Raw genomic sequence first — 57,671 nt, forward strand, 5'->3', positions numbered from 1 at the left:
TTCAAATAACTGTTCATTCGTTGGTTGCTGGGAACAGGAAGTAATAATCCTTTTTCATTGCAGATTGGATTTGACTGATATTTCTCTAAAATAAGTCTTGGTATATCCAACAATGGAATGTCACACATATTATCGGTCTTTTCCCTTGCTTTTCTTATCCACCACTCACCATTATCTGCCTGTACAAGGTGTTCCTTTTTCAGATTCTTTACGTCTGTGAAAGCCAAACCGGTGAAGCAACAGAAGATGAATATGTCCCTTACGGTTTGTAATCGTTGAATATCAAAATCTTTATTGATGATTTTGCGAAGTTCCATTTCGTTTAAGAATTCACGGTTACACTTGGTCTGTTTGAAGTGTATTTCTGCAAACGGATCATCAGTTATCCACTTCTTTATCAATGCAGTTTTGATGATTTTCTTTAAATTCTTCAGATATTTCACTGTCGCATTTTGCGCACAGTTTTTCTGTATTTTAATGAAATGTTCGAATTTGGTTATAAATTCATAGTTGATTGATTTTAATGGAATATCAGCCAGTTTATACTGTTCACTGATAAACTCCTTCAAATATCTTGCTGTACGTTCGTATCGAAGTACAGTACCTTCGGCATATTCCTTGTTCATCAATTCCCGATATTCTGAATTGTGTTCCTGGAATACTTCAAGCAGCATTTTGGGAGTAGAGTGTTCTCCATAATAGATATTTTTTATAATATCTGCTGTAATAGGTTTACCGTCCTGCTCAAGTTCACGGTGAATTTGAAGGATTTTAGTTCTTATCGTATCAAGATAGTGGTTTATTTCTTGATACTTCTTTTCCCTGCCAATCGCGCATTCTTTTTGCGTATTCCATTTTGTAACATCTATACTTCGCTTGATTTGTACCTCTGCACGTTTTCCGTTTATTGTGATACGCATACAGATTGGTGCTTCTCCATTTTTAAGCAGCTTTGATTTCTTCAGGAAAAACAATACCGTAAAATAGTTTCTTTGCATTGCCATACTCTTCTTTTTTTGATGGTGTAAAAATACATGTTTTGAAAAGAGTTCGTTTTATGCAAAACGCAGAGAATCAGTGAAATATAATCCAATTAGGTGGACTTGTTTTTATGTGGAAATTAAGTCCACCTATTTCACCTCCAGTAAGATGCGGTATTCTGCTTCAATTTGCAGTATGGATAAAAAGAAAAACCGCTGATAATGATTGATTATCAGCGGTTTTCATTGTTTTGCTTTTCTTTTGGTGATCCAGCTGGGATTCGAACCCAGGACCCCAACATTAAAAGTGTTGTGCTCTACCGGCTGAGCTACTGAATCGTCGTTTCTTTCAGAACGCGGGTGCAAAGATAGGGAGGAAATCGGAGTTTGCAAATTTTTTATGGCTTTTTTTCTAAAAAAATATTACTCTTCGATAATACTTAAAGAATCGATTTTTTCCAAACGTTCTATTAGTTTCGGGAGTTCTTTTCGGCGGATCGCCAATAACATTTCGCAGGATAATTCAAAGTTGCGTTCCAAGACTTCGGGATTTTCCTCCTTGATCACCTTCATGACATCGTTCAGGACTAGGTAACTGAACCGAATCCGCAAAATTTCATCTACGGTTTTTTCGACGATGACGGCATTCCGGATGGCATCGGCAGCAGCTTCACGATAGGCATTGATCAACCCCGATACCCCCAGCTTGGTTCCCCCGAAATAGCGCACGACAACAATCAGTACATTAGTCAGGTCGAAAGATTGAATCTGTCCGAATATCGGCTTGCCGGCTGTAGAGGAAGGCTCTCCGTCATCATTCATCCGGAAATGGTTTTTAGCAGCTCCTAAGCGCCAGGCATAACAATGATGCCGGGCATCGTAATACTTTCCTTTTATCCCGGTAATAATTTCCCGAATTTGTTCTTCGGTAGCCACAGGGTAAACAAAGGCCAGAAACTTACTTCCTTTTTCTTTATATAAGCCTTCGGCTACTACTTCGACGGTTCGGTACAGATCTTCCATTCCAATTACAAAAAAGGACTCAATTATTGCCTCCAGAGAGAAGTAATTAAAAACGTTCTGTTCCAATCGGGCACCTCAGCAGTTAAACGTTCAGTTTACCGAATCTTCTTCTATTCCGGTTGGAACAATGCGGCTTCAGTAACAATGACGCTTTAATTCCGGCAATACAATTTCCGTTGAATTTCCTCCACCTGGATCTTAAAATTCCGGTCAGTTTCGATCAGGTCGGTGACCGCTTTGCAGGCGTATAAGACCGTAGCATGATCTTTTTTACCGATTTGGCTACCGATATACGACAAAGAATACTTCGTATAGTTTTTACAGAAATACATAGCCAGTTGACGGGCTTGTACCACCTCACGTTTTCGGGTTTTCGTCTGTAAAAGCTCCGACGGAATATTAAAATGTTCACAAACCACTTCCTGGATTTTATCGACCGTCAATTCTTCCGTAGGTTTCTTCACCATTTTTCCAAGGATATCTCTAACGAGATCCACCGTCAGGTCCCTCTTATTAAAAGTCGACTGAGCCAGCAAAGAAATCATCGCTCCTTCCAATTCCCGGACATTATGATCGACATATTTACAGATATATTCGATCACTTCTTCTGAAAAATCGATACCGTCTTTCCGGGCTTTGTTCAACACGATTTCTTTACGTGTATCGAAATCCGGCGCCTTGATCTCGGCCGATAATCCCCAACGGAAACGGGACAGCAAACGATCTTCCATTCCTTCCAATTCGGCCGGAGCCTTATCACAAGTCAGGATCAACTGTTTCCCGGACTGATGCAAATGGTTGAAAATATGGAAAAAAGTATTTTGAGTACCGGTCTTTCCGGCCAGTTCTTGTATATCATCCAAAATCAATACATCGATCAACTGATAGAAATGAAGGAAATCGTTCACTTCATTCCGACGCACCGCCTCTGTAAACTGAGTCTGAAAGATATTGGTCGACACGTACAAGACGACCTTATTCGGAAAATTCTGTTTCACTTCCAGACCGATCGCTTGTGCCAAATGTGTTTTTCCGAGCCCTGAACCACCATAGATCAACAAAGGATTGAAAGCCGTTCCTCCGGGTTTCTGAGCGATAGCCATACCGGCAGACCTTGCCAAACGGTTACAGTTGCCTTCGATATAACTTTCCATGGTATAGGAAGGATTCAACTGGGAATCTATCTGAATCTGATTGGAAGCCCGTTCAAACGGGTTCTTCAGCGTACTGTGACCGGTCTGATCCAGATAAACCGTGCTGCTTGCAGGCTTCCTTACCGGATTAGAAGCTAAAGTCGTTGTCAGTGGCTCAGAAGGTTTACTTCTCTCCACCACAACCGAATAAGCCAATTTTGCATTGGGGCCGATTACCGCTTTCAAAGCACTCTTCAGAATATCGATGTACTCCCCTTCCAAAACTTCATATACATAAGCACTGGCAACCTGAATTGTCAGTACATCATCTTTAAAACGAACAGCACGTATCGGCTCAAAAAGCGTCTTAAACTTTTCAGGCAATACTTGCTTTTGAATCAAAGACAAACATTTCAACCAAATATTCTTACCTTCCTTTTCCATAGTCTATTGTTAGTCAGGTGTTTCTTACTTTTCACAACCCGCCTCTTTTCAGCATGCTAAATTCCATAAAAAAAATCATAAAAAAAATGGGATTTTACTTGGTTATATTCAAAAAAAGCTTATCAACTAAGAACCAAGACATTAAATATAACCATCTGATAACAAATATATTACACTCCATCAAAATCATTTATTTTTATTAAAATACCTATACCCCATTTATCACATTCAAAGGTTAAAAAAAGGAGAGTACCCAACCTAATCGTTTCAGCTTAAAGGAAAAGTTTCTCGCAACATATTAACATAACAAACATATTATATATATCATTATGTTAATAATCACCACAACAGCAACGCTCCTATTTAGAATGATTCAAATTAATATTTTATTGAATTTTAACAATAAATGATTGTTTAAAGATTTTATTAACATCTTTCAAATCTTTCTCCGCTTGTTTCAAATTCTTATAAGTTTGGATCAAATAAAGATATTTCCCGTTTTTACGCATTTCCCTTAAATCGGGATATTTCCGGTATAATTCGGAATCCAAGGCCAAGGGTTCCTCCGATTCCGCAATCACGATCCCATAAGTATCCTGGGTCGATTTACCGGAAGAAAAGTCGAACAAAGATAGATTCACAAAGCGTTTTGGATTTTGCCGGAATTCGGTCAGTAATTTATTGAGATTTTCACTCACTGCCGTCAGATTATAATACAAATCACGGTCATTCACCACTCCCCCTAGTGTACCTTTCCCCCGGTTGATCTTCATGACAATGGAATCGGTCTGTGCCAAAACACTATTCAAATAACGAACGGTATTAGCCAGATTAACCGCTTTAAGCGAATCGCTGATCCCGGTAATATTATCCAGGCTACGGGTTATATTCGCATTACTGTTTTCCAGGTTTCCGGTTATGCTATTGATATTCTCGAGAATTTTAGAAATCCGGGAGGACTCGTTGGCCAGCAAATCGTTCAAAGTACCGGAAGCATGCTCTACGTTATCCAGTGTGCGGCTGACACTTTTCAAGGATCCCCGGATATTTCCATTGGCATCTTCACTAAAAATCTCCTGCAAAGCCACCAATACCGTATCCAAAGAGACCATTACCGTCTCGGCTTTCTTCTTCAAGGGTTCCAATTGTTTGTTCAGTTGTTCCATGATACCCAATTCCAATTCCGTTCTCAAGGTATCCCCGCTCTGGGCATAAGTCGTTGCATCTCCGGGGATGAGGTTGATGGCTTTCGAGCCCATCAAGTCGGCGCTACGGATAGCAGCAATGGTATTGGAAGATATCTGCAATTTTTTTCCCACGGTAAACTGTACCAATACCTTATCGTACCGTTCACCGGTAAACTGTATGGCACTGACCTGTCCGACACTATATCCCCGATAGATTACACTACTGGAAACTTTCAATCCATCCACCCGGTCATAAATACCATAAAACACATTATTCCGGTCGAACAATGCTTTCGCTTTCAAAAAATTAATTCCCCAGATCAATATAACAACAGCAGCAATTGCTGTTAATGCCAGTTTCACTTCTCTTTTAACCTTCATTCCCATAACATCTTAATATCTTACTACTTTTTATTTTTCCGACTCCAATTTTCTGGCTTCTGCCACAGTAATTACTTTATTATTATATATCGCAATGATGAAACAATCTTTCACCTTACGCTTTACGGAAGAAAGTTTTTTCTTCACTACATCTAATTCCTTATCCTTAGCCACATAATAACGATAGCGTCCTCCGGAATTTATTTCCTCCACCTTCTCGCCTGTACAAAGCTTTGCAGGAGTTTTGACTTTCGAAGGAACAGAAGCCACCTGAATAGCATAAAACAATTCGTTTTTTCCGGATTCGGCAACTTGCGTTTTTTGTACTTCTGCAGCCTTTACGGACTGATTTCCATCCGATGCCACTACCGGCCCGGGTTGTCCGGAACGGTTCACGCTACTTTTTTTCTCTACTTGTCGTTTATAAGTTTCAATTCCTTTAAAAATAGCAGTAGCGATCTTCGTTTGTCCGGCCTGCGACATTAAAAATTTCTCATCTTCCCGGTTAGAGATAAAACCCGATTCGACAAGGATGGCAGGCATTGTTGCATCTTTCAGTACCAGATAACCGGCTTGTCTGACCCCCCGGTCTTTATGATTGGTCGCTTTGACCATCTCTGCTTGTACGGCACCGGCCAGTTCCAGGCTTTTTTCCTGATGGATATTCTGCATCAAACTAAAAATAATATAAGACTCGGGACTTGTCGGATCGAATCCGGCATAATTCTTTTCATAATCCTTTTCATGCCTGATTACAGCGTTTTCTTTCATCGCCACTTCCAGATTTTCCTTGTTTCGGGTAGATCCCAGCACATAAGTCTCCAGTCCCCGCACAGAAGGGGTTTTACAGGAATTGATATGAATAGAAATAAAAAGATCGGCTTTACAGTCGTTGGCGATCTTGCCCCGTTTATTCAGCTCTACAGGCACGTCTTTCGTACGGGTATACACCACCCGAATATCCGGATAGCGTTCCGAGATCATCTTTCCAAGTTTTAAAGCAATTCCCAAAGTGAGGTGTTTTTCCTGAGTAAGGGCACCGATTGCCCCGGGATCGCCTTCTTTATTAGCAAATCCACCATGACCGGCATCAATACAAATACATTTGATTTTTCCCGATTCTTTCTGAGCCATAGATTCATATGCGGAAAATATTACCAGTAACCAAAACAATATTCCGGTAAGTCCGTATCGAATTATCATGATATTTAAAACTTTTTAAAAAGAATGCTAGCTATTAACAATCAATATTTCTTACATTTGCAAACCGAATCCAAGGACCGGAATGCGTTTATTCATCACAAAAATAGTATAATAAATTGCAACTAAGAGCAAATATACTTCAATTTCTTACGATTTGCATCATTTTTATGATGGCAGCATGTTCCGTAGCATCACGGTCTTCACATGCCCGGAAAGATATTGCCGCCAGCGAAATGCAAGAAAAGACAGCAGCGGGAAAGCAGCAAGAATCAGTACAACCAGATTCGACGGTTCAAGATAAAACTCCCGGGCCGGTGATTAAAGAAGTCCATCACCCGGTCAAACGTCCGGCATCGGTCAGAGACAGTTTATCTGCTGCCGATTCGGCTTTAATGGCTCCCCGTCCGACTGTGTCGGATTCTCTACAGGTACAATCCGATACACTCCAAACGGATAGTACGAAAACAGAGAAACCTCTTTTTAAAGATGTAGTAGAATACAACGCAGCCGATTCGATCATTCTGGATGTTCCCAATAAAAAAACTTTTTTATATAAAAATGCCTTTGTCAAATATCTGACGACGGAATTAAAAGCCGACTACATCGAATTAGATATGGAAAACAGCCTGGCTTATGCTTCCGGTCTTCCTGACAGTAGCGGTACGATTGTCGGCAAACCCAAATTCAAGGACGGTAGCCAGGAATTCGAAAGTCTGGATCTCAAATATAATTTCAAGACAGAAAAAGGATTTGTCAAAGAGATCATCACCCAACAAGGCGAAGGTTATGTCCAGGGAAAGCTGACCAAGAAAATGTCGGATTCGGTATATTGTATCAAAGACGGCTGGTATACCACTTGTGACAAACACGATCATCCGCACTTCTACGTACGGTTGAGCAAGGCCAAAATGATCCGGGACAAAAAGGTCGTTTCGGGATTTGCCAATCTTTACATCGAAGATGTACCTCTCCCTCTGGCTATCCCGTTCGGATTCTTCCCGATCACCAAAAAAGGAACCTCGGGAATTATTATGCCTACTTACGGTGAAGAACGTATGCGGGGATTCAACTTGCGGGACGGAGGTTACTACTGGTTTATCAACGATTATGTAGACCTCACGGTTACCGGTACGATCTATACCAATGGGTCGTGGGGCCTCAACGTAGGTTCGAATTACAGAAAAAGGTATAAATTCAGCGGTAATTTCGATTTCTCGATGAGCCGGAACCATACCAGTGAAAAAGGGACTCCGGACTATACCCAGTCCAAAGACTGGTCCATCCGCTGGCAACATTCCCAAGATCCCAAAGCCAATCCTTATACGACATTTTCTGCTTCGGTAGATATGTCTTCTGCGACAAACAACTATTATAACGCCACCAATATCAATGATATAGCCAACCAACGTAAACAATCCAGTATTTCCTGGAGCAAAAAGTGGCCCGACCGTCCGTTCAATATCACAGCCAGTTTTACCCACAACCAGAACAGCCGTGACTCCTCGATCTCACTTTCTTTTCCGAACCTGAACTTCCGGGTATCCCAGGTATATCCTTTTCGGCGTAAAGAACGTGTAGGTGAATTAAAATGGTATGAGAATATCGGTTTCACCTACAATGCAGAGTTACGTAACAGTATTCAGACCAAGGAATCCGAACTGGGAAAATCTTTCCAGAATATGGCCCGGGACTGGCAAAATGGTTTTAAACATTCTATTCCATTAAGTACCAGCATCAATATTGTAAAAGACCTATCCCTTTCTCCCTCGTTCACTTATAACGGTGTAGCCTATTTAAGTTCGATCCGTAAAGGCGACTGGGTAGCCGATTCTACGATGCCGGGAGGGGGTTATATCCCTGTCGATACGGTATATGGCCTGCATTACGCCCACAATTACAACGCAAGTCTGTCTCTTTCTTACAACCCGACGATTTACGGTATGTATCAATTCTTACCGACTAGCAAAATTTTTGCCATCCGGCATGTCATCCGCCCCAGTGCCAGCGTATCGTATACCCCTAAAATCGGTGTACCTAAAAGTAAATACTGGAAAACTTACACAGATTCACAAGGTAACGATCAGGAATATTCTATATTCGACAACAAGTTATACGGAACCCCTTCCGGTGCCGAAGAATCGGGGAGCCTGAGCCTGAGCCTCGACAACAACCTGGAAATGAAAGTCCGGAACGACAAAGATACCACCGGCAAGGAAGAGTATAAGAAAATAAAACTATTGGAGAGCTTTCGTTTACAATCCAGTTATAATTTCTTTGCCGATTCTATGCGCTGGTCGGTAATTCAGTTATCGGCCCGGACCAAAGTATTCAATGAAAAAGTCAACATAAACCTGACCGGAACGTTAGACCCTTATGCCATCAATGCCAATGCCGTCAGAATCAACAGGTACAATGGAGGTATCGGACGTCTGACCCGCGTATCGGCTTCTTCGGGCATACAATTCTCTTCGGACAACGGGAAAAACAAAGAAGAAAAGAACGATAGACTGAACGGTCATTATGATGAATATATGGATTTCGATGTTCCCTGGAGTATCAGTCTGGATTATACGTTCAGTTATTCGAAGAATTATTCGCGCAATACCGCTCCCGGAGCCAAAAAACCTTTGAGCAGCAATACCATTTCGCAGATGGTGCGTATCAACGGCGACTTTTCCCTGACCCCGAAATGGAAGATAGGCTACAGCACCGGTTATGACTTCCAGCAGAAAGAAGTGACGGCTACCAGTTTCAACCTCACCCGCGACCTGCATTGCTGGGAAATGACCTTTTCCTGCATTCCCTTCGGCACGCACCAGTCCTACAATTTCCAGATCAACGTCCGTTCCAGTCTGTTGAAAGACCTGAAACTAACGAAGCGGGACTCCTGGTACGACAGGAGGTAAGCACACCCGCTCAGCAAAGTGCCGGTCAGCAACCGCAAGTCGCGCCGATTTTTTTCTGCCTTTGTCAAAAAAATTCTCCTGACCGGACAATATTGATATGAAAACGTACATTTCTGATATTTGTTTTCCTACCCCTATTCTATTTTTGCAGAGGTAAACCGAACAATTATGAGGGAAATAATATTCATATCTATACTCTGCGGAATGCTGAATTTCGTGGCTTGTCAAAAAAAAGTGACCGATTATCCGATCCAACCCGTAAATTTCACCCAAGTCCATTTAGCGGATTCTTTTTGGAGTCCTAAACTGAGTATAAATCGCGAAGTATCCATCCCGACGGCTTTTCACCAATGTGAAATCAACGGCCGTCTGGACAATTTCGCTCTTGCCGCAGGTCTGAAAACCGGAGAACACCAGGGAGATTTTCCCTTTGACGACACCGACATTTACAAAGTAGTCGAAGGAGCTTCCTACGTGCTGGCAGTGCAATACGACCCACAGCTCGACCATTATCTCGACAGTGTCATCCACCTGATAGCAGCAGCCCAGGAACCGGACGGTTATCTTTACACTTGCCGTACCAATCGTTGTGACCGCCTTCAGCGCTGGATGGGCAGCCGTCGCTGGGAGAAAGTCAATAGCCACGAACTTTACAACTGCGGACATTTATACGAAGCCGCCACGGCTCATTATTATGCTACCGGTAAACGTCATTTACTTGACGTCGCGATAAAGAATGCCGACCTGGTATGTCAGGTTTTCGGAACAGATTCAGGACAGATCCATCAGCCCTCGGGGCATCCCATTGTCGAGATGGGGCTTGTTAAAATGTACCGGGTGACCGGTAATCCCAAATACCTGGAAAAAGCGAAGTATTTTTGTGAGGAAGCGGGACGTCTCTCCGATGGGCGCCCTGCCAGTCCGTATAGCCAGGACCACAAACCGATCAAGGAACAAGACGAGGCTGTAGGACACGCCGTGCGGTTCGGTTACCTGTATTCGGGTGTCGCAGATGTCGCCGCCTTGTGCCAGGATCAAGGATTCATCGAAGCTTCAAAACGGCTATGGAACAATATCACCGACCGGAAATTATATATCACAGGAGGTATCGGAGCCAGAGCCTGGGGAGAAGGATTCGGGGAAAATTACGAACTTCCGAACATGACTTCCTATTGTGAAACTTGTGCCTCTATCTCCAATGTCTACTGGAACTACCGTCTGTTTTTACTAACCGGGGAATCGAAATATTACGATGTGCTCGAACGTGCCTTATACAATGGAGTCATTTCGGGAGTCTCTCTCGATGGGAAACGTTATTTTTACGACAATCCTTTGATGTCGGACGGTAGTCATGACCGGAGCGAATGGTTCGGTTGTTCCTGTTGTCCTTCCAATATCACCCGCTTTATGCCGTCCATTCCGGGTTATGTGTATGCCGTCCGAGGGAATACTCTTTTCGTCAATCTGTACATGGGCAACGAAGGTCAAATAACTCTGGAGGGCCAACCGGTCCGCATCAAACAGGAAACCCGTTATCCCTGGGAAGGCAGGATCAAGCTGACTTTGGATCACTCTCCTGCTTCTTCGTTTACTCTGGCTTTGCGTATTCCCGGTTGGGTACAACAGCAACCTCTTCCCGGCACCCTATATACCTATCTCGACAAAGATACAACAAGTTATACCATCAGCCTGAACGGAAAAACGGTAAAACCGGAAGTCCGGAACGGTTATGCCCTTCTCCGAGGCGACTGGAAGGGTAACGATCAAATCGTCCTGAATTTACCGATGCAAGTCAGAAAAGTGATCGCCGACCCACAAGTTATCGACGATCGTAACAAATATGCTCTAATATACGGTCCGATAATATATTGTGTCGAAGCCAGCGATCATGACGGTTACGCTTTGGATCTGTTTACAGAGGAAGATACTCCGTTCAGTCCGGAGTTTAAGCCCGATCTGCTTCACGGTGTCATGACCCTAAAAGGCCAGGGATATCATTTACTTTCCGACGGCCATACGACTCTGCCAACCTCCGTGACGGCCATTCCTTATTATGCCTGGGACAACCGCGGAGCCAACGAAATGAATGTATGGATCCCTTATACCCGCGAGGCCAGCATTCCACGCCGCACAGAAACCCTGGCTTCACAAGCACAGGCTTCTGTTTCGATCCCTTACGGAGGATACGGTTTGAACGACCGGTTCGAACCCCGCAATTCGGCGGATAAATCGATGCAGTTTCACAATTGGTGGCAATGCCTTGGCACAGAAGAATGGGCTCAATACGAATGGGACCAACCGATGACTCTCACCGAAGCATCCGTATATTGGTTGGAATTAGGACATTACGATATCGATTTCCAACTCCCGGTCTCCTGGCGTCTCGAATACAAAGCCGGCGAGAAATGGCTGCCGGTAAAAAATACCGATCCTTACGAAATCGCTAAAGATAAATATTGTACAGTCCACTTCCAGCCCGTCAGAACCAAAGCTCTGAGATTAACCGCCCAGTTACAGGAAGGCAAATCAGCCGGAATATTGGAATGGAAAGTAAGGTAAAGTCTCTTAAAACTTAAACTTTACTTTTACCAACAGAGGGTTGCTATCTTCCGGGATCCGGAGATGGGTTTTCTGAATAATAGCTCTTTTTAAAAGATCCTGCCGATTCAGTAAGATTTCATCCCAGTCCCGGTAATCGTTATAGATACCATAAAAAAAGTCTTTATCGGCCCCCCCAATCATGAACATCCCGTCGGCATCATCTCCTTTTCTCTCCCAGGTAATCGTTTTGCTATTTTTAAAAGAGTGGATACAATAACAATCGGTTGCCTCAGGTCCGCAATACGAGAAATAGAAGTAATCCCGGGTATCGTAAATATAGACCGGCATTTTATAATAATCAGAACGGAGATAAGTTTGCAGATCCGATGAATACCGGTTTTTTATCGTCTCTTTCCCAAAATCGATTTTCACCCGGGGTACCGGCAAACTATCCGAAAGATAATAACAGATATTATCACTATCCTGAGGCCGGAGAATATATCGATTATCGCTAGTCTGGGTTATCAGAGCTATATTCAGGCCATAGTCTTTACGAGGCAGAAATTTTTGCAGGATTCGCCCCTGTTCGTCATAACGATACAAACAATAGAAATCTTCCGAAAAATTATTCTCGTCCATTTGCGGGCAATAATACAAAAAAGCCGAATGACCGGGTCCACTCGCTATCGCATCGAAGCCATTACATATCTCTGGAAGCTCCAGTGTCGTTTTCCGGATAAACCGTCCGGTCTCCGTACTATATTTCACGATCTCACATCCTCCCAAAATCCATAATTCCCGGGCATCCTGGCTGAGGCATACATCATCGATAGTAAGGTATTCTTCGGGGCCACGACCATTCTTTCCGATTTGAAATAAAAACTTTCCTTTAGGACTGAACATGAACATGCTGGCAGTACTTTTAATCAGGACATTTCCGTTAGGCAAAAGCAGTATTTTTCCCACCAGTCCGATCAACGCTTTCCCGGTAGTCTCCAAAGGAACAACTTCAACCGAATCGATATACGGCAACAGGTCGTTCACCGCATTTCCTGCACTCAAGGGAGTTATTATTTCCTGTTCAACCGAAACCGGTTTACTCTGATTTCCGCACCCGGCAAGAAACAGGAAGAAAGAAAAGAAGAAAAAAGATTCTAATTTTAGCATAGACATAAGGTTCTCTTTTTCAACAAAGATAGTAAAAAAGGTTTATAAACCTTAAACAAGCAAGAAGTAATTTTAAGTACCTTACGCACTAATTCTATTTAGGTTTTAAAAGTTGTACCCCGAACTTCAGGTTCTCTCAACAGGAACAAAGTGAGTCCCGGCAAACCGGTCACCGAAGACGAATTAGTAACGACGAATAAACTTACATTTTTTAATTTTAATAAAAAAAATCATTATTCACTTGTTTATCTTCAATTTTTTCTTTTCCTTTGTAAAACAGATACAAGAGGTATCTGTCAACAAAATGTTGATGCGTTACTATTACGCGTTCTGAAAGCAAGAAAACTGACAATTTTTAAATAGGAAATCAGAACGATTGTAGCAACGCTCACGTAGGAGGTTCGTATATCAATGATACCTAAGCGTGAGCTTGCTCTTTCTGTTCCTAACCATTGTCAGTGGTTCTTGCCAGATTGAGTTAAGTTCCACGCTTTGTTGTTTTAAAGGCAGCTCCGCGTTTTTCTCAATCCACTCAACATATATACAATTATCAGGCTACTGTTTGAAAGCAGACCGGATACTCCAACAGGCCTCCCAAGCCGTGTGTACAACTATTATACATTCAACCGGCTGCTTTCTTTCAACTATTGACTTGGGATTTCGGGCTAATGAATAGCCGGGGATATGTCTCGACGACATATCCCTTTTTTTATTCTGCCCTAAGTTTAAGAACCGCTTGCGGCATACCTTCCGGGCCGACTTTTACCGTAATCTGTCCGTTTTTTTCGTTTACTCCTGCTCATGGCTATCGCCCGTCCGTTCCAAGTATTGCGTTCATTCTCCAGATAAGATCGGAATCTTTCAGCGAGGCATGTCTACTCCGGAATGTTCCGGGAACACTCCGGACCATCGGCCTGCATATTAAAAATTACTCCGTACGATCAACGGCACAGAAAATCGATTTGCTTCCGGATCGCCTGACTACATACGGGGCAAAAGATATCGATGGTATGCAGGTTATTCATCAGACAGTTGGGCCATGGACGATACACTCCTTTATTCACATAACCACCTCCTTCATAAACCCCTAATTTCTGAGGTGTTTTTTCATTGACAGGAGTAGGAACCGGCGTTTTCGTGTCCAGCATCTTTTTCCATTCCTTCCGGCCGAAATCGGTCAGGGTGGTCAGATTGGCTTCCCATGGCTCTACATCGGTCGGATACATATCGTTGTACGACACGTTGCCAATATATTCATCCCCTAATCCCAGCAACACATGTCCGAATTCGTGTACATAGATTTTACCGGTACGGTTAGGATGGTGAGCTGCACTGATACCATAAAAATTATAGATTCCGCCACCACCATATTTCTGCGTATTGGACAACACATAAATATGATCATACGGCGCATGGGCAGCGATATCCCGGAGTCCCTGAAAGTCCTCGATCATTTGATAACGTTCCGAGTCGAAGGTATAGTAGCGGGCTTGAGCCGCCGTATTCCGCCATACATGTTCGCCGGGAATAGTCACACCCGATTCCATCGAAGGGGCCCACACCGCCCGGATATTAAAACGGGCAGCATTCTCCTTGAAAGGAGAGTAACTGAAAAACTCTTCAGCAAACACCCGGCAAGCAGCTGCAAATTTCTCCTTCTCATTCTGGGTATACCCTTCGGGAACGAGTACGATATCTACCCGCGTCGAGGGATTACCGTTATAGGCCACCTCGAAGGTCTCGTAGCGGGGAGTAAACTTTTTCACAAAATAAGAATTGGGATCGATGTCCTGTTCGAATTTCTTTTCAAAAACTCCTTTCCGGTTACGGGCATAGATCTCGATCCGTACCTCATTTTTCGGGTAAGGGAAAACCACCGACTCAGGCATGGCTTTACGCACAGTCTGCGCTTCGGGAGTGGTTTGCCACTCATTGAACAAGGTACAATAGCTTCGGGAATAAATCTCTTTACCACTGGCTTTATCGAAGATTTTAAACAATTGCACCCCATAACCGGTATCATCCAGCAGAGACACTTTCGAACCTGCCCAATAGGGTTCTTCCTTCAATTCGTCGAAAAAATACTCCTGGTTCCGGCTATCTCCGCAATGGTAGTAGTCGAACCGTAGTGTCTTGTCCAGAAAATACCGTTCAAAGGGTGTCTGGGCCGTCAACTCTCCTGTCATCCAGGTACAGAAAAATAAAAAAATGATTTTCAATAAGTTCATGTTTTGTTAGTTTGATTTTCTTTACAAAAATAACAATAATGACGAGGTAAGCCAAAAGTTATTTCACTTCCCACTCAAAAATTCCTGCCGCATTATCCTCCGGCAATTGAACTTCGAGTTTCACCGCAGCGGTTTTCACCGGTTCGAATTCCACCGTACAGGGAGCATCTTTCTGAATCGGATAATCAGCCGTATTTTTCACCGGGACCCATGTTCCGGCTTCATTTTTATAATATACCTTCCATGCTTCCGGTATCCGGCAACCACCCCACGGGCCGTCGTCGAACCAGTAAACGGTAGAAGAAGAGACAGTCTGTTCGCCTTTGAAGTCGTATACAATCCATTCGGTTGTATTCTTTTTCGGCCACCAATGGTAATAAGGCATCGAGCGATCCTCGGGATTCTGTGGTTGCAAACGGTCGTTTACCGCCGAGATAGCACTACTCCGGTGAGAGGCAGAAACCTCACTTTCGGAAGCAATCGTCGGCGGCATTGCCGGACGGGTAGCATTCAGGTCGATCGGTAGCCAAACGGTCATCTCTCCGGCTCCCCGATGTGCCCATGCATAATAAGGAATCAGGGATAAAGTGACTTCTTTTGCCTCCAGACGTCCCTCTTTATCGAACTCCAGCGTCTGAGCCTGTGTTTTCAACAGCTCTATGCCGTACAACAGATCACTGCGGTTTTCTACGGTAAATTCGGGTGTTTGATTCATCAGGATTCCCCGGACACTGAAATCATTATCCGGCCATTCGGCACAATACACCACCGGTCCTCGCTCGACGGATACCCGTCCACGATCGGCTTCCACTTTATAATTCGCTTTTACAATCCGCGGTTCCATATCGAAATGAATATCTACGATATCCCCTTTTTTCCATTTGCGTTGAATGGTAAAATAACCTTTTTCCAGCGTACTCTCTGCCGGCTTACCGTTCACTTTCACTGTATAGCCCAGTTTTTTGCCATCGGCATAACGGTACAAATCGCTCGGTACGACCTTTCCCTGCACCCAACCCGGAATCCGGATTTTCATCGCAAAATCGGAAATTCCGCGGGGAGTCACGGCCACCTGTATATCCCCGTTCCAGGGATAAGAGGTGGACTGTTTCAATCCTACTTTCTTCCCGGCAACTTCGAGGGTCGATTCGTTGGCCACAAACAAATTGACATAAACTTCCTTATCTTTCACAGCATAAATATATCCCGGAACAGAAGGAATAAAACGGCAGGCATTCGACGGGCAACAGGCACATCCGAACCAGGGCGAACGTTGATGCTGGCCGATAGATTCCAAAGGATTGGGATAAAAGAAAGCCCCACCGTCCAGAGAAATCCCCGACAATACGCCATTATAAAGGGTACGTTCGAGTACATCGTAATATTTGGCATCTCCTTTCAGCAGAAACAAGCGATAATTCCAATACACATTACCGATAGCGGCACAAGTCTCACAATAGGCCGACATGTTGGGTAATTCGTAATTTTTACCGAAAGCTTCACCACTGCCGGTAGCTCCGATTCCGCCTGTAATATACAACTTTTTAGTAACGACATTCTCCCAGATCCGGTCGATCGCATCGATATACTCCTGATCACCGGTCAGGGCAGCGACATCGGCGATACCGGAATACATATAAGCAGCCCTGACAGCATGTCCGACGGCCTCGTTCTGTTCCAGAATCGGCTTATGAGCCTGGCTATATTCGTCTTTCCGTTCCGTATATCCCCGCTTATCCAGGAAAAATTTCGCTTCATCCAGGTATTTTTTATCCCCGGTCACCACATACAACTTCGCTAAAGCCATCTCGGCGATCTGATGTCCGGGCACTTTCACCTGCTGTCCGGGTTTATCACCGATCTCACGGCAAACACAGTCGGCATAGCGGATCGCAATATTCAGGAAGTTTTTCTGTCCGGTAGCCTGATAGTGAGCGACAGCCCCTTCAACCATATGCCCCAAGTTATAAAACTCGTGGCTCAGGTCTTCCACTTTTTCCCAGCGTTTCGATCCGGCCCATTCATGGGGGTGTTCCGGATTCATCGTCCGGGAAGTATACAGGTATCCGTCCGGTTCCTGTGCCCTGGCAACGATCACCAGCACACTGTCGATATATTTTTTCAATTTTTCATCCGGATACGTCTGCAACAGATAGCTGGCCCCTTCGATCGTTTTATACACATCGGTATCGTCAAAAGAAAATCCGGTTACTTTATTATGAGGACCGGGATTAGCGGCCATTTCGAAATTCTTGTAGCGTCCTGTTTCTTCGCATTTACTGAATGCCAGCGGAATCGTCACTTCACGGCTGGCTTTCAGTCGTTGTCCCCAAAAGGCATCGTTCACTTTTACAGCTGTAAAAGGAACCGGGGTAATGGGATAACCGGTATGTCCATTCTTCTGAGCACACACACTCAGTGCCAGACATGCGGCAACAAAAGTCATCACTCTTTTTTTCATAAGCTTTTTATTTATGATTCGATTTTATTTCTTTTCCTCTTTATTCCAATCCGGAGTTTGCAGGCCTTGTAAATGCCGGATCACGGCTTTTTCATTTAAGCTTTGAATTGGGCGTACCATTCCCATACCCATGCCAATGCGGCATGGGCGGAAATACCATTATTGGTAATCAATGCGTTACGAATATATCAAATCTGAATTTTTCTCATTTTTGAGCCAGAAAATGCAACACGTTAGTGAAGCTTACCGCCAGCTCCCTTATTATCTGCGCCGTTCCCTTTTGCTTATCTGATATTTTTTTCCTTCTGTTCTTCCAAACGGCAATCAGTGCCAACACCATCCTTTGAATTGTATCCAGGTTCCTAGCCGCTCGTTCAGCCTTACGCTTTATGCTGTCCTGGCGGAGGTTGCGGTCAAGATCCCAGTGCATGCTTTCAATAGCCCAATGCTGTTTGGTTATCTGACTAAGCCGCTCTGCACTGCTATCCAGGCTTGAAATATACAGTCGCTGTTCAGACGTACTTCTGCCATCAGACTTTTTCTCCGTAGATGTGAGTATTTCTATAACTGTCAAATTTCCATTCCATTTCTCCCTGTCGGCAATCAGTTCTTCCCCACGGAATATACGGCATACCCTTGACTCAATCCTGCCGTGTTCCAAGTATGGACCTTCCTTGTAGATATCAGTTGGGGTGATGGCTTTTATAGAGTCTTCAAGCCCATAGCGCAAAGATCTTTGATTCGCCTTGAGTTCGATCACGAAGTCGCCTCCTTTACCTCTAATCTTGTCTATTATCCCCTTTTGGCATGACATGGCATCTGCTGTGACGACACATCCTGACACATCTAGTTTATCCAATAGTCGGGGCACGGATTTGATTTCATTACTTTTCTCTTTGCAAACATCAGTAGCCAAAGTAAAGCCGGAACGGAGTGAATATGCAGAGACGATATTAGGGTTGCGTCCGTTGTCGTACAAGGTACCTCGCATGGCCTTGCCATCAATACAAATGATGTCAGTTGCCGAAGCGGATATTTCCTTGCGGAAAACCTCTGCAAAAGCAGACATTCGATCAGCCATCTTTTCATCGTCGATGCTTTGAAACACACGGCAGAGCGTAGCTTCTGAGGGTAACCCATACGGAAATAACCCTTTCGACTGCAGGCGTTTCAAGTGACGTTTGCCAAATTGAAGTATTTCAGCTCTGGTAATACACTTGCTGAGTCTGCCCAATATTACGAGCATGAGTATATCTTCAAGTTTGTGTTTGAAGTTTCCTCTGCTTGTTCTGCGGTATTCAGGGACTGAGGATACAAATTTTCTCAAATGAGTCATGATGCTGCCACGAAGACAGTCAAGGTGTTTCTTTTTTAGTAATATTGCGTATAAAAAGTTGTATATCAACGAAATAAATCGTATTTTTGCTATTGCAAAAACAAAGGCGGAAGACAATATCAACATCATATTCTATTGAATTCCGCCTATAAAAAAAATAAAAATGAACGATAAGAAGAAACACCTAAGGCGGTGCTTCCGCATCGCTGTGCACGAATATAAGCATTTTTACTACAATTACAAGCGATGAACAATATTTCTTAAATGAAAAAGCCGTGATGCCGGATAAAGAAATCCCGTCTTTTCCGTTCACCGTAAGCTCCGCCCATCGTATGCCGCTGGTTGGGCAATACTACAAATTCAAACTCTTTACCGGCACCGATCAAAGCATTCACCACCTGGAAAGTTGTCGAAGGATCGACATTATCGTCCAATTCCCCCAGGATCAGCATCAATTTCCCTTGCAGACGATAAGCATTCACCGTATTGGAGCATTCTTCATATTCTTTTCCGACGGGATACCCCATCCACTGTTCATTCCACCAGATCTTATCCATCCGGTTATCATGGCAACCGCAAGCAGCGACACTCACTTTATAAAAATCAGGGTGGAACAATACAGCTCCCATCGCATTTTGTCCGCCTGCCGAGCAGCCATAAATCCCAACCCGGTCGATATCCATCTCAGGATATTTAGCCGCCGCAGCCTTCATCCAGGCGATACGGTCGGGAAAGCCTCCGTCTTTCAGGTTTTTCCAACATACATCATGGAATTTTTTCGAACGGTTAGCCGTCCCCATTCCGTCGATCTGTACCACGATAAAGCCCAATTGCGCCAAAGCGGCATCTACCGGAGATACGGTGAAAGATTTCGGGACAAAAGAATCATGTGGTCCGGCATAGATATACTCGATTACGGGATATTTTTTGGACGGGTCGAAATCTACCGGACGGACGATAACTCCCCAAATATCGGTTTCTCCGTCTCTTCCTTTAGCACAAAACACTTCAGGCATTCTCCACCCTTCTGCCAGCATCTTGCTGATATCGGCCTTTTCCAAAGACAACAAGACCGATCCGTCTTTCGCACTACGCAAAGCAGCTACCGGCGGACAATCGATCCGGGACCAGCTATCTGTAAAATAGGTATAATCCCTGGAAAATTCCACTTGATGGTTTCCATTTTCAGGTGTCAGGCAGAGCAATTCTCCATTCTCTATATTCAGCCGGTATACTTTCTCGAGATAGGGATCTTCACCGGCATCTTTTCCGCACCCTACCAAATAAACCACCCTGGCGGCATCGTCCACATGCAACACCCGTTTCACTACCCATTCCCCTTTGGTCAGTTGTCGTTTCACCTGACCGTTATCCGCATCATAGAGATAAAGATGGCGCCATCCGTCACGCTCCGAAATCCAGAGGATCTCGTTCCGGTCTTTCAGATCGTAGCGATACAGCAAATTATAATAAACAAAAGTAGGCATCTTCTCCCCGATCAGCACTTGAGCCTTCGGGTTGTCCCCGGTGACTTTATAAACTATATATTCCTGATGTCCCCGTTTGTTATAATCGAAAGTAAAAGAACGACTGTCATCGGCCCAACGGATATTGTTCAGGTTAAACTGTTTTTCCGGTTCGGCAAACTCGATATTTACCTGTCGTCCTTCCTCCACCAGAAACAATACCGGTCGTTTGACAGGCAGGGCATCTCCCGGTTTCACATAATCGATCTCTTCCATTTTGGGTTGCAGTTGTCCGGCAGGCGAAGACACGACGGTCTTCAATTTCCGGATCCAGGCGGGGCGGTATTTACAACTCACCAATTTCCGGGAATCCGGCGACCAGCTGATAAAAGAAGAATAGTATTCTCCGGGGGCTCCGTCGTAGCTCAGCCGGTTCACCTTGCCGCTGCTTATATCACGGACAAACAGATTTCCTTCACTGACAAAGGCTTCTTTTTTTCCATCGGGCGAAGGAGTAGCTCCCTGCCAATTCTCTTCATTCACACCTCCCCAGTGGCCTTCCCGGCGGCGGGGTTCTTCTTTCACCTTACCGATCATCTTATTTTTATTCCGGTCGTAAGTATATTTCATGCCTTCGGTCACAAAAGTCAGTTGTTTCAGATCGTCCGAAAACGCAATCTCCCGGAAAGGCATTTTCCCGGGTTCCACTTTTCGTCCCAGTTCAGCCGTCAATGCTTTAGCCATAGCTTTCTGATCGAAAGCCGGTTGTTTCTGTCGTTTACCGGCATTCACCAGTATAAAATCAGTACCTGCAGGAGTCTTGACCGCATACCAGCAAAAATGTGTATTTCCGATCCAGCGGGGAGTGATATTCCCTCCAAAATATCCGGCCTCATACTTTTGCCTGAACCCATCTGCTTCGGCATATTTTTCTTTCAGCTCCTGTGCACAAACGGCACAACTGAACACCAATAATAAAATAACAGGAATAATTTTCATAAGTTTATAATTTTATCAGTTATGATTTTTCTTCAACCTGATAGCAAATCCTCCTCCCGGAGCAAGTTGCATCTTCAACCGATCCTCTCTTTTTACATCACGATATTCATGCCGGTAATCTTCTCCCTTTTTATCCGCATTTATACCGTCGCAGAAAATTTCAGCCCGGAACATCCCTTCCGGCAAGAAACTCAAATCCAAATCCACCGTACGTGCTTCCCAATCGGTCAGTCCTCCGACAATCCAGTCTTCCCCCACCCGCCGGGCTGTGACGATATATTCTCCCATTTTCCCCTGCAATATCCGGGTTTCATCGGCCACAACGGGTAAACCGGCGATAAAGCGGGTACATTCGGGTTCCTTGCGATAGGCGGTGGGGGCATCACACAGCATCACCAACGGACTGTCGAACACGATATAAGTAGCCAATTGATGACAACGGGTCCCCTGACTCATCGGGCTACTGTAAATATCCCTGAAGTCCTTTTTCACTGCATTCCGCATAGCACCCTGGGTATAATCCACATTCCCGGCCATCATACGAATAAAAGGCATAGTTACGTCGTACAAAGGCATATCGGGATTACTCCATTTCAGTTCCTCCATGCCGAATACTCCTTCGAAATTGATCGCATTCGGGAAAGTACGGTTGATTCCGGTCGGTTTATACATACCGTGAAAATCCACGAACAGCTTATATTTTGCAGTAGTTTCCGCGATCCGGTAAACCATCTCTACCGCTTTCTGATCATCCCGGTCGAGGAAGTCGACTTTGAAGCCCTTAATCCCCATACCGGCATAATACCGGCAAGCCTTTTCGAGCTGCTCGTCCAGCACGTTCATCACCGCCCACAGAATCAGTCCGACCCCTTTGTTGCGGGCATATTCGGCCAATTCCGGTAAATCGATCTCCGGAACAGTGGTCATGATATCTCCCTGTTTGGGATCCGACCAACCTTCGTCGAGCACCACATATTCGATTCCTTGTTCCGCAGCAAAGTCGATATAATGTTTATAAGTCGGCGTATTGATTCCTACTTTAAAATCCACTCCGCTGATCCCCCAGTCGTTCCACCATTCCCAGGCCACTTTCCCGGGTTTTATCCAGTTGTAATCACCGATCCGGTTGGGAGCGGCCAGCGCATACACCAGATGATTCACCGGCATCTGAGTATCTTCTGCAGTCACTGCCATAATTCTCCAGGGAAAGGTACGTTTATCGGCTACCCGCGCAATATAAGGCCTGCGGGTTTTCACCGTCTCCTGACAACGCCACTTATTCTTAAACGTTTCCTGAGGATAGGCTGCAAACACCCCTTTCAAAGCCGGCGTTTTTCCATCTCCACAGACGAACATGCCCGGATAAGCTTCCAAATCGGATTCCAGTAAGGTCAGTTTCACCGCACCGGCATCCACAGTCAAGGGTAAAAAAGCAGGTAACTCTGTATTATATTGTGTAAGAGGAGCTTTGGTGTAAAAATTTTGAAAAGCCATATTCCAGGGATCTTTCGGATTGGTAGAATACGGTATATAGGCTTCAAAATCATCAGCAAAATTAAATTCGGCCCTCTCCTCCACCACTGTCATCTCTCCTTTCCGGCCGGCCACGAACCGATAGGCCATACCATCGTTATAGGCCCGCATCAGCAGTGAAAAACCATTGTTCAACCGGAGTTCGAGTTCATTACAATCGATCCCGAACTCCTTCACCCGATAGAACGGAGCCTGCACCGTCTCCGACACATGCCTCTGTTTTGTTCCCGTTATACGGATATTTTCCCAATGATCGGCTTCCGGCAGGTCGGTATGAAGGGCTATCCGGGAAGGTTTTAATAAAAGCCGGCCATCATAGAAAAGTGAATAAGCTATCCCCTGTCCGGCAGTCACTTCGAGTTTCACTTTACCGTCCGGCGACTTTAAAGTATACATTTTCACTCCGGCTTGCAACGCCAAAGCCAGGACAAGTAATACTCCTGTTCCAACGATTTTTTTTACCATATTCAATTTTTATAAAAATTTACTCTCCACCGTTACTTTTCTTTCTGTCCTCCCATTTCCACTCCGTTAAGTGAGGTTAAAAATAGTATGAACGAAAGAAAAAGAATGCAACAAAAATTTTTTTAGATGCAAGAATCGTACAAACTTCCTACCACCACACCTGTTTTCCCTGTTCGTACGTAAATATCCGTTCTTCCACACCCTCGGTGAGATCCCTCAGCCAGTAGAGGTGTCCGGCAGGAACTCCCTCATAATCGAGTCCATAGGTGTCGGGCACCTGCCGTCCCATCGTGTACCATTGTCCCCGGTCCCACACCAACAGTTCGTAGAGGTCGCCCGGTTTGACAAAATTATCGTCGTTCCGGGGAATGTAACAGATCCGGCTAACGCGGACAGGTATCGCCAACTGCAAACCGGCCCAGGAGGTATCGGCATCCTGAGCGGCAAAATAGGTATGTTTGCTCCCATCATAAACTTTTGTACAATCCCAGGTCTTTCCGTTCTCCGCCGAAGGTGTACCGATGCAGGCCCCCCGGATCAGTTTACCGTCCGCATCGAAAAACATCGCCTCTGCAATACAACTATTGGAACCTTTCGGCCCCCGGTAACGCAGATAGCGAAATTCCGACGGACAGTTCACCCGTACCCAGTTCGAATCGGGAAGCGGCACTTCAGTAATCCGGTGGAGCACCACGGCATCCCGGAAATCCGGCGTATTCGCTCCTTCGAATACCCCCTGTACCATCAAATCCAGCAGCAAGCGATCCATAGCCGTCCCGGTATATTTTTTCACCAGATGCATCTTTTGTACGCTTTCGTTCCCACCACGGATGGATTTCACTTCATGATTCTTCGTATAAATAAAAGGATCGCCGGCCGCCGTCAACTTTCCTTCCCTGTGGTATACGGGCAAATAGACAATCGCCGTATCGATATTATTGAATACCCCCTGAAAACCGGCTGCAGTCCCTACCGCTACCGGCGACCAGCCGGCATTATTGAAGACCGCCAGGTAGCACAACCGGCCATCGCCCGCCGAATCGTACAAGGGTACAACCGCTACATTCCGGCCGAAATACTCGTCCGACACATCCCGCAAAAAAGGGTTTTTCAGTATCCCCGGAATATCTTCGTCGGGATAAGACACAGCCCAATTAGTGGTTTGTACGCTGAAATAATCCCGGTACACCTTTCCATACTTTTCTTCCATGCGTTCCTCCCGGTCGATATTATAGTAATTCCACAGGTAGGGAAGCTTTCGTCCGTCGGTATCCACCATAAATGTCCACATATGCGAACCGATCCGGTGGGGATTCTGCACCACCCGGTCGATTCCGCAAGGGATCCCCAATGCCCGGAACAGGGCCACATTGAACCCCGACAACTCCCGGCAACCTCCGAATCGTTCGTCCAGTAACTGCAAGGCTCCATATTCCACAAACGACAAATCGGAAGATGCATACCAATTCTGCTCGGCCCGTAAGTGATCGTTCAGAGCCGAAGCGACAAACACCACATCCGGATTCACGGCACAGAGCGAGTCGCACAACCGTCCGTAACGCCGTACATACGCCTCTTGCCAAAATTCCAGGGGTTCCCTTTCAATCCGGTAAGGCAGGACAAATTCGCAAAAATCTTCGAAAGAATAATACGAAGCCCAGGGCCGCTTCTCCCACACCCCGAATACATAATCGATATGCCGGATAAGGAAATCGGCCGTAACCGACCGGGCATCGTTGCGTTTCATCCACCTCCTGACATCAGGCTCGCCGAAAGTCTTCCACAATTTGTGTTTGACCGCTTTGGCACTTAGTCCGGTCCGTTGCATCCACCGGTATCCTTGCCTGAGGCTATCCAACTGCGCACCTGTATAGAAATAATGATAAGGCATATTCCCGATCAAAAAAACGGCCGCCCGATACTTCAGCGAATCATTCCGGTAGTGGTCGAGTACCTTTTCCAGTTCCACGCGGTTTTCCCCGGCATACCGCAACGCAAAATCGAGCATCGTCGGCCGCTGACAGCTACTCCACAGCAACAACAAGCCAGATAAGTAAAAATATAGGATTTTCATCATCACATTTGTTATTTAGGGTAAGCAAAAATCATTATAATTGTTTCATTTCTGTCTTCATTTCTTCCACTGCAGGTGACCACACTTTGGGTTCTTTGCCGATTACCTGCCGGGCCATATCACGGGCCTTTTCCATATCTCCCATTTCCCGGTACAATAAAGCCAGCAGGTAAAGCGGATAAATGCGATGGGGAATCATATGAGCAGCCTGGACATAAGCTTTCTCGGCCCGGTCATATTGTTTCAGGGCCTGATAGTTTTTCCCGAGCTTATTATACACCATCGGATCGGCACTGAGTTCCGCCGCCCACAAAAAAATCGCCGTCGCATTTCCATATTGGGCATTTTGAAATTGACATTCGCCAAACTCGAACACAAAAGCAGGCCGGTCGGATAGGGCAGAAAATAAAGGTGTATACCGGTTTAAAGCCTCTTGATAATCTCCCTGACGGAAATAAGCCCTTGCGGTTTTCCATGTTTTATAGGCGGTTTCCTTTTCTGTCAATCTCCAGGCAGCAACAAGCCCCAGTACCATAACCGGTAACCACAGGATTTGTCCTGCCCAGCGTCTTATCCTTACTCCTTTCGCACCGACATTCACACTCCACGCCAATAACAGCACAAACAGCATCGCCATCGGTAACATATGCAAAGGATAGGAAAAACAAGCGAATACCAGAAATGCGCTTAAAGCGCCCGATACTCCACCGGTTTGCTGCGTGTTCCTTTTAAACAGCCCTCCCGACGCTATACCCGTTATCGATATAAACAAGCACAAACCGATCAAACCATATTCACCTCCCAATTGCAAAAACTCATTGAAACCATATTCAGGAGCATCAGCCACATATTCTTCCCGCGGATCTGCAGGACTGTTTGCAAAATAAACCGCCTGAGCTTCTCCTAAAGCACCCGGATACCGACCGATACCGACACCTAGCCAAGGTTGGGAACGCATCACCGCCAGATCCATTTTCCATACCAACAAACGTCCATCGGCGGAATCCTTTTTCAGCAAATACAATCCACCCCCGATCGATAATCCCAGTAATAAAATACCCCCCAGCCAATATCTTTTCCAACCTCTTCCTATCCGCCCTATTCCCCTCCTAACGTATTCCCTCGAGCGTTTCTGCCTCCACACAACAACTCCGCAACCGGCTCCGGCAGCCACCCAGGCACTCCGGCTCATGCCGGCCGGTAAAACCAGGATGATCGAAACCAAACAAATAACTCCGAGTCCGTACACGATTTTATCAACCCGGCAAAGAGGCTTCGGCCCTAACAGAGTATGCAAAGCCACCGGTAATATCACCGCCAGAAAACCGCTGTAGGGGCCCGGATTAAAAAAACTCCCGGTCAAGCGGTATAAGCTATGGTATTGATCAGCCCAACCGTATACCTGTAAAAATCCCCATATCGCTTCGATGCTCCCGGCGAGCAATAAAACAAAGGTAAAAAGCAACCTCTGAGAAACCTTCCATCCTCCCAAACCCCGACACACAAAATACAGTCCCACTAATAATATCAATAACAAGGTTTGCGTTTCTCCCCTGAAATCATTCAACAAAAAACTTCCCACCCCATACAAAGCGAACAGCACCACACCGACATCCACCCATCTGAAACAGAATTGAAAATTCCGTTTCCATGCCACCATCCATGTCAGCAATAAACCAATCCCGACAACTTCTGCAAAACGGAAATATTTGGCGGTAATTATACCATCAGCATAATCATGACCTAACGATAACAAAGGAGTTAAAAAGATTCCCAATAACAAGACTCCCCCATACGGTCTATTTATTTTCCCATCTGCCATAACTTATTTATTTTCGTTTCCCGTTAAAAAATACTTACCACGATAGCCAGTAATAAAGGCCATCTCATAAACCTTTGCTCATAAATGTTTAAACTTCGTCAGGATCAAAACCGGATTCGAATCTGTATTCAAATTCTGGATTACTCTTTCCAACTCCGGATTTGTAATTTTAAGAGCCCCATCTTTCACGCGCTCGAATATATTATATTGATCAAGAGTCGAAAAACTTACGTGAGCAATAAAGTAATCTTCAAATATTCCGCGTGCCTCATATCCCTCAAAGTAGTCGAGTTCCTTCAAATGTTCATAATAATCGCACCACCTCAATAGATAAGTCTTATCTTTCATTTTATCATACAAAAAAGGCTGCATATAATTACCTTTCTTTTTTTTATCGGCTATGTATCCTAGAAAAAAATCCTGATTTTCGTAAAGTAACGTAAACACTCCTTCTTCACTTCCATCTATATCAACAAATCTATCTGAATTATGATACTTTTCCCAACTTGAATTTTTTATTTTAAAATAGAAAATCGGTCCATAAGTTGTATCGGATAATATTTGATAAATTGTATCTGAATAGATTGGATGATAACATGAACGTTCATATCCTTTAAAGATTTGCCCTCCTCCCTTATATCCTACTTGAAGAGGTAAATAACGATACCCTTTAAGAAAATTTTCATTACCTTTTGACAATACCAAAGCATATCCATATAATCCCTCATTTCCAAAATTTTGAGAAGGAGCAGATATATGAAGAAATACACTATCTCTTAAACATAGAGTATTCTCTGTTTGAAAATACCGTATGGAATGAATAGATTTAAAATTCCCGTCTAAATCATAAAAAAAAAGTTTATCCGACATACCATCAACGAGCATCAGTTCCTCTTTTTCCGTATTTATATCTATAGATTCTATTCTTAAATATTCGCCCGGACCACGTCCTTTATTATCTATCTTTTTTAAACATCTACCAGTATCGTCATAAATAAAAACCCGATCGAACTGCTCTTCCTGAATATAAAAACGTCCTTTATAAGTAATTATATTGGCAATATTTCCCATTACTCCACATTCATCTCCTAAGGGTATATAACGAATACTATCAATAAGTTCACGATAGGCCAATTCTTCCGCATGTTCTAAATCTATTGTAGTATAATCATTATTAGCACGCTGTAATAAATCAAAATCTTTAATCATTGGTTGTTCGACTTTATTTTTTGAACGACAGGAGACAAAAAATAAAGAAAATAATAACTCATTTTCTGACATCCGATTTATCAATTATTTAATTCAATGAATACAGGAGGTTCCATTCCAACAATTTCCCGAACCGATAATACAATACACATGATTTCCCCTGTATATAGCATTTATCGAATTTCGGAAACCACTTTCCTGTTCCTTCATTCTCTACCCCATACCATCTTTGTCCATTAAAATCATAATAAACATACTCTCCAGTAGTCGTTCCTGTCGCTCCTCCTTCTCCATTAGCTAAAGCCTCTAAATTCGTTAAGGCCAATGCCCCATAAACGGAAAAAGGATTTCCCTGCACAGACTATACATGTCAAAGCAGAGACCGATAATATGCTTAATAAAAATACAATTTTACTTTTTTTCATAATTCAAATATTAAATAGTTCATACTCCATCACTGCCGACCTAATACACACTAAGACACAGTGACAAAGCACCTCCTTTCAATTATTCATTTTGTTACAAACCAACTATTTACTTTCGAATATAATACAACAGCAATATCGGATTATCGTCCTCCATCGTCCGTTCTCTCAAATCCCGCCACAAGGGGCGGTCGACATCGATACAACCCTCCGGCTGATGAATAAAATCATAAGCTGTAACATAACTCACAAAAGCATCCGAAGTGGTTGTCAGAAATCTACCGGGCATTAAAACATTACCACGGGAATACTGTTTCGATTTATATCCTTTGTGATTCAGATAATCATAATAAATACTATACCAACTGCCTCTACAAAACATATCAAAATATAAATACCGGTCATTGGCCCATATCCCAGTTTGCCCCTTAGAATAACCGTTATCCCGCAAAAAAGCCATAGCATGAGCAGGAGAAATCCATTCTTTCCTGTCAACAAAAACTTCGGCATCGATGGTTGCAAGACTGGACTTAACCACAAACTTCGGTATTATTTTTCCATCGGCATATTCATATATCGTGTCTGATAGCAAAGCCGTCAGCCAAAGTTTTTCACCCGGACGAGCAAAACACGAAAGATTACCCCGAGTGGAATTTTCCGTATATTTTACTTGATAAGGAAGAATATATGCTTTCAGTGAACCGTCGTCAGCCGATAATATAGCATAATTGTATAAATCGTCAATGCCACACGACAATGTCAACAATAATTCCCGATTAGCAATGACATTTACATCGGTAATACTACCGCTTTCTATCTGTTCCCCACAAGTAATCTTATCATATTTGATACCCAAATAGGAGTAGCGGTGTATACAACGCCTAAAGCCATCATACACACCTACTACTTTATTATTTTTATCTACGTAAAAACTAGTTATGGCACTAACTTGATTTGGATCTCTTCCTATTTCACCTATTCGGTTCAGAAAACGTCCATTCATATCGAAAACATATAAATGTTCGTTATAATCACTTATAAAAATCAAAGAATCTGCAAACTCAATTTTCTTTAAAGCACCCAACAAACATTCAGATGAAGTTTCCAATTTTATGGTCCGTAAACTGTCGGGCCAACCATCAGCGAGAGTAAGCAAACACCCATCAAAAGAAAAATTCCGCAAAGAATCGAAACAATGATTCGATAATAGCAAATTAGCCTCCATTAAACTATCCAAATGGATGATAGTAACCTCTCCCAAAGGTTGATTATTTTCCTTTATTTTATCTTTACAGCTAAGAAACAGTAAAAAAATAATCACTGTAAAGTACCATGAGAACAGAGTATTTTTTTTCATTTTAATTATCTGACCTTCAACAAATAAAACATTTCAAATATTCTATACTTATAAATAAGATATAGGACCATTCACATGTGATTTCAGACAACAATTCTTTTCAGAATCCTCACAGAAAGGATAACGTATAGTCGTTCCTCCTCTTACATCTATACCTAGACGTATTCTCCTTCCTCCAGGCAAAGTTATATAAGCACCTGCATCAATATTTGATGATATTTCATAGAAACCCCAAGCTTCCATATATCCTCTATTATATATAAAAATATCGCAATCATTTACACTTCCACCTCCTTCTCCTCCCGCATTTCCCCCTTCACCATAAGCCAATTGTTCCAGTTTTAACATACTGAGGAAAGGTGTATTCCAATCTCCTAAAACACGATAAACATTCACTGTCGACAATAAAACCACAACAGTACAAGTTGTAATAAAAATCCATTTTTTCATGACTTAAAATTTTAAAATGTCCTACTCACTTGATTAGGCTTTTCGGAATACTCCTATTTCTTTTGTTCTATTTTTCTCTGTCACCCTAATGACCGGACTAAATTACCGACTGTAATTTCCTCATCCCATCTATCCTATACCGATATAAAACAGTAACTATTACAATAAGCCCTCTCTCACCTGACCGAATCCACTGCAAATGCTTTTACCGTTATATCCAAAGGATTATCATACCCTTGAAAATAGATTGCCATCCGTCTTTCGACATACCCCCCACTTTGCGGTTTAAAAGCCAAATTAATATATGCAGAATCACCTGGTACCACCGACTGGAAAAAAGTCTCATTGATGATACAACCACAACCGGTATCTATATTCTCTATCAGTAAATCTTTTTCACCGATATTTTTATATTGTATAAAAAAGGGGAAATAATCTGTATAGGTAATTATCCCTAAATGGATTTCTTTGTCCATAGCAACCACTTCTTCAATAGAACGAACAGGCGAAGAACAATTCACCATGATAACAGCAGATAGCAGTAAGAATAATATTATCCTCATCGGTTCTATATTTTATTTACGAACATAATACAACAACAATATCGGATTATCGTCTTCCATCGTCCGTTCTCTCAAATCCCGCCACAAGGGACGGTCGACATCGATACAACCTTCCGGCTGATGAATAAAATCATAAGCTGTAACATAACTCACAAAAGCATCCGAAGTGGTTGTCAGAAATCTACCGGGCATTAAAACATTACCACGGGAATACTGTTTCGATTTATATCCTTTGTGATTCAGATAATCATAATAGACACTGTATCCGGTATCTTTATAGGAAAGATCGAATTGTAAATATTGATCAGTTGCCCATATTGCCATCAGCCCCTGAGAATACCCATTATCACGTAAAAAAGCCGATGCATGAGCAGGAGAAATCCATTCTTTATGACTTTCAAAGACCCGATCATTTAGAGACATACAATCAGATTTCACTACAAATCGTGACAACATTTTTCCCGCTTTATACTCATATATGGTATCCGACAACAGAGCTGTCAACCAAAGTTGTCCGTTAGGCTGAGCAAGACACGATAGTTCTCCCCGACTAGAATTTTCAAGATATCTTAAATTATAAGGAAGAATATATTCTTTCAATTTATAATCTTTAGCTGAAACCACTGCATAATTGTACAAATCGCCGACACCGGATGATAAGGTCAACAATATTTCATTGTCATCTATTTGATTGACATCGAGAATATAGCCATTTACCTCATTCCTACAGGATATTTTATCTTGCTTTATTCCATCGAATGTATATCTATGAATACAATCGCTATAGCCATCATACACTCCAACTACTTTCCTCTTTCTATCCACATAAAAACTACTCAAGGCAACTACCTGATTGGGAGCCCGACCTAATTCACCGATTGGATTCCGAAAACTCCCAGAACTATCAAACACATAGAGATGATCGTTATAATCACTTATAAAAATCAAAGAATCTACAAAGCGGATTTTCTTTATTGCTCCGAGCAAACAATCCGCCGAAGTCTCCAACTTAATTATCCGTAAACTATCGGGCCACCCATCCGCAACAGTCATAACATGCCCCTGGAAAGCAAATTTCCGCAAAGAATCCACTCGGTGATGAGATAACAAAAGATCTGCCTCCTCCAGAGTATTCAAATCGATCACTGTTATATCCGACAGAGATTGGTCATGTTCCTTTATTGTAGGTCTACAACCACCCCATAATAGCCAGGTAATACCCATAATCCCGGATAAGAATCTAAAAATTCCTTTCATCTCAAAGTATCTCATATTAAAACAATTAAATGTTTTAAGTTATCCTTCCCAGTAAATATTCTGTGTAAACAAAGTATATTTCACTTTTTCAATCTTTCTGTATTTACATAATAAAACAACAGAACAGGATTATCATCTTCCAACACTTCCCGGTTAACCGCATCGATTCTACTATCCTTAAAATTATGCTTTCTGAAATATTCCGTTTTCAGATCTAAGGCAGATATACTGCGAACAATGTAATTCTCATATACAGTTTGAACTTTACCTGGAAAGATCCTTATTCCAGGAAGACAGCTATTATATTTAAATCCTGTTTGCTCCTTCAGATTCCAAAAAATATTCCAACATTCTTCCCCCTGGCAAATTTCAAAATATAAATGATCCTTTAACTGAAATAATTGTAACAGTCCTCCTGAATACCCTTTTTTTATAAGCTTCATCTCTGCCTCAAAAATACTTTGGTAAGGAGTTTCCTGCTGTAAGGCTTCATAATTAATATGTTTTAATCCTCCTTCATACAAATAAATCGGTCTGCTTTCTCCATCCTGTATAGTATAAATTGTATCGGACAACAATACTGTATAAAAAATATTTCCGTTACCATATACGACTGTCGGTAGCATTCCATTAGAAATACGCTCTCTTGACACTACAGGATAAGGGTGTAAGAATTGTTCAAGCTTATAACTACTTTCATTTACCAGAGCATAGTTATAAAGCGTACCGATATGATTATTCATATTCAACAACAATTTGTTCTCTCCCACATAGTGAATATCGATAACATTATTAAAAACACTTCGGTCACAATCAAACTCCTCTATATACTGACCGTCAAAAGTATAACGATAAATCTTACCCTTAATCCGATCCAAAATGCAAACAAATTTCTTTTGACAATTAACATAGAAATCTGATAATGAAGCATATTCCAGCGGACCATTTCCCATAACCCCTATCATATTCCGGAATTTCCCATTCAAATCAAAAACAAATAATTTCTCATTAGCATCTCTGATAAAGATCAGTGAATCTTCAATTATAACCTTTATTATCCCTCCAAATAAACAATTCGTATCTGTAGCTAATTTTACTATTTTGATACTGTCAAGCTGATTTCCTTTAATAAAAGGATTATAAACAGATAAACCGGCCAAGTCTATTTTCCGTATATCCCCTATCCCCCCATCATTTTTTCTCCCACATGAAAATAAGAGATATACAAAAAAGATCAAGGACAATATTATTATTTTCCTCTTTAAATTAATCATAAATACCTAATCGAACTATCTAACCAACTCTTTTTACAACAATTTCCCTCACTTTTCTCACATATAGGAATCAAAACATCTCTATCTACACTAACTCCCGGAGAAAGAGTATACTTTTTACCCGCAAATTCTATGTATCCCTGCAATTTAATATTAAAAGTTATTTTTACGCGCTCTGTTGCTTCTGCATAATTCCGGTTATACAAAAAAATATCGCAATCATTGACACTTCCTCCTTCACCTCCCGTATTCCCCCCTTCACCATAAGCCAGTTGTTCCAGTTTTAACATACTGAGGAAAGGTGTATTCCAATCTCCTAAAACACGATAAACATTCACTGTCGACAATAAAACCACAACGGTACAAGTTGTAATAAATATCCATTTTTTCATGACTCAAAATTTTAAAAATGTTTTTGAGAGAGTGTGTCAAAATGCAAATTTTCGTATTTTTAGTGGCTTTTCAATATTGATTATCAATAAATTGCAACTATATAATTTATCGAAACACGCATTTTGACACACCCTCATCAGATAAAATTCAATCAAATATCGGATTCGAAAACTCTCTTTTAATCGTATAATCCCCCCAACTATAGCCACCCGACCATTCTAAATGAAGTACCTGAGAATTAGGATCATACCAGCTATTATTAGCTGAAACTGGTTTACCCCCCCAGTTCCAAATATCGCCAAACCAACCGGCCAAAACATCTACCTTTTTCTTTCCACTATTGTCATAATCTTCCTCGGTAATTTTAATAATAGGTGAACATTGCTCGAACATAGTTCCACTCCAACCAGGACAAAGAATCGCTTCATCATCCAATATCCAACCAGACATCATATTCTGGCAATTTTCATCACCGACTGCATTTGCAATAACAGCATGACGGGTATATAATTTCACGGACAACACACTACCAGCTGTTGTACTAATTCCGGATTCTCCTTCAAGAATCGTTTCCGTCCACGTTCCGGTCCACTTGGCTTTTGTAGCTACTTTTACATAAGTAACAGCACCTGCTTGAATCTTGACAGACGGATTGTCACATCCGGTAATCCGAATGGGTAACATATAAGATTTACCTTCCAAATCATACCCTGTTTCTCCGGCAAGTTGCACAGGATCTACCTCCATTTCTGCCGTTCCCGAAACTTCACCGGCTTTGATTTTTAACTCAGGAGTCGTATAACATTCAGGCAGCAATTCATAGTTCGTTCCATATAATTGGTTATAGGAATCTAATAAAGCAGGATCAGCTTCATAATCGAACGTCAGTTCCATACTTTCATTATCAAAAGGCAAATCCATAATCAGAGGTACGATGATCTTATCCATATTCGTACCTCGCCAAGGATCACAATCCGCTTCTATCAAACTCCCCTTTCCGCGTAAATTTGCCTGAGGTGTATTCAGCTGGATCGCCAGCAACAGATAATCTTTATCGGTATTGACCTCTACCCCCTCGGTCAGGCTCTTGATCCGTACCGGATAAACGTACTTCACTTCTTCATCTTTCGGAATCAGTGTTCGAAGAGTAGTCATATCGAAAGTCAGTTGTGTACCTCCCAAGGTGGCGTCGGCAGCCAGACTCAGGCGTTTTTGCCCCAAAGTACCGACATGCTCAGGTAATACTTCGAAATCCAGTCCCTCCTGAGTCAGCTCCTGATAATCGGTCAGTACTGTCGGATCGTACGACAATTCTACTTCGGCGGCATTATCGTAATAACCGCTCTTATCCACATATACATCCCATACCAAAGATTCTTCGCCCAGATCGTATATTTCTTGCAGGTTGTAACCACTCACTCCCAGATAAAGTTTGGAAGGATAGAGCTTCAGATTCGACTCGTCGATTTCTCCGCACGAAGCCAATAAAGAAGCGACAAAACAAAGAATTAAATATTTGATTTTCATCTTTTTTCGTTTAGAGGTTAAACATTACCAACCGGGATTCTGTTTCAGATCCGGATTCTTCATAATAGCAGTCTGTGGAATCGGCTGTAAATACTGTCTTTCGAGGAAAACACGGGTTTCGAAAGCCGTACGCTGATAATATTCGGAACGCAAAGCATTCTTAGAAGATATGTTTACATTCATACCGTAGGTTTTCCCATGATTGGTCTCCGTTGCAATCTTCCAGCGATTAGCATCGAACCAGCGGATATTTTCGAAAGCAAATTCCACCTGACGTTCCCGATGGATCAGGTCACGTGCCAGATTCTGGTCGCTTTTTACATCCGGATATACGGTCTCGATATCCGGCACACCACCCCGGTTACGCACGGCATTCCAATAGCCCAATACCTCGTCGTCCAACTCACCCAGCTCAATCTTTGCTTCCACATAATTCAGTAAAATCTCGGCATAGCGGAAATTCGACCAACTCCGTTCAAAATTCAGATTGTAGGGATTCAGGGTCGATCCCGGATGAACGAATTTAGTAATCAAATACCCGGTACGGTTATAGTCCGAACTATTACTGCCGTCTGTTCCGTATTTATTGATATACACCGGTTTATCGGTTACCGTATTCGGCCATACCCCTTCGTTATAGAATATACTGGCATAAAAACGGGGTTCCCGGTTTTTATACATATTGAACATCTCGCTGGTAAAACCTTTGTAGTCCAAATCAAAAGTAGGTACGGTAAAAGTGGAAAAGCCGGATTCTGTATAACCGGATTCCTCGTCGATCACCGGCGAACCGTCGTTGTTATAGCCGGTAATCGGATAACGCCCGTTTTCCATGGCATAAGCGTCTACCTGGAACTGAGTGGCACAATTGGTGGCATGCCCATTCAGGAAACGATCTCCGTTCGGAGCAGGTCCTTGTTCCAGTAAATAAACGTAATACGTATTGTTTGCTCCGGGAAATTCGGCATCGATCAATTCACTGTTCCAAGCCTCGATAAATACTCTTTTGTAGGTTTTCCCTTTTGCATTCTCTTCATCCGAACCGGTCAACAGCTGATGAGGCAGGGAACCGTCTTCACACATATCGATGAAGTTCTTGGCAGCATTGGCAGCCACTCTCCATTTTTCCGGATCTTTGGTTGTCGGGAATAAAGCCGTTCCGTCTTTTTTCTTTACCGATGAAAAATAAGCATTACCGTTAAATAAGGGACTTGCCGTATAAAGTAATAAACGGGAACGATAGGCCAGGGCAGCACCACGGGTCGGTTTACCTTTGTAAGTATCTCCCTGAGTCGGTGGCAACTCGTAAGCCACAGCTTCCAACTCATCACAAATCCACTTCACACAATCTTCCCAGGAGTCTCTTTCCCGATAAATCGTGGAATTTACATCGATAATCTCATTTTTCACCAACACGATAGGTCCATAAATCATAGCCAACCAATAATGACACATCACATTGATATATCTGGCTTCGGCAGTCCAGGCTTCCAGTTCGCCATCTTCCAATTCTTTACATTCTCCCACATGTTCGAGGAATACATTGGTTTCCCGGATTCCGCGATAAAGAGGAGTCCAGAAGTTAAGAGAAGGATTGGAGGCCGACAAAGTACCGTTCTGCATAAAAGCATACACCCGAACAGCACCCCATTCCGCCTCATCGCTGGCAGGTACAAAAGGCCAGCCATACATCGGCGGAACGATACATACCGCATCATACTGTTCCGGCAAGTAAGCATAAGCATTGGCCAGATATTGCTCGGTAGTGCTACGTTTAGCGAATACCCCCTCGATCGTTTGCATATCGTCGGGCTCTTTATCCAGGTACGAATCACACGAAACGGTCAGAAAAGCCAAACCGACAGCGATATAAAAAAGTATTTTTGATTTCATAATCTTCATGTTTTAGGTTAGAAGTTAATGTTCACGCCGAAATTAGCGGTACGCATCAAAGGATAACCACGTCCGTCCGTTGAATTGATTTCCGGATCCCAGAGTTTCACATCCTTGGCAAAAGTGAGGAGATTCGTACCGGAAACGAAGAAACGCACTGTTTTCAAACGCAATTTTTGAGTCACCGATTTCGGTAAAGTATACCCGAGTTCAGCAGTTTTCAAACGCAGGAAAGCTCCGCTGCGTTGCCACCAGGTGGAATTTTTATAGTTGCTCCCATGCCATCCTTCATCATACAAGAGAGGGATTTCTGCATCGAAATTCTGTTTGGCCGGATCGAAATATTTATCTTTCAAATCATCCAGAAAACCTGTCCGTCCGATATTCGGATAATTGAACGGGAAATAGGCATCTCCCAGGAAAAAAGTCGTCCGGGCCACCCCCTGGAAAAACAACGATAAATCGAATCCTTTGTAATTCATACTTACTCCCATACCGTATACAATTTCCGGTACATCGGAATAACCGATAGGCACTTCGTCGGCATCGTCGATTACGCCGTCTCCATTGATATCTTTATATTTGATGTCTCCGGGTTTGAGGTAGGAAGTACCGAACTGGGAAGGGCTATTGGCAATCTCCGTTTCATCTTTAAACAATCCGAGTGCTATGAGACCGAATTGCTGGCCATATTTTTGTCCGTTCCGGTTCCGGTATTTATCGATATAATCGGGTTGATCGTTATCGATTTGTTTGTTGCGGGCATACGTAAAGGTTCCCCGGGCCGACAAGAAAAACTCACCGAAACTTTTGTCGAATTCGAGCGTTGCATCGATTCCCTGATTCTGCATCTTTCCGACATTGGACCACGGCATGGTAGATACCCCGACATAATCGGGTAACGACTGCCGTTGAACAAAAATACCTTTCCGTCTTTCGTAAAAATAATCGGCCTGTAAACGTAAAGCATTGAATAAAGACAATTCAAAACCGACATTTGTTTTGGTAGATACTTCCCACGACACATCCTCATTGGCATACTCCCCGACAGCAGTACCTCCGGTATAGGTATGGGAAGTACCCCAATACGTTCCGTAAGCTCCGACAATCGTAGGCAAATACACGAAACGCCGTCCTCCTCCGATTTCGTCGTTACCACTCTGACCGATAGAAGCTTTCAATTTCAACATATCGATGATATGGGTTACACCACCCATGAATTTTTCATTCGAAACAATCCAGCCGATAGCACCTGCCGGAAAGAAACCGAAACGATTACCGCTGGCAAAGTTCTCCGATCCGTTATACCCGAAATTTCCTTCGATAAAATACCGGTCGTCGTAAGAATAAGTCACTCGTCCGGCAAGCCCCTGATCCCGGTAAGGCAAAGCGTCGATAGAAGAACCGGCAGCTACCTGATAATTCCGCTGGTTGTATAAAAAGAGTGCTCCAACCCGATGTTTCCCGAACAGCCGGTCGTAGTTGATACGTCCTTCCAAATATAAAGCGCGTTCTCCATTCGCATAAGAAGTATAGCTTAACGTATTTGAACCTAACGACTTTTCCTCGTATACCAAATTATTATCATCATCTCTCATCCGGGCGTACCAGGTATGAGGCGAACCTCCCCGCAAAATCTGATTCCAGGAATTGGCATCGAATGAAAATTTAATTTCAGCCTTCAACCCTTCGGTCACCAATTTCGAAAAATCCTGTTCCAGAGCTATCATGGCGTTTATCTTAGTCCACCAGTTATCGTTATACCCTGCCTGAGTCAAAGTATTATAAGGATTCGGAACTGACTCCCCGTATTCGGCATAACGAACAGCCCCATCCTCATCCCGATCGGGATAAAATAAAGGCATCACGTTCGGAGAAGTATTCATCGCATCGTTAAATATCGAGCTAATACTGTTGTATGGCTGATGTTTGGTCTCCATACTTCCACCGATATTCAGTTTCAGAATCGTAGTGGGATGAAGGTTTACATCCACATTAGAAGTGAAATTATAGCGTTTGTAATTGATCCTGGAATCCCATTCATGTTCGGGATCACTGATAAACAAACCGTTTTCGTTAAAGAAAGCGCCTGAAATATAATAACGGGCAATACTCCCCCCACCGGTGACATTCAGATTCACCCGTTGTTGAGTAGTATGATTTTTCATTAAAGCATCCAACCAATCGATATCGGGATACAAATAGGGATCACTGTGATCTTTGTATTTTTGAATTTCTTCAGGAGTATACAGAGGAGCCTTATCGTGAGAAGTACGGGCTACATTATACATCTCGGCCCAGGTAGCCGAGTTCGCCATTTTGGGCACTTTGGTAGGTGTAAGGATACCGACCTGTGCTTTCACGTTGATATCAGGTCGTCCCTCTTTTCCCCGCCGGGTATTCACGATGATCACCCCGTTCGCTCCCCGCACTCCGTAGACGGCTGTTGCCGTAGCATCTTTCAGGATAGAAAAAGATTCGATATCTTCGGGGTCCAGCAAGTCGAGACTTCTTTCCACTCCATCGACCAGGATCAACGGGTCTTTGTTGGCACCGAAAGTACTGATTCCCCGGATCCAGAACTCGGAACTTTGCCCGGGTTCACCGCTTCGCTGCACAGCAACCACACCGGCCAGACGCCCCGCCAGACTATTACTGATCTGTCCCGTCGGTTGTTTCAGTTCAGCCACTCCGACAGTCGTGATCGCTCCGATTACACTCTCTTTACGTTGAGATCCATAACCGACGACAACGGCTTCCTCGATCATTTCACTGGTTTCTTCCAACTGGAAATTAATCACATCTTCTTTTCCTAATACCACTTCCTGGCTTTTATATCCGATAAAAGACACCGAAAGGATTGCATTTCCCTGAGGGCGGTTGAGCGAATAATTTCCGGCAGCATCCGTTGCTGTTCCGCTGGTCGATTCCTTAAACCATACCGTAGCTCCGACAATGGGTTCTCCGGTCTTTTTATCGGTAACCCTTCCTTTCACTACCCGTTTATGTTGCTGTGGCGCTGCCGGCGTATCGCCGGCATAGGCTGTAAAACTACCTGATATACCTAAAAATACCAGAGTCGACATCCCCAATAGCAAACGCAACATGTTTACTTTTAGCATTTTCTTCATAAGACATCATTTAATGGTTTGTAATAAGTAATTGTATGTATTTCAATCACATTTTATTTCTATCGTATATTGGTCCGTATCTCCTTTCAAATAAGCGATCTGAACCTCATAAACCGGAATATAACGGTAGGTTTTGCTCTCTCCGTCAACGACTTCGATCAAGAGGACGCCATATCCGATCCCTCCTCCCGCACCATTGAACAGAGTGACCGGTGATAAGCTCAACAAGCCGTCGGTCCCCAGTGTTTTTTTCATAAAAGCAGTAACATCGACAGTGTTTTTATACATTTCCTCCCGGTAGATATTGACTGCCGCATATTTCACCGGTTGTCCGTCCCGGGTAATATTCAACACTAAGTTCTTCGGATATTTGGGTTCTTCCAGCGGAATGAATCCTTCTTGTCCCCGCACCAGATTTTTATTCCGGTTGATCAGTAATTGTGCATATTCGCTCCAGGAATCTCCCCCCCAGCAAATATTCATCATACAGGTCACCGGGCTGAACAAGGTCCCGCTGATCGGGTTCGTTTTCACTTCCATCGCATAGATATCGGGAACTCCGCGGGCATGCCCTAATTCATGGGCCAGGCATTCGGAAGTTTTGTAAGGGGATAAAATATCGTAGGTAGTGGCCCCGCCGTCAGGTGCTCCTTTATTGTTATCGGAAATGCAAACGACCTCGATCCCCCAGCCGGTCCAATCGCTATGTACCCGTTCATCGGAAAAATCACCGACTTTACCGTCGAACATCACAAGATAAGGATAATCGCCCCGATAGGTCACAGCATGATCCAGGACTTCCTGAGAAGAACAATCGTATACACAAGTTTCGTCGAAGAAAGGGACAAATTCTATATCGGCATCGAAATAGGTGATTCCTTTTTTCCCATGGTAAAGCTCTCTTACTTCTTTAAAACGCTGTTTCAATTTATTGTTTACAACGTTTGCGGAAGAACCGTAAGATTTAAAAGTCGCCCGGTCGAGCATTACTTTTACATCGAAACTCCATACTTCCCGGCCGGTCTGTTCCCCTCCTCCTTCCTCTCCCGGTTCATCTTTAGGCGTAACCTCGTCTTCTCCGTCACTACTACATCCTGCCACCGCCAGACATAATAATAAACTCAGCCAATAAAAAATTTGTTTACCTTTCATAAAATGTATTTGTTAGATTACACAAAAAACGTTCGATTAAATCAGTCGAAAGTTTATAAAGTTCATAAATTCCCTGGACTCTGCGGGTACTTTGTTAATTGACAATTGTCATTTGACAATTGATAATGTATCTTTAAACCTATGGTTTGTTTTTTATTTATTTGATAATCAATGATTATCTTCTTTATTCTTGCTCTCATTTTTCTTTTATTTTTCATTCTTTAACGGAAGCGAAGCTTCCAATATCTGTCAATTGTCGGTTATCGTTTGTCCATTTTTCTTCTGGCGGATTTTCGCCAAAAGAATCGAACGTTTTTTAAGTTAACAGATGCCATACATTAAATAAATCTCTATAATTTTAATAACTATTCACACTTTCAGATACGACTTATGCTTTTTGCTGTAGAAACTACTTCAAAAAGCACCAGTCGTTAAAAATGTATTAAAATGTCGTTTGTTCCGTACGACAAATGATCTCGTTCTGCAAATCTTCGCCCAGGTCGTTGAAATAATCACTATATCCGGCAACCCGGACAATCAGATCCCTGTAGTCTTCGGGATGTTTCTGAGCTTCCCGGAGCGTATCGGCATCGACCACATTAAACTGGATATGATGCCCGTCCATCCGGAAATAAGCCCGGATCAGATGTACCAGATTATTACATCCTTCTTCGGTTGAAAGAAGCGAAGGAGTAAATTTCTGATTCAGTAACGTCCCGCCGGTTTTGATATGATCGATTTTGGCGGCAGAACGGATGACTGCCGTCGGTCCGTTCGTATCGGCCCCCTGGACCGGAGAGATGCCTTCCGACAGCACTTTCCAGGCATTCCGTCCATCCGGAGTAGCTCCGGTCACTTTACCGAAATAAACATGACAGGTAGTAGGCAACATATTTACCCGATAGTCCGCCCCCCGGGGAGATTTATGTCCCGACAAAACATCATAGTACATGTCGAACACCTGTACCTCCTGCTCGTCGGCATAATCATCATCGTTACCGTATTTCGGAGTATGATACACCAACTGATACTGCAACTCTTCGAACCCTTTGAAATCGTTCGCCAAAGCTTTCTCCATAGTCTCCATCGCGATGGTCTTTTTATCATACACATGATAGCGTAAAGCGGTCAGCATATCCGTAATGCTACCCAGGCCCACCCCTTGCACATAGCTACTGTTGTAACGGGCGCCACCACACATATAATCTTTTCCGTTCCGGATACAATCTTCGATCAGTACAGACAAGAAAGGTACCGGCATATATTTCATAAATATGCGTTCGATGATATTGTTACCGGTCAGTTTGATCCGCATAAAATGTTGTACCTGTGCTTTATAGGCTGCAAACAATTCCTCATAGGTCCGATAATCTGTAGCTGTCCCGGTTTTCAGACCGATCTGTTTGCCGGTCCGCTTATCGAATCCGTCGTTCAGGGTCAATTCCAGAATTTTCGGCAGATTAAAATAGCCGGTAAGGATATAAGCTTCGGTACCGAAAGCCCCGGTTTCCACACATCCCGAGCACCCGCCGTTCCGGGCATCGCGGACATCTTTTCCCACCCGCAACATTTCCTGTACCAAAGCATCCGTATTGAACACCGACGGTTGACCGAAGCCGGTTTTGATGATTTCGACAGCAGCCCGGATAAAACGGTCCGGATTTTTCTTACTGACCTGAATCATCGAACTGGGTTGCAGTAAACGCATCTCCCGGATTACATCCAGCAGGATATACGACATCTCGTTCACCCCGTCGCTACCGTCTTCCTTCACCCCTCCGACATTGATCAGACAAAAATCGGTATAAGTATTACTTTCTTCAGCCGTAACCCCCACTTTGGGCGGAGAAGGATGATTGTTGAATTTCACCCAGAAAGACTGCAACATTTCGTATACTTCTTCCTGAGTGACCGTCCCCTCTTCCAGCTGTTTTTTATACAGCGGATACAGGCTCTGATCCAAACGTCCGGGATTGAAAGAGTCCCAGGGATTCAATTCGGTAACCACACCCAAATGGATAAACCAATAATGTTGTAATGCCTCATGAACGGTTGTCGGAGCATGAGCCGGTACCCGACGACAAATCGCAGCCATTTTCTCCAGCTCTTTCTTTCTCACCGGGTCTTTTTCTTCAGCCGCCAGCTCTTCCAGGCGTTCGGCATACCGTTCGGCATAGCGGATCATTGCATCACAAACGATATCCATCGCCCTCAGCTCGTCGCGTTTATCCACGCCTTCCGGATCGTTTACCAGGTCGGTCTTAGCCAGACTTTCGGCTATTTCTTCTTTCAAATCCAACAACCCGGTACGAAACATCTTTATCCCTAAAGCCGTATGTCCCGGCGCCCTTTGTTCCTGAAATTCCGTAAATACACCGGCAGTATAAGCCTCTTTCCACTCCTGTGGCAAATTCTGAAATATCCGGTCGCGATTACTTTTCCCTTTCCAGTAGGGAATAATGATATCCCGGTAAGCAGCCCGGGTAGTTTCATCGGATTTAAAGGATACTTTCGGGCGATCGTTCAATATCTCGAGATCTTGTAACGAGTGGATACAGATTTCGGGATAAGTCGGAGTAGCCTTCGGGGCCGGTCCCCGCTCGCCGACAATCAATTCACCCTCATTCACACAAATATACTTATGTTCCAGGATATATTTAAACGCTAAAGCCCGTTGAACCGGTACCGGTTCGGCATCGGCCATCCCCGATTGATAAAATTCAGTAATCAGTAAAGCTCTTTCCGCCGAGATCCGATTCTCAGCATTCAGACTCTGCTCACGCAGTTTTCTGATTCGTTCGGTCATTTTCATAATAAGTATGGTTTTGATTTATAGTTTTTTAACAGGTTATATCCGAAAGCCTTGTTCCCTGAACATTTCCCGGATATCTTTCAGGTCTTCCTCTTTCAGGCCCGGAAGATCTCCCATTTCCCAATCCATACCGAGCCGTTTGTATTTATCTGCCCCCGTACGGTGGAAAGGGAGCAGATTCACCTCTTTCAAAACAGGCATCGTCTGTAAAAAACGAATCGTCTCCTGCACACTCTTCTTATCGTCGTTAAAACCGGGAATAACAGGTATCCGGACAATCACTCCGGCACCCTGTCCGGCAATTTTCCTCAGATGTTCACACGCCTCCCGGAATCCTTTACCGATGTACGCTTCGAACTTTTGAGGATCGGCAGTTTTTACGTCGTAAAGAAACAAATCCGTATACCGGCATATTTCTTCTAAATATGCTCCGGAAGCCACTCCGGCCGTATCGATACAGGTATGGATACGACGGGCCTTACAAGCTTTGAGACATTCCAACAGAAAAACCGGTTGCAACAAAGGTTCTCCTCCTGAAAAAGTAACGCCTCCTCCCGATTCTTCGAAAAACACCGCATCTTTAGCTATCTCTTCGACTAATTCATCGACCGAAATCCCGTAGCCCACCTTCCGGATTTCTTCGAATTCACGGTCTCCTAATTTCCGGACTTGTTTCATCGACACAGTTCCCACAGCCTGACTTTCGGGGTTATGACACCAACGACAATGCAAACGACACCCTTTCAAGAAAACAGTCGTCCGTATTCCCGGCCCGTCATGAATCGCATAACGCTTGATATCGAATATATTTCCACGCATGACGAAATAAATTTAGAATAATAAAATTTATCTCACTCTCAAGATAAAAAAAACACAGAGAAAAATTGTCCTTCGGATTCAGGACAAAGAAAAGAATACGCTAATATAACCAGCATTCAAAAAGTCCTTTGTAGGAACGGTTCTGCAATATGCGAATTTCATTTAGCATAATCATCGAATAAACATCTCAAAGATAAAAACATTTTTTTATAAAACAAAAATATAAGTATCGAAAATACACTTCAAATGATAATTTTTTTAAATTTGAAGCAAAAAAAGGAAACCGCCAGAGGGGCATGTGCTACATCACTATTAACCAAATGATTATGAAAACGTTTGTCTTTATCTTATTCTTTTTATCGTTCGCTTCATTCTCCCCGGCCTTCGGCATTCCTTCCCAATTTCGCCATTATACGGTTGAAAACGGCTTATCGAGTAATGCTGTACAATGTTTGTTGCAAGACCGGACAGGATATATCTGGTGTGGCACTTCAGACGGTCTGAATCGCTTCGATTCGCGCCATTTCAAAACTTTCCGGCATATTCCCGGCGACACGGCTTCTTTAGGCAATAATGTCATTCATTCTTTATTCGAGGATTCGAAAGGTAATCTTTGGATCGGTACTGAGAACGGTGTTTTCCGCTACCGGGTATCCGAAGAAAAATTTTCGACCTTTCATCTACCGGATATCCCGGACCGGCTTTCTCAAAAAATCATCTACTCGATCAAGGAAGACCAATTGGGAAAAATCTGGATATCGGTTTATGGAAGCGGTGTTTTCCGCTACAATCCTTCGGACGGCAAGATCAAACATTACAGTCACGACATCAACGATGAAAAGAGTCTTATTTCCAATCTGACCACCAAAATTCTGATCGACCACACCGGAGAAGTATGGATAGCCACTCATGATCAGGGAGTATGTAAATACGATCCCTTCACCGACTCTTTTTTCCGGATCGATGCTACAGATAAACAAAAAGGATATACAGCCCGTTACATTTACGCCTTATGTGAAGATTCTTTCGGAAATATCTGGTTGTGTGACAACGGACTTTTCAAATACGATAAAACAACCCGCAACTGTACGGCCTGCCTCCCTCCTGCTGACGAACCGATAACCTATATCCATTTTATTACCGAAATACAACCGGGTATATTGCTCATCGGTTCCAATAGCGGACTGACACAATATAATCTGGCAGAGAACACTTTTTCTACGATCGGATACAATGTTCTTTTTCCGCAAGGATTAAATGACGGGATTGTCTATTCGATTCTGAAAGACCGGGAAGGAGGTATCTGGGTGGGAACGAACGCCGGAGGTATCAATTATCTTACGCCGGGTACCAATTGGTTCAATACGTTCTGCTATACACCGGGCAAAACAAGTGCCCCGGGGAAAGTCATCAATTCTTTTTGTGAAAACACCGACGGGACGATATGGATCGGAACAGATAATAAAGGGCTTTGGAACTACAACCCACACGACCAATCTTTCACTCCGGTATACTTAGACGCCAAAAATCCGGACCTCAGCGTGCACGCCTTATATTGCGACCACCATGAATTATGGGTCGGGACTTATGCTCACGGTGTGTACCGGTTAAATTCAGCTACCGGTAAAGTGACCAACTATTCGGATAAAAATATCAAGGGCTTGAATCCGGGCAGTGTATACGCTATATACAAAGACAGCTCAGGCAGGCTCTGGTTCGGTACCCAAACCGGCATCCTATATTACGATATCTTCAGCAATTCGTTCGTTACTATCGCCGATCTGGGATACAACAGCTACATCACCGACATCACCGAAGACGCCAACCACACGATCTGGTTTGCTTCGCAAGGCAAAGGATTGATCAGCTATGACCTGAAAACCAGTACCCTCAAATTTCATTCCAACGATCAGACCGGTTTACCACAATCTATCGTGTGCCTGTGCAGCGATCAGGGCAAGTTAAGGATCGGTACGGGCGGATACGGACTTTATACCTACAATCCGGCCGATCATAGCTTTACCCGTCATCCCGATCCGTTATTTCGTACCCATACCACCATACAGACGATCATCTCCAGTTATAATGAATTGTGGATCACGACCAATGCCGGTTTACTCCGGTTCAATACTTCAGACGGAACCATCAGTTATTACAATCAGGAAGACGGACTCGTCTGCCTTCCGTTTACCAACCAGGCCGGCCTGCAAACTTCCGGTGGACAGATTTATATCGGCGGCAGCAATGGGTTCAATGTCTTCCATCCGCAAAGTATCCGCAAGAATGAAGTGATTCCCCATATTGTTTTTACGGCCTTCCGGCTTTTCAATCAGGATATAACAATCGGCGAACATTCGGTTCTGCAAGCTCAGATCGACCGTCAGCGCTCGGTCATTCTCCCTCACAACGAAGCCGTTTTCTCTATCGAATTTGTAACGACCAGCTATTGTGCCCCGAGTAAAAACAAATACAAATACATGTTGAAAGGTTTCGATAAAACCTGGAACAACACGGACAATCAAAACAACATAGCCACCTACACCAACCTATCCCCGGGGAATTATACCTTCCAGGTGATGGCCTGTAATAACGACGAGGTATGGAATCCCGAAAAAGCAGAAATCCGGATTACAATTCTTCCACCCTGGTGGTTGTCGAACGGTATGTTAGTCGTTTACGGTATCCTGATCGTTTTAGCGATCGCTTTAGGGTATGCACTTTTATTACAACGGACCAACCGACGCCACCGTAATAAGATCGCAGCCTTGCATCACGAGAACGAACGCAAACTATTCGATGCTAAAATCGGATTCTTCACCCATATTACCCATGAAATCCGTACTCCGGTAACGCTGATCCTGGCCCCCGTAGAAGAGATCATGCGTCAAAAAAATATCCCGGAGGAAATCAGGGACGACCTGGAAGTCGTCAAACGCAACAGCGAACGGTTACTGGACCTGGTAAATCAGATCCTGGATTTTACGAAAGCCGAACAAGAAGCTTTTTCCTCCCAAAACACCTGGTTCGACATCGATGATCTGGTGGAAAAAACTGTACAGCGTTTTACGCCTGCAGCTCAGCAAAAGGGGATACAGCTCACCCACGATACTCCACAACCGATCCGGATTTGCACCGACCGGGAAGCACTGACCAAAGTGTTGAGTAACCTGCTGACCAATGCCATGAAATTTACCAAAGACCGTATTCTGGTCTCCCTCACTGAAAATCCTGAAGCACATACGGTAACGATCTCAGTCGAAGACAACGGTACGGGAATCAAACCTACGGAGAAAGAAAAAATATTCAACCTCTTTTACCAATCGGCCAATAAACCACAACTCCCGAACAAAGGTTTCGGTATCGGGCTAGCCATCGTCAGCCTGTTGGTGAAACGAATGATGGGAAAGATAGAAGTGGAAAGCGAAGAAAACCGGTTTACCCGTTTCCGGATCACGCTTCCCCAGGACGAACAAAACGACCTTTCTATTTCTGTGACCTCTCCGGATAAAACAGCAGAACTCCAGGAAGTAAAAGCTGAAGATCCGATCGAACCTGCCGGAACAGAGAAGACCGACAAAGATGGGAAAAAGGCCGGAACCGTACTGATTGTCGAAGATAACGAAGAGTTTATTTCTTATCTCACCCGTGTCATCGGACAACGATATCATATCCACACGGCCGGAAATGGCGAAGAAGCATTGAAATCACTGGAAAATCTGAAACCGGACATTGTCATCAGCGACGTCATGATGCCGGTAATGGATGGAATAGAATTATGCAAACGAATAAAAAGCGACATCAATCTAAGTCATATCCCGGTAATCCTGCTCACAGCACGCACGGATACAGCAAGTAAAATCGCCGGTCTGGAAAACGGAGCGGATGTCTATATCGAGAAACCGGTATCTGTGAGCTATCTGTATGCACAGATGGTCAGTCTGCTGGAAAACCGGAACAAACTGCGTTGTCTTTTTTCAGAGAAACCTTTCACCCCGATCAATACCCTGACCGAAACACAGGCCGACGAAAAATGGTTTAACCGTTTGAACGAGATCATCCAGGAGAATATCTCGAATACAGAATTTTCCGTCGACCAACTCACCCGAAGTGTCAATATGAGCCGTACCCTTCTGTATGCCAAAGTAAAGGCAGTAACCGGTTTGACCCCGAATGAATTTATCCGGTTGGTACGCCTGCGTAAAGCAGCGGAATATCTGGCCGGAAACGAATATAAGATCAACGAGATCTGTTATATGGTCGGCTTTAACAGTCCCTCCTACTTTGCCAAATGTTTCCAAAATCAATTCGGCGTATTACCCAAAGATTTTATCAATAACACCAACTGACCAAACCCAATATCTACTTATAAAACCATACGATTATGTTCAACAAAGAAACTTACATTCAGAGACGTAACAGACTGAAGAAAGAAATCGGTAAAGGGATTTTACTATTTCTCGGCAACAATGAAAGCGGTATGAATTATGCCGACAACACGTATCATTTCCGTCAGGATTCGACTTTTTTATATTTTTTCGGTTCGGATTATGCCGGTCTTTCGGCTCTGATCGATATCGATGAAGACCGGGAAATTATTTTCGGGGATGAACTGACCATCGACGATATCGTCTGGATGGGCACCCAACCCACGATACGGGAAAAGAGTGCTTCAGTAGGCATCACTGCAACCGCTCCGACCGCCCAGCTGAGCGATTATTTAAATAAAGCGGTACAGCAGGGACGTCGTATCCATTATCTGCCTCCTTACCGGGGTGAACATCAGGTCACCCTACTCCGTTTACTGGGGATTGCCCCTGAAGCGCAAGTTGCCGGAGCCTCTACCGAACTGATCCGGGCTGTAGTCGGCCAACGAAACTACAAATCGGCCGAGGAGATCAGGGAGATAGAAGAAGCAGTAAATATCTCCGCCGATATGCACATCCGGGCGATGCAACTTGTCCGGCCGGGGATGAAAGAATGTGAAATAGCAGCAACAGTGACAGAAGTCGCTTTACAAAATGGCGGACAATTGTCTTTCCCGGTGATTGCCACCATTAACGGGCAAACCCTCCATAATCATTATCACGGTAATATCCTCCACGAAGGGCAGTTGTTATTGTTGGATGCAGGAGCGGAAAACGGCATGCACTATTCCGGCGACCTCTCGTCGACCATTCCGGTAAGTAAACATTTTACAGAACAGCAGAAAACCATCTATCAAATCGCTTTACAAGCCCATCAGGCCGCAGTTGCCGCCCTAAGACCGGGCATTCCGTTCAAAGAGGTCCATCTGATTGCCGCCCGTACGATTGCAGAAGGGATGAAATCGATCGGCCTGATGAAAGGAGATCCCGACGAAGCAGCCCGTTCGGGTGCTTATGCGTTGTTCTTTCCCTGCGGACTCGGCCACATGATGGGACTCGATGTTCACGACATGGAGAATTTAGGCGAAGTATGGGTAGGATATAACGGACAACCCAAAAGTACACAGTTCGGTTTCAAATCGCTCCGTCTGGCCCGCCCCCTGGAACCCGGTTTTGTCTTTACCATAGAACCCGGCATCTATTTTATTCCTGAGCTCATCGACTATTGGAGAAGTGAAAAACGGTTCTGCGAATTTATCCAATACGACAAATTGGAACCCTGGAAAGGTTTCAGTGGCATCCGTAACGAAGAAGACTACCTGATCACTCCCGACGGAGCACGCCGGCTCGGCAAATATAAACCGATGACAATCGGGGAGGTGGAAGGAATGAAGTAGGATTGGCGCACTGCGCCAATCAATAAAGTCTGATCCACTCATACCCATTCCCTGTCTGATCCATATAACGGATAAAATCTTCCGTCTTTATAGCCAGAGAAGCCCGGTTATCATTCGGATGAAACGACAATTTCCGGGCTTGTTTCAAATTTTCATCAAGGAAAACATAGACATGGTGTTCCGTATCGTTCACTAATCCGAAAGGGCTAACAGATCCCGGCTTCAACCCCAGGTATTTCTCCATCCGTTTTTCCGAAGCAAAACTTAATTTCCCTTGTTTTAATAGTTGTTCCAGATCATGAATCGCCAGATTCCGATCACAATGAAAAATAACCAGGTAATGCCGGTTTCCCTTATGATTCCTGAAAAACAAATTCTTACAATGTGTACTGTCCAAATTTTTCCAATATTGGCGGGCAATCTCGATCGTAGGTGCCTCAGGATGTTCCAGATAATCGAATTCAATACCCAAAGCTTTCAATGTCTCATACACTTTTTCCTGTCCAATCATCATCTCATTTTATTTTTTTCATCTTTTTTCTTTTCCCCTCCTTCATTTTCCCCAAACCTTCAACCTTTAGCTTTTTACCTTTTACTTTTCCCCCTATACCACCTCCCCTGCCACTCTCCTCTCTCACGCAATCTCTTCTCCAGTTTAGCCACAAACTCATAATTCTTTATCCCCCATTTCGGAGCGATCAGATATTCTTCGGGTGATTGATTGACAAAACGTTCCAGATAAACATCCGGCCGGATATGTCCGATCACGTCCACTACAAAATCGAGGTATTCTTCATAGCTATACAACCTGAAAACCTCCGGATGCCGAAGATATTGTTCGGCCATCGCCGTTCCCCGGACAATCTGCAACTGATGTAGCTTCAATACCTGAATCGGCAGATCGCACACACGGACCGCCCCCTCCAACATAGACTCCCGGCTCTCTCCGGGTAAGCCGAAAATCAAATGAGCTCCTATCCGGATACCTCTCTCAGCCGTTTTCCGTATCGCTTCCTCAGCTTCGGCAAAAGTATGTCCCCGGTTGACCGTTCGCAAAACTTCATCATTTGCAGATTCGACTCCATACTCTACACAAACATAACAACGCCGGGACAATCCGGCAATATAATCCAATACGTCATCGGTCACAGCATCCGGACGGGTAGCGATCACCAATCCCACTACATCGGGACAAGTCAACGCCTCCTCATACTTTTGCCGTAACTCTTCCAAAGGAGCATAGGTATTCGAATAAGCCTGAAAATAAGCCAGATACTTCTGACCGATATACTTTCGGGCAAAAAAGGCCCTTCCCTCCCCGATCTGTCGGGATATCCCCGACACAGCCCGGCAATAACCCGGATTAAAACTCTCATTATTACAAAACGTACAACCACCGGTCCCTTTTTTCCCATCCCGGTTCGGACAAGTAAATCCACCGTCGATAGACAATTTTTGCACCCGTTCTCCAAATAATTCTTTGAAATAAGCGGGATAATCATTGTACCGTTTCCGACTCTCTGTTGGCTTCATGCATTTTCTCTTTAGCAGAACAAAAATATCATTTTATTTCTTAATTTTGTTCCCGTAACCACAAACAATAAATGATGAAAACAATCTGCACGGGCATGTTCACGATCATGCTGATCTTTCTTTTCCGTCCCGTCGGAGCTCAAACCGAAGATGCTTTTCCTTCATACATCGAACAATGTTTCAACAACTATTTCAATTTCAACCCCCAGGAAAAAATTTATCTACATACCGATAAACCGACCTACTCTGCCGGCGAAAATATTTGGTTCAGAGCCTACTGCGTAGATGCCAGCTATCATATCCCGACCCAATTAAGTAAATTTATCTATCTCGAACTCATCAACCGTCAGGATTCGATTTTAAAACGTATCCAAATAAAACAGACCGATTCTTGTTTTTATGGCAATTTGACAATTCCATCCACCACCCCTCCGGGAGAGTATTGCCTGCGTGTCTTTACCAACTGGATGCAAAATAACGAAGAAGATTTTTTCTTCAAAAAAAATATACAGATCGTCAGTACAGTGAATGAAGTAAACATTCACACGGCAAGCAGCCGTCAGGACAATGCAATCCGGACGACGCTCACCCTAATCGATAATGCCGGCAAACCTTATGTTCATCAACGTCTGAAAATCACGACCTACCGTCATAAACTAGCGGTAAACAAGACTACCTTGAAAACCGATGAACAAGGATCCGCCACTTTACAATATCCGGTCAGCGACAGTATCGACCGGATTCAGGTAGCGTTCCCGACGGACTTGCCTTTTGCTTTTTCAAGAGAAATCCCTTTATTGAATCTTTCCGACGACTTCGACTTTCAATTCTTCCCGGAAGGCGGTAATTTATTAGCGGGCACCACGCAAACCGTCGCCTTTAAGGCACTGGATGCAAACGGACGTTCGATAGCTGCCGAGGGAAAAATTTACAATAGTAAGGAACAGGAAGTCGTTTCTTTTTCAACCTTTCACCGGGGAATGGGAACCCTGGAACTGACCACCCAGCCGGGCGAACGCTACTATGCCCTGGTACATACCGCCACAAACCGGGAAAAAAGAGTCGACTTGCAGATTCCCCAAGCGGAAAATCTGGCCTTGCAGGTTTATCCTCAGGACAACCACCTGATCCTTGCTGTCAAAAAAGGAATTCATTTTCCTGCAGGGAAAACGATTTATATCGTTATGCACTCCAGAGGACGTCTGTTAGGCGTGCTACCGGCAAAAGACGATTTCGTGGGAGCCTTACCCCTGAACTCCCTGCCCGGTGGTACCGTGCAGTTCGTACTAGCCGATGCCGACTCACACATTTACAGCCAGCGTTCTTATTTTATAAAGCCGGATCCGCAACCTGTATTACAACTCCGGACCGATAAAGAAAAATACGACAGACGGGAAAAAGTAAACCTGACACTACAGTTTACAGACATCGGCGAGCACCCCCTCGAAGGCAGTTTTTCTCTCTCTGTTACGGACAATACGATGGTTCCCCGTGACACCCTATCGGACAATATCGTCAGTTATCTGCTCCTGACCTCCGACCTCAAAGGGCACATCGAAGCCCCGGGAAGTTATAGTCGGGAAACTCCCGAACACATCGATCTCCTCATGCTCACTCATGGCTGGACCCGTTATGAGATCGGGAAATTCCTGACTGCCACACCTTCTAAAGCCACTTTCAAGCTTGAACAGGGACAAGAAATCCGGGGAAAAATCACCAATTATAGCAATAAGCCGATGGCGAATGCCAGTGTACAAATCTTTATCCCCGGTGAAAATACATTGGGAGAAGTGAAGTCGAACGAAAACGGAGAATTCATCATCCGGGATCTGGATTTCCGCGATAGTACGATTTTTCTGATGCGTGGCTACAAAGAAAAAGGAGGAAAAATGGTAGATATAACTATCACTCCCCGATTATTTAAAGATCCCGTCACCCATTTTACAATCCCCCGGGAAAATAAACCGCTGGGCAAAGAAGAATTTATGGACCAGTTCAAAGGTAGTTATTTCTACCAGAACGGTGTGAAAGTCTATATTCTCGACGAAGCGGTCGTATTACGTCACCGTCCGGAAAGCGTACAACACAAATACGAAGGCCAATACACAGATATGACGGATTACATCCTGGGCCAGGAAGAATTGAATAAATTCAATACTTCCAGTATCTATCAACTATTATCCCGTCTTCCGGGTGTTATTGTCTCCGGTACCAAAGTGACGATGGCCCGCAACGGAAGTACGCCTCTGTTCATGATCGACGGATTGCCACAGACCGAAGACATGCTGAACGCAGTGATGCCGGAGGATGTGGACAATCTGGGAGTCATCCGCGACGGAGCCCGGCTGACTTTCTTCATGGCCCAAGGCGGTGCCGGCGGTGTGATTGTCATCAATACCAAACATGGCCATTTCACCCCCAAAGCCACTCCAGGGTTGATCAAATTCATTCCTTTAGGTTACTCCGAACCGGATGAATTCTACATGCCCCAATACAACGACCCGGAAATACTCAAAGCTCCCGAAATCGATTACCGCAGCACGATTTATTGGCAACCGGTCGTCCCGATCGATTCATCCGGGCAGACTTCCCTCTCTTTTTTCACTTCCGACATGGCCGGCAGTTATACCATCACCGTCGAAGGATTGGGGAAAAACGGGGAACCGGTATACCGGCAAACGACAATCCGGAGGGAATGATAAAGAGCCAAGAATTCAAAATTGAAAACGTTTGAGTAATAGATCATTATAAAAATAGAAGCCGATTTTTATAATAACAAAAAATATTCTATATTTGCAACTCTGAATACGCAAGCTCGCGTGGCTTTCAGTTTATTGTATATCAATAGTTTATAAAAACAATATCATAATAATAAACCTTCCCTCTCAGGGAAATAAATCAAATCTAACAGAAATATGAGTACGAAGTACGTTTACACATTCGGAGACGGAAAAGCAGAAGGCAAGGCAGACATGAAAAATCTGCTCGGTGGTAAAGGCGCCAACCTGGCGGAGATGAACCTGATCGGCCTGCCTGTACCTGCAGGTTTCACGATTACCACTGAAGTTTGTACACTTTACAACCAGAAAGGTAAAGATGCTGTTGTAAAATTAATAGAAAACGACGTTAAAGCCGGTATTGCACACATGGAAAAAATCATGAATGCAAAATTCGGTTCCAAAGGAGAGGCTTTCCCGTTGATGGTATCCGTACGTTCCGGTGCCCGTGTTTCTATGCCAGGTATGATGGACACCGTGCTGAACCTGGGATTGAATGACGATGCCGTAAAATTACTGGCAGAAAAATCAGGAAATGCCCGTTTTGCCTGGGACTCTTACCGTCGTTTTATTCAGATGTACGGCGATGTTGTAATGGGTGTAGCAGCAGCAAAAGGCGAGCACAATCCGTTCGAAGTTGAAATCGACAAGCTGAAAGAAGCCAAACATATCAAACAAGATACTGAATTTACCGTTGAAGATTTGCAGGTATTGGTCGAAAACTTCAAAAAAGTAGTCAAAACCAAAACCGGCAAAGATTTCCCGACTTGTCCGTGGGAACAGCTGTGGGGAGCCATCTGTGCCGTATTCGATTCATGGATGACCGAACGTGCCGTTCTGTACCGTCAGTTGAACCAGATCCCGGAAGAATGGGGTACTGCTGTTAACGTACAGTCTATGGTTTACGGTAACATGGGTAACAATTCGGCTACCGGTGTTGCTTTCAGCCGCGACGCAGCAACCGGAGAGGACATCTTCAACGGAGAATACCTGATCAATGCACAGGGGGAAGACGTTGTAGCCGGTATCCGTACACCGCAGGAAATCACCATCGAGGGTTCACGCCGTTGGGCTAAACTGCAGGGTATTTCCGAAGAAGAACGTGCTTCTAAATATCCTTCGTTGGAAGAAGCTATGCCTCAGGCTTATGCCGATCTGAACGCTGTACAGGAAAAACTGGAAGACCACTTCCACGATATGCAGGATATGGAATTCACCATCCAGGACGGTAAGCTGTGGATGTTGCAGACCCGTAACGGAAAACGTACCGGAGCCGCTATGGTGAAAATGGCTGTCGATATGCTGAAACAAGGTATGATCGATGAAAAAACAGCTCTGTTGCGTCAGGAACCGGCTAAATTGGACGAGCTGCTCCATCCGGTATTCAATAAAGAAGCTCTGAAAAAAGCTCACGTTATTACCAAAGGTCTGCCGGCTTCTCCGGGTGCTGCCTGCGGGCGTGTCGTATTCTTCGCCGACGAAGCCGAAGAATGGAAAAACAGAGGCGAAAAAGTGGTTCTGGTACGCCAGGAAACTTCTCCCGAAGACCTGCGGGGAATGAACGTATCCGAAGGAATCCTGACCGCACGCGGTGGTATGACTTCTCATGCAGCTGTCGTTGCCCGTGGTATGGGTAAATGTTGTGTATCCGGAGCAGGAGATATCGTAGTCGATTATGCAAAACGTAATTTCTCCGTAAACGGAACAATCATCAAAGAAGGCGACTGGATTTCCCTGAACGGTTCTACCGGTGAAGTTTACTTAGGAAAAGTAGAAACAGAAGATGCAACATTAGACGAAGACTTCACGGCCATCATGAATCTGGCTGAAAAATATACCCGTATGTATGTACGTACTAATGCCGATACCCCGAAAGACGCCCGTAAAGCCCGTGACTTCGGAGCCAAAGGTGTCGGACTTTGCCGTACAGAACATATGTTCTTCGAAGGACACCGTATCGACGCTATGCGTGAAATGATCCTGTCCGAC

At 43.9% G+C, this 57,671-nt stretch carries 35 protein-coding genes and 1 tRNA gene (1 of these 36 running past the window's edge); 6 read left to right on the forward strand and 30 right to left on the reverse strand.

Going from position 1 to position 57,671, the window contains the following annotated elements; all coding sequences use genetic code 11:
- The 6 genes from WS42_RS01320 to WS42_RS01345 all read right to left on the reverse strand — a co-directional run.
- A partial coding sequence (locus WS42_RS01320) for a site-specific integrase (RefSeq protein WP_046450664.1) occupies positions 1-1,004 on the reverse strand: 1,004 nt, incomplete at its 3' end.
- A gap of 239 nt (positions 1,005-1,243) precedes the next feature.
- A tRNA-Lys gene (locus WS42_RS01325) sits at positions 1,244-1,319 on the reverse strand.
- Between the two features lie 84 nt (positions 1,320-1,403).
- A complete protein-coding gene (locus WS42_RS01330) occupies positions 1,404-2,003 on the reverse strand; it encodes an IMPACT family protein (RefSeq protein ID WP_046404741.1) in 600 nt (199 codons plus the stop codon).
- A 152-nt stretch (positions 2,004-2,155) separates the two neighbouring features.
- Positions 2,156-3,580 carry a chromosomal replication initiator protein DnaA gene (gene dnaA / locus WS42_RS01335; protein WP_022159423.1) on the reverse strand — a complete coding sequence of 475 codons (1,425 nt, stop codon included), beginning with the start codon at positions 3,578-3,580 and terminating at the stop codon, positions 2,156-2,158.
- A gap of 386 nt (positions 3,581-3,966) precedes the next feature.
- A complete protein-coding gene (locus tag WS42_RS01340; RefSeq protein ID WP_046404886.1) occupies positions 3,967-5,148 on the reverse strand; it encodes an MlaD family protein in 1,182 nt (393 codons plus the stop codon).
- Positions 5,149-5,178: 30 nt separating this feature from the next.
- Positions 5,179-6,282, reverse strand: coding sequence for an N-acetylmuramoyl-L-alanine amidase family protein (locus WS42_RS01345; RefSeq protein ID WP_229032346.1), 1,104 nt, complete (start codon positions 6,280-6,282; stop codon positions 5,179-5,181).
- Positions 6,283-6,665: 383 nt separating this feature from the next.
- On the opposite strand from WS42_RS01345, the gene WS42_RS01350 reads away from it, so the two are divergent.
- A complete protein-coding gene (locus WS42_RS01350) occupies positions 6,666-9,257 on the forward strand; it encodes a putative LPS assembly protein LptD (RefSeq protein WP_233433994.1) in 2,592 nt (863 codons plus the stop codon).
- 168 nt (positions 9,258-9,425) lie between these two features.
- Positions 9,426-11,816 (forward strand): glycoside hydrolase family 127 protein, encoded by a 2,391-nt coding sequence (locus WS42_RS01355; RefSeq protein WP_022159360.1) that lies wholly within the window; start codon positions 9,426-9,428, stop codon positions 11,814-11,816.
- A gap of 6 nt (positions 11,817-11,822) precedes the next feature.
- Here WS42_RS01355 and WS42_RS01360 read toward each other — a convergent pair whose 3' ends face one another.
- The 22 genes from WS42_RS01360 to WS42_RS01465 form a co-directional block, all read right to left on the reverse strand.
- Positions 11,823-12,965, reverse strand: coding sequence for a DUF4934 domain-containing protein (locus WS42_RS01360; protein WP_046450666.1), 1,143 nt, complete (start codon positions 12,963-12,965; stop codon positions 11,823-11,825).
- 941 nt (positions 12,966-13,906) lie between these two features.
- A complete protein-coding gene (locus WS42_RS01365) occupies positions 13,907-15,193 on the reverse strand; it encodes a M64 family metallopeptidase (protein WP_022159358.1) in 1,287 nt (428 codons plus the stop codon).
- 58 nt (positions 15,194-15,251) lie between these two features.
- Positions 15,252-17,654 carry a glycoside hydrolase family 127 protein gene (locus tag WS42_RS01370; RefSeq protein ID WP_022159357.1) on the reverse strand — a complete coding sequence of 801 codons (2,403 nt, stop codon included), beginning with the start codon at positions 17,652-17,654 and terminating at the stop codon, positions 15,252-15,254.
- Positions 17,655-17,859: 205 nt separating this feature from the next.
- Entirely contained in the window at positions 17,860-19,119 is a 1,260-nt protein-coding gene (locus WS42_RS01375) for an ISAs1 family transposase (RefSeq protein WP_229098404.1), read from the reverse strand.
- 131 nt (positions 19,120-19,250) lie between these two features.
- Positions 19,251-21,455: a S9 family peptidase gene (locus WS42_RS01380; protein WP_046450667.1), complete on the reverse strand. Its 2,205-nt coding sequence runs from the start codon at positions 21,453-21,455 to the stop codon at positions 19,251-19,253.
- A 15-nt stretch (positions 21,456-21,470) separates the two neighbouring features.
- Entirely contained in the window at positions 21,471-23,453 is a 1,983-nt protein-coding gene (locus WS42_RS01385) for a retaining alpha-galactosidase (RefSeq protein WP_022159355.1), read from the reverse strand.
- 148 nt (positions 23,454-23,601) lie between these two features.
- Positions 23,602-25,530: a transglutaminase-like domain-containing protein gene (locus WS42_RS01390; RefSeq protein WP_022159354.1), complete on the reverse strand. Its 1,929-nt coding sequence runs from the start codon at positions 25,528-25,530 to the stop codon at positions 23,602-23,604.
- A 31-nt stretch (positions 25,531-25,561) separates the two neighbouring features.
- Positions 25,562-27,349 (reverse strand): O-antigen ligase family protein, encoded by a 1,788-nt coding sequence (locus WS42_RS01395; RefSeq protein ID WP_022159353.1) that lies wholly within the window; start codon positions 27,347-27,349, stop codon positions 25,562-25,564.
- A 78-nt stretch (positions 27,350-27,427) separates the two neighbouring features.
- Positions 27,428-28,630, reverse strand: a complete 1,203-nt coding sequence (locus tag WS42_RS01400; RefSeq protein WP_046450668.1) for a DUF4934 domain-containing protein — start codon at positions 28,628-28,630, stop codon at positions 27,428-27,430.
- A gap of 16 nt (positions 28,631-28,646) precedes the next feature.
- Positions 28,647-28,916 carry a hypothetical protein gene (locus tag WS42_RS01405; RefSeq protein WP_113028022.1) on the reverse strand — a complete coding sequence of 90 codons (270 nt, stop codon included), beginning with the start codon at positions 28,914-28,916 and terminating at the stop codon, positions 28,647-28,649.
- Between the two features lie 176 nt (positions 28,917-29,092).
- Entirely contained in the window at positions 29,093-30,340 is a 1,248-nt protein-coding gene (locus tag WS42_RS01410; protein WP_046450670.1) for a DUF4934 domain-containing protein, read from the reverse strand.
- 48 nt (positions 30,341-30,388) lie between these two features.
- The gene (locus WS42_RS01415) at positions 30,389-30,790 is read right to left on the reverse strand and encodes a hypothetical protein (RefSeq protein WP_022161279.1); all 402 of its coding nucleotides are present in this window, start codon (positions 30,788-30,790) and stop codon (positions 30,389-30,391) included.
- A gap of 176 nt (positions 30,791-30,966) precedes the next feature.
- The gene (locus WS42_RS01420) at positions 30,967-31,353 is read right to left on the reverse strand and encodes a DUF1573 domain-containing protein (protein ID WP_022161280.1); all 387 of its coding nucleotides are present in this window, start codon (positions 31,351-31,353) and stop codon (positions 30,967-30,969) included.
- A 12-nt stretch (positions 31,354-31,365) separates the two neighbouring features.
- Positions 31,366-32,625 (reverse strand): DUF4934 domain-containing protein, encoded by a 1,260-nt coding sequence (locus WS42_RS01425; protein WP_195305581.1) that lies wholly within the window; start codon positions 32,623-32,625, stop codon positions 31,366-31,368.
- 65 nt (positions 32,626-32,690) lie between these two features.
- Positions 32,691-33,884 carry a DUF4934 domain-containing protein gene (locus tag WS42_RS01430; protein ID WP_046450671.1) on the reverse strand — a complete coding sequence of 398 codons (1,194 nt, stop codon included), beginning with the start codon at positions 33,882-33,884 and terminating at the stop codon, positions 32,691-32,693.
- Positions 33,881-34,276 carry a hypothetical protein gene (locus tag WS42_RS01435; protein ID WP_022159460.1) on the reverse strand — a complete coding sequence of 132 codons (396 nt, stop codon included), beginning with the start codon at positions 34,274-34,276 and terminating at the stop codon, positions 33,881-33,883. The genes WS42_RS01430 and WS42_RS01435 overlap by 4 nt, the downstream gene beginning before the upstream one ends.
- 148 nt (positions 34,277-34,424) lie before the next feature.
- Positions 34,425-35,804 (reverse strand): DUF1735 domain-containing protein, encoded by a 1,380-nt coding sequence (locus WS42_RS01440; protein ID WP_022159459.1) that lies wholly within the window; start codon positions 35,802-35,804, stop codon positions 34,425-34,427.
- A gap of 24 nt (positions 35,805-35,828) precedes the next feature.
- The gene (locus tag WS42_RS01445) at positions 35,829-37,697 is read right to left on the reverse strand and encodes a RagB/SusD family nutrient uptake outer membrane protein (RefSeq protein ID WP_022159458.1); all 1,869 of its coding nucleotides are present in this window, start codon (positions 37,695-37,697) and stop codon (positions 35,829-35,831) included.
- 17 nt (positions 37,698-37,714) lie between these two features.
- Positions 37,715-40,828: a SusC/RagA family TonB-linked outer membrane protein gene (locus WS42_RS01450; protein WP_087383980.1), complete on the reverse strand. Its 3,114-nt coding sequence runs from the start codon at positions 40,826-40,828 to the stop codon at positions 37,715-37,717.
- A gap of 42 nt (positions 40,829-40,870) precedes the next feature.
- Positions 40,871-41,980 carry a hypothetical protein gene (locus tag WS42_RS01455; protein WP_013613766.1) on the reverse strand — a complete coding sequence of 370 codons (1,110 nt, stop codon included), beginning with the start codon at positions 41,978-41,980 and terminating at the stop codon, positions 40,871-40,873.
- A 442-nt stretch (positions 41,981-42,422) separates the two neighbouring features.
- Positions 42,423-44,792: a trans-4-hydroxy-L-proline dehydratase gene (gene hypD / locus WS42_RS01460; RefSeq protein WP_046450673.1), complete on the reverse strand. Its 2,370-nt coding sequence runs from the start codon at positions 44,790-44,792 to the stop codon at positions 42,423-42,425.
- Positions 44,793-44,828: 36 nt separating this feature from the next.
- Positions 44,829-45,611, reverse strand: a complete 783-nt coding sequence (locus tag WS42_RS01465; protein WP_013613764.1) for a glycyl-radical enzyme activating protein — start codon at positions 45,609-45,611, stop codon at positions 44,829-44,831.
- A 326-nt stretch (positions 45,612-45,937) separates the two neighbouring features.
- Between WS42_RS01465 and WS42_RS01470 the strand changes: the two genes are divergently transcribed.
- Positions 45,938-49,957 carry a hybrid sensor histidine kinase/response regulator transcription factor gene (locus tag WS42_RS01470; RefSeq protein WP_162613239.1) on the forward strand — a complete coding sequence of 1,340 codons (4,020 nt, stop codon included), beginning with the start codon at positions 45,938-45,940 and terminating at the stop codon, positions 49,955-49,957.
- A 35-nt stretch (positions 49,958-49,992) separates the two neighbouring features.
- Positions 49,993-51,372 carry an aminopeptidase P family protein gene (locus WS42_RS01475; protein WP_022159293.1) on the forward strand — a complete coding sequence of 460 codons (1,380 nt, stop codon included), beginning with the start codon at positions 49,993-49,995 and terminating at the stop codon, positions 51,370-51,372.
- A 19-nt stretch (positions 51,373-51,391) separates the two neighbouring features.
- On the opposite strand, the gene WS42_RS01480 is transcribed toward WS42_RS01475, so the two are convergent.
- Both WS42_RS01480 and mnmL read right to left on the reverse strand, forming a co-directional pair.
- A complete protein-coding gene (locus WS42_RS01480; RefSeq protein WP_013613761.1) occupies positions 51,392-51,886 on the reverse strand; it encodes a prolyl-tRNA synthetase associated domain-containing protein in 495 nt (164 codons plus the stop codon).
- Between the two features lie 71 nt (positions 51,887-51,957).
- Positions 51,958-52,905: a tRNA modification radical SAM protein MnmL/YtqA gene (mnmL, locus tag WS42_RS01485; RefSeq protein ID WP_046402853.1), complete on the reverse strand. Its 948-nt coding sequence runs from the start codon at positions 52,903-52,905 to the stop codon at positions 51,958-51,960.
- A 71-nt stretch (positions 52,906-52,976) separates the two neighbouring features.
- Between mnmL and WS42_RS01490 the strand changes: the two genes are divergently transcribed.
- On the forward strand, positions 52,977-55,604 hold the full coding sequence (locus tag WS42_RS01490; protein WP_286728082.1) for a TonB-dependent receptor plug domain-containing protein: 2,628 nt from the start codon (positions 52,977-52,979) through the stop codon (positions 55,602-55,604).
- A gap of 216 nt (positions 55,605-55,820) precedes the next feature.
- Positions 55,821-57,671 carry the 5' portion of a pyruvate, phosphate dikinase gene (gene ppdK / locus WS42_RS01495; RefSeq protein WP_022159297.1) on the forward strand. It continues 882 nt past the right edge of the window, so 1,851 of the gene's 2,733 nt are visible here — the first part of the coding sequence; its start codon is at positions 55,821-55,823; its stop codon lies off the right edge, out of view.

This window comes from Odoribacter sp. N54.MGS-14, from assembly GCF_000980295.1.
In the GTDB taxonomy this organism is placed as follows: Bacteria; Bacteroidota; Bacteroidia; order Bacteroidales; family Marinifilaceae; genus Odoribacter; species Odoribacter splanchnicus.

What these genes read in the sequence shown, in the direction of transcription:
- WS42_RS01360 (WP_046450666.1), bottom strand. Translation starts at nt 12,965, where the DNA reads ATGCTAAAATTAGAATCTTTTTTCTTCTTTTCTTTCTTCCTGTTTCTT.
- WS42_RS01480 (WP_013613761.1), bottom strand. Translation starts at nt 51,886, where the DNA reads ATGATGATTGGACAGGAAAAAGTGTATGAGACATTGAAAGCTTTGGGT.
- WS42_RS01420 (WP_022161280.1), bottom strand. Translation starts at nt 31,353, where the DNA reads ATGAGGATAATATTATTCTTACTGCTATCTGCTGTTATCATGGTGAAT.
- WS42_RS01340 (WP_046404886.1), bottom strand. Translation starts at nt 5,148, where the DNA reads ATGAAGGTTAAAAGAGAAGTGAAACTGGCATTAACAGCAATTGCTGCT.
- WS42_RS01380 (WP_046450667.1), bottom strand. Translation starts at nt 21,455, where the DNA reads ATGAAAATTATTCCTGTTATTTTATTATTGGTGTTCAGTTGTGCCGTT.
- WS42_RS01355 (WP_022159360.1), top strand. Translation starts at nt 9,426, where the DNA reads ATGAGGGAAATAATATTCATATCTATACTCTGCGGAATGCTGAATTTC.
- WS42_RS01400 (WP_046450668.1), bottom strand. Translation starts at nt 28,630, where the DNA reads ATGTCAGAAAATGAGTTATTATTTTCTTTATTTTTTGTCTCCTGTCGT.
- WS42_RS01430 (WP_046450671.1), bottom strand. Translation starts at nt 33,884, where the DNA reads ATGATTAATTTAAAGAGGAAAATAATAATATTGTCCTTGATCTTTTTT.
- hypD (WP_046450673.1), bottom strand. Translation starts at nt 44,792, where the DNA reads ATGAAAATGACCGAACGAATCAGAAAACTGCGTGAGCAGAGTCTGAAT.
- WS42_RS01395 (WP_022159353.1), bottom strand. Translation starts at nt 27,349, where the DNA reads ATGGCAGATGGGAAAATAAATAGACCGTATGGGGGAGTCTTGTTATTG.
- dnaA (WP_022159423.1), bottom strand. Translation starts at nt 3,580, where the DNA reads ATGGAAAAGGAAGGTAAGAATATTTGGTTGAAATGTTTGTCTTTGATT.
- WS42_RS01440 (WP_022159459.1), bottom strand. Translation starts at nt 35,804, where the DNA reads ATGAAAATCAAATATTTAATTCTTTGTTTTGTCGCTTCTTTATTGGCT.
- WS42_RS01450 (WP_087383980.1), bottom strand. Translation starts at nt 40,828, where the DNA reads ATGAAGAAAATGCTAAAAGTAAACATGTTGCGTTTGCTATTGGGGATG.
- WS42_RS01385 (WP_022159355.1), bottom strand. Translation starts at nt 23,453, where the DNA reads ATGGTAAAAAAAATCGTTGGAACAGGAGTATTACTTGTCCTGGCTTTG.
- WS42_RS01390 (WP_022159354.1), bottom strand. Translation starts at nt 25,530, where the DNA reads ATGATGAAAATCCTATATTTTTACTTATCTGGCTTGTTGTTGCTGTGG.
- WS42_RS01415 (WP_022161279.1), bottom strand. Translation starts at nt 30,790, where the DNA reads ATGAAAAAATGGATTTTTATTACAACTTGTACTGTTGTGGTTTTATTG.
- WS42_RS01370 (WP_022159357.1), bottom strand. Translation starts at nt 17,654, where the DNA reads ATGAAAAAAAGAGTGATGACTTTTGTTGCCGCATGTCTGGCACTGAGT.
- WS42_RS01445 (WP_022159458.1), bottom strand. Translation starts at nt 37,697, where the DNA reads ATGAAATCAAAAATACTTTTTTATATCGCTGTCGGTTTGGCTTTTCTG.
- WS42_RS01435 (WP_022159460.1), bottom strand. Translation starts at nt 34,276, where the DNA reads ATGAAAAAATGGATATTTATTACAACTTGTACCGTTGTGGTTTTATTG.
- WS42_RS01470 (WP_162613239.1), top strand. Translation starts at nt 45,938, where the DNA reads ATGAAAACGTTTGTCTTTATCTTATTCTTTTTATCGTTCGCTTCATTC.
- WS42_RS01490 (WP_286728082.1), top strand. Translation starts at nt 52,977, where the DNA reads ATGATGAAAACAATCTGCACGGGCATGTTCACGATCATGCTGATCTTT.
- WS42_RS01375 (WP_229098404.1), bottom strand. Translation starts at nt 19,119, where the DNA reads ATGATGTTGATATTGTCTTCCGCCTTTGTTTTTGCAATAGCAAAAATA.
- WS42_RS01365 (WP_022159358.1), bottom strand. Translation starts at nt 15,193, where the DNA reads ATGAACTTATTGAAAATCATTTTTTTATTTTTCTGTACCTGGATGACA.
- WS42_RS01425 (WP_195305581.1), bottom strand. Translation starts at nt 32,625, where the DNA reads ATGAGATACTTTGAGATGAAAGGAATTTTTAGATTCTTATCCGGGATT.
- WS42_RS01330 (WP_046404741.1), bottom strand. Translation starts at nt 2,003, where the DNA reads ATGGAAGATCTGTACCGAACCGTCGAAGTAGTAGCCGAAGGCTTATAT.
- WS42_RS01410 (WP_046450670.1), bottom strand. Translation starts at nt 30,340, where the DNA reads ATGAAAAAAAATACTCTGTTCTCATGGTACTTTACAGTGATTATTTTT.
- WS42_RS01475 (WP_022159293.1), top strand. Translation starts at nt 49,993, where the DNA reads ATGTTCAACAAAGAAACTTACATTCAGAGACGTAACAGACTGAAGAAA.
- WS42_RS01455 (WP_013613766.1), bottom strand. Translation starts at nt 41,980, where the DNA reads ATGAAAGGTAAACAAATTTTTTATTGGCTGAGTTTATTATTATGTCTG.
- WS42_RS01465 (WP_013613764.1), bottom strand. Translation starts at nt 45,611, where the DNA reads ATGCGTGGAAATATATTCGATATCAAGCGTTATGCGATTCATGACGGG.
- WS42_RS01345 (WP_229032346.1), bottom strand. Translation starts at nt 6,282, where the DNA reads ATGGCTCAGAAAGAATCGGGAAAAATCAAATGTATTTGTATTGATGCC.
- mnmL (WP_046402853.1), bottom strand. Translation starts at nt 52,905, where the DNA reads ATGAAGCCAACAGAGAGTCGGAAACGGTACAATGATTATCCCGCTTAT.